The sequence below is a fragment of the Escherichia sp. E2562 genome (assembly GCF_005781075.1).
Taxonomy (GTDB): Bacteria; Pseudomonadota; Gammaproteobacteria; order Enterobacterales; family Enterobacteriaceae; genus Escherichia.
This window is the reverse complement of sequence record NZ_VATM01000019.1, coordinates 57672-115342: the sequence shown is the minus strand read 5'-3', so window position 1 is coordinate 115342 and position 57671 is coordinate 57672. Positions and strand designations below refer to the sequence as shown.

Annotated in this window: 55 protein-coding genes and 2 tRNA genes (1 of these 57 only partly in view); 23 read left to right on the top strand and 34 right to left on the bottom strand. The window is 51.9% G+C overall.

Features of this window, described 5'->3' with window-relative positions:
* The first annotated feature begins 132 nt into the window (after window positions 1-132).
* From FEK43_RS19965 to FEK43_RS19955, 3 genes are all read left to right on the top strand, one after another.
* Entirely contained in the window at window positions 133-1128 is a 996-nt protein-coding gene (locus FEK43_RS19965) for a peptidase U32 family protein (RefSeq protein ID WP_059270998.1), read from the top strand.
* A gap of 8 nt (window positions 1129-1136) precedes the next feature.
* Window positions 1137-2015 (top strand): U32 family peptidase, encoded by an 879-nt coding sequence (locus tag FEK43_RS19960; RefSeq protein WP_130204612.1) that lies wholly within the window; start codon window positions 1137-1139, stop codon window positions 2013-2015.
* Between the two features lie 80 nt (window positions 2016-2095).
* A complete protein-coding gene (locus FEK43_RS19955; protein WP_100007171.1) occupies window positions 2096-3103 on the top strand; it encodes a luciferase-like monooxygenase in 1008 nt (335 codons plus the stop codon).
* A gap of 117 nt (window positions 3104-3220) precedes the next feature.
* On the opposite strand, the gene mtr is transcribed toward FEK43_RS19955, so the two are convergent.
* The 12 genes from mtr to FEK43_RS19895 all read right to left on the bottom strand — a co-directional run bounded on the left by mtr (window position 3221) and on the right by FEK43_RS19895 (window position 16947).
* On the bottom strand, window positions 3221-4465 hold the full coding sequence (gene mtr, locus FEK43_RS19950) for a tryptophan permease (RefSeq protein WP_130204608.1): 1245 nt from the start codon (window positions 4463-4465) through the stop codon (window positions 3221-3223).
* A 153-nt stretch (window positions 4466-4618) separates the two neighbouring features.
* Window positions 4619-6520 carry an ATP-dependent RNA helicase DeaD gene (gene deaD / locus FEK43_RS19945; RefSeq protein WP_130204606.1) on the bottom strand — a complete coding sequence of 634 codons (1902 nt, stop codon included), beginning with the start codon at window positions 6518-6520 and terminating at the stop codon, window positions 4619-4621.
* A complete protein-coding gene (gene yrbN, locus FEK43_RS19940; protein WP_010723222.1) occupies window positions 6513-6593 on the bottom strand; it encodes a protein YrbN in 81 nt (26 codons plus the stop codon). The genes deaD and yrbN overlap by 8 nt, the downstream gene beginning before the upstream one ends.
* Before the next feature lie 106 nt (window positions 6594-6699).
* Window positions 6700-7584: a lipoprotein NlpI gene (nlpI, locus tag FEK43_RS19935; RefSeq protein ID WP_130204604.1), complete on the bottom strand. Its 885-nt coding sequence runs from the start codon at window positions 7582-7584 to the stop codon at window positions 6700-6702.
* A 108-nt stretch (window positions 7585-7692) separates the two neighbouring features.
* Entirely contained in the window at window positions 7693-9828 is a 2136-nt protein-coding gene (gene pnp / locus FEK43_RS19930) for a polyribonucleotide nucleotidyltransferase (protein ID WP_001298330.1), read from the bottom strand.
* Between the two features lie 244 nt (window positions 9829-10072).
* Window positions 10073-10342 (bottom strand): 30S ribosomal protein S15, encoded by a 270-nt coding sequence (gene rpsO / locus FEK43_RS19925; protein WP_000059470.1) that lies wholly within the window; start codon window positions 10340-10342, stop codon window positions 10073-10075.
* Between the two features lie 148 nt (window positions 10343-10490).
* Window positions 10491-11435: a tRNA pseudouridine(55) synthase TruB gene (gene truB / locus FEK43_RS19920; RefSeq protein ID WP_130204602.1), complete on the bottom strand. Its 945-nt coding sequence runs from the start codon at window positions 11433-11435 to the stop codon at window positions 10491-10493.
* A complete protein-coding gene (gene rbfA, locus FEK43_RS19915) occupies window positions 11435-11836 on the bottom strand; it encodes a 30S ribosome-binding factor RbfA (protein WP_001040205.1) in 402 nt (133 codons plus the stop codon). The genes truB and rbfA overlap by 1 nt, the downstream gene beginning before the upstream one ends.
* Before the next feature lie 163 nt (window positions 11837-11999).
* Window positions 12000-14672, bottom strand: a complete 2673-nt coding sequence (infB, locus tag FEK43_RS19910) for a translation initiation factor IF-2 (protein ID WP_130204600.1) — start codon at window positions 14670-14672, stop codon at window positions 12000-12002.
* A gap of 24 nt (window positions 14673-14696) precedes the next feature.
* Complete coding sequence (gene nusA / locus FEK43_RS19905) at window positions 14697-16184, bottom strand: transcription termination factor NusA (protein WP_130204598.1); 1488 nt, start codon at window positions 16182-16184, stop codon at window positions 14697-14699.
* Window positions 16185-16211: 27 nt separating this feature from the next.
* Window positions 16212-16664 carry a ribosome maturation factor RimP gene (gene rimP / locus FEK43_RS19900; RefSeq protein WP_001300397.1) on the bottom strand — a complete coding sequence of 151 codons (453 nt, stop codon included), beginning with the start codon at window positions 16662-16664 and terminating at the stop codon, window positions 16212-16214.
* 206 nt (window positions 16665-16870) lie between these two features.
* A tRNA-Met gene (locus tag FEK43_RS19895) sits at window positions 16871-16947 on the bottom strand.
* 347 nt (window positions 16948-17294) lie between these two features.
* Here FEK43_RS19895 and argG point away from each other — a divergent pair.
* Window positions 17295-18638, top strand: a complete 1344-nt coding sequence (gene argG, locus FEK43_RS19890) for an argininosuccinate synthase (protein ID WP_135407965.1) — start codon at window positions 17295-17297, stop codon at window positions 18636-18638.
* A 275-nt stretch (window positions 18639-18913) separates the two neighbouring features.
* On the opposite strand, the gene FEK43_RS19885 is transcribed toward argG, so the two are convergent.
* The 6 genes from FEK43_RS19885 to rlmE all read right to left on the bottom strand — a co-directional run bounded on the left by FEK43_RS19885 (window position 18914) and on the right by rlmE (window position 24506).
* Window positions 18914-19000: transfer RNA gene (locus FEK43_RS19885), tRNA-Leu, on the bottom strand.
* Window positions 19001-19014: 14 nt separating this feature from the next.
* Entirely contained in the window at window positions 19015-19347 is a 333-nt protein-coding gene (secG, locus tag FEK43_RS19880) for a preprotein translocase subunit SecG (protein WP_001295556.1), read from the bottom strand.
* Between the two features lie 227 nt (window positions 19348-19574).
* The gene (gene glmM, locus FEK43_RS19875) at window positions 19575-20912 is read right to left on the bottom strand and encodes a phosphoglucosamine mutase (protein WP_000071137.1); all 1338 of its coding nucleotides are present in this window, start codon (window positions 20910-20912) and stop codon (window positions 19575-19577) included.
* The gene (folP, locus tag FEK43_RS19870) at window positions 20905-21753 is read right to left on the bottom strand and encodes a dihydropteroate synthase (RefSeq protein ID WP_115204343.1); all 849 of its coding nucleotides are present in this window, start codon (window positions 21751-21753) and stop codon (window positions 20905-20907) included. The genes glmM and folP overlap by 8 nt, the downstream gene beginning before the upstream one ends.
* 89 nt (window positions 21754-21842) lie before the next feature.
* Entirely contained in the window at window positions 21843-23777 is a 1935-nt protein-coding gene (ftsH, locus tag FEK43_RS19865; RefSeq protein ID WP_064529531.1) for an ATP-dependent zinc metalloprotease FtsH, read from the bottom strand.
* A gap of 99 nt (window positions 23778-23876) precedes the next feature.
* Entirely contained in the window at window positions 23877-24506 is a 630-nt protein-coding gene (rlmE, locus tag FEK43_RS19860; RefSeq protein WP_000145975.1) for a 23S rRNA (uridine(2552)-2'-O)-methyltransferase RlmE, read from the bottom strand.
* Window positions 24507-24631: 125 nt separating this feature from the next.
* Here rlmE and yhbY point away from each other — a divergent pair, with 125 nt between their 5' ends.
* Window positions 24632-24925 (top strand): ribosome assembly RNA-binding protein YhbY, encoded by a 294-nt coding sequence (gene yhbY, locus FEK43_RS19855; protein ID WP_001054420.1) that lies wholly within the window; start codon window positions 24632-24634, stop codon window positions 24923-24925.
* 155 nt (window positions 24926-25080) lie between these two features.
* Here the strand turns inward: yhbY and greA are convergent, their stop codons facing one another.
* Window positions 25081-25557: a transcription elongation factor GreA gene (gene greA / locus FEK43_RS19850; protein ID WP_064529530.1), complete on the bottom strand. Its 477-nt coding sequence runs from the start codon at window positions 25555-25557 to the stop codon at window positions 25081-25083.
* A 247-nt stretch (window positions 25558-25804) separates the two neighbouring features.
* Here greA and dacB point away from each other — a divergent pair, with 247 nt between their 5' ends.
* Entirely contained in the window at window positions 25805-27238 is a 1434-nt protein-coding gene (dacB, locus tag FEK43_RS19845; protein WP_130204590.1) for a serine-type D-Ala-D-Ala carboxypeptidase, read from the top strand.
* A gap of 185 nt (window positions 27239-27423) precedes the next feature.
* On the opposite strand, the gene cgtA is transcribed toward dacB, so the two are convergent.
* The 4 genes from cgtA to rplU all read right to left on the bottom strand — a co-directional run bounded on the left by cgtA (window position 27424) and on the right by rplU (window position 30292).
* A complete protein-coding gene (gene cgtA, locus FEK43_RS19840; protein ID WP_000673561.1) occupies window positions 27424-28596 on the bottom strand; it encodes an Obg family GTPase CgtA in 1173 nt (390 codons plus the stop codon).
* 15 nt (window positions 28597-28611) lie between these two features.
* Complete coding sequence (locus FEK43_RS19835; RefSeq protein WP_000813037.1) at window positions 28612-29577, bottom strand: DMT family transporter; 966 nt, start codon at window positions 29575-29577, stop codon at window positions 28612-28614.
* A 125-nt stretch (window positions 29578-29702) separates the two neighbouring features.
* A complete protein-coding gene (gene rpmA / locus FEK43_RS19830; RefSeq protein ID WP_000940595.1) occupies window positions 29703-29960 on the bottom strand; it encodes a 50S ribosomal protein L27 in 258 nt (85 codons plus the stop codon).
* A gap of 20 nt (window positions 29961-29980) precedes the next feature.
* Window positions 29981-30292: a 50S ribosomal protein L21 gene (gene rplU / locus FEK43_RS19825; protein ID WP_000271401.1), complete on the bottom strand. Its 312-nt coding sequence runs from the start codon at window positions 30290-30292 to the stop codon at window positions 29981-29983.
* A 258-nt stretch (window positions 30293-30550) separates the two neighbouring features.
* Here rplU and ispB point away from each other — a divergent pair, with 258 nt between their 5' ends.
* Together ispB and sfsB are read left to right on the top strand one after the other, a co-directional pair.
* Window positions 30551-31522 (top strand): octaprenyl diphosphate synthase, encoded by a 972-nt coding sequence (gene ispB / locus FEK43_RS19820; protein ID WP_130204586.1) that lies wholly within the window; start codon window positions 30551-30553, stop codon window positions 31520-31522.
* A gap of 225 nt (window positions 31523-31747) precedes the next feature.
* Complete coding sequence (sfsB, locus tag FEK43_RS19815; protein ID WP_064529526.1) at window positions 31748-32026, top strand: DNA-binding transcriptional regulator SfsB; 279 nt, start codon at window positions 31748-31750, stop codon at window positions 32024-32026.
* 47 nt (window positions 32027-32073) lie between these two features.
* Here the strand turns inward: sfsB and murA are convergent, their stop codons facing one another.
* The 7 genes from murA to mlaF form a co-directional block, all read right to left on the bottom strand.
* Window positions 32074-33333, bottom strand: coding sequence for a UDP-N-acetylglucosamine 1-carboxyvinyltransferase (gene murA / locus FEK43_RS19810; RefSeq protein WP_130204584.1), 1260 nt, complete (start codon window positions 33331-33333; stop codon window positions 32074-32076).
* Between the two features lie 54 nt (window positions 33334-33387).
* Window positions 33388-33642, bottom strand: coding sequence for a BolA family iron metabolism protein IbaG (gene ibaG / locus FEK43_RS19805; protein WP_010379217.1), 255 nt, complete (start codon window positions 33640-33642; stop codon window positions 33388-33390).
* Window positions 33643-33801: 159 nt separating this feature from the next.
* Window positions 33802-34095 (bottom strand): lipid asymmetry maintenance protein MlaB, encoded by a 294-nt coding sequence (gene mlaB / locus FEK43_RS19800; RefSeq protein WP_130204582.1) that lies wholly within the window; start codon window positions 34093-34095, stop codon window positions 33802-33804.
* The gene (gene mlaC, locus FEK43_RS19795) at window positions 34095-34730 is read right to left on the bottom strand and encodes a phospholipid-binding protein MlaC (RefSeq protein ID WP_130204580.1); all 636 of its coding nucleotides are present in this window, start codon (window positions 34728-34730) and stop codon (window positions 34095-34097) included. Before mlaC ends, mlaB begins: the two co-directional genes overlap by 1 nt.
* 18 nt (window positions 34731-34748) lie before the next feature.
* Complete coding sequence (mlaD, locus tag FEK43_RS19790; RefSeq protein WP_130204578.1) at window positions 34749-35300, bottom strand: outer membrane lipid asymmetry maintenance protein MlaD; 552 nt, start codon at window positions 35298-35300, stop codon at window positions 34749-34751.
* A 4-nt stretch (window positions 35301-35304) separates the two neighbouring features.
* Window positions 35305-36087 carry a lipid asymmetry maintenance ABC transporter permease subunit MlaE gene (gene mlaE, locus FEK43_RS19785; protein WP_000925792.1) on the bottom strand — a complete coding sequence of 261 codons (783 nt, stop codon included), beginning with the start codon at window positions 36085-36087 and terminating at the stop codon, window positions 35305-35307.
* Window positions 36088-36094: 7 nt separating this feature from the next.
* Window positions 36095-36904 (bottom strand): phospholipid ABC transporter ATP-binding protein MlaF, encoded by an 810-nt coding sequence (gene mlaF / locus FEK43_RS19780; RefSeq protein WP_130204576.1) that lies wholly within the window; start codon window positions 36902-36904, stop codon window positions 36095-36097.
* A gap of 209 nt (window positions 36905-37113) precedes the next feature.
* Between mlaF and FEK43_RS19775 the strand changes: the two genes are divergently transcribed.
* From FEK43_RS19775 to yrbL, 12 genes are all read left to right on the top strand, one after another.
* On the top strand, window positions 37114-38091 hold the full coding sequence (locus FEK43_RS19775; RefSeq protein WP_130204574.1) for a calcium/sodium antiporter: 978 nt from the start codon (window positions 37114-37116) through the stop codon (window positions 38089-38091).
* Between the two features lie 13 nt (window positions 38092-38104).
* Complete coding sequence (kdsD, locus tag FEK43_RS19770; protein ID WP_130204572.1) at window positions 38105-39091, top strand: arabinose-5-phosphate isomerase KdsD; 987 nt, start codon at window positions 38105-38107, stop codon at window positions 39089-39091.
* A gap of 20 nt (window positions 39092-39111) precedes the next feature.
* The gene (gene kdsC, locus FEK43_RS19765) at window positions 39112-39678 is read left to right on the top strand and encodes a 3-deoxy-manno-octulosonate-8-phosphatase KdsC (protein ID WP_130204570.1); all 567 of its coding nucleotides are present in this window, start codon (window positions 39112-39114) and stop codon (window positions 39676-39678) included.
* Window positions 39675-40250, top strand: a complete 576-nt coding sequence (gene lptC / locus FEK43_RS19760) for an LPS export ABC transporter periplasmic protein LptC (protein ID WP_064529518.1) — start codon at window positions 39675-39677, stop codon at window positions 40248-40250. Before kdsC ends, lptC begins: the two co-directional genes overlap by 4 nt.
* Window positions 40219-40776: a lipopolysaccharide ABC transporter substrate-binding protein LptA gene (gene lptA / locus FEK43_RS19755; protein ID WP_064529517.1), complete on the top strand. Its 558-nt coding sequence runs from the start codon at window positions 40219-40221 to the stop codon at window positions 40774-40776. The genes lptC and lptA overlap by 32 nt, the downstream gene beginning before the upstream one ends.
* A gap of 6 nt (window positions 40777-40782) precedes the next feature.
* Window positions 40783-41508, top strand: a complete 726-nt coding sequence (lptB, locus tag FEK43_RS19750) for an LPS export ABC transporter ATP-binding protein (RefSeq protein WP_000224099.1) — start codon at window positions 40783-40785, stop codon at window positions 41506-41508.
* Window positions 41509-41555: 47 nt separating this feature from the next.
* Window positions 41556-42989, top strand: a complete 1434-nt coding sequence (gene rpoN, locus FEK43_RS19745) for an RNA polymerase factor sigma-54 (RefSeq protein WP_105281056.1) — start codon at window positions 41556-41558, stop codon at window positions 42987-42989.
* A gap of 22 nt (window positions 42990-43011) precedes the next feature.
* Window positions 43012-43299, top strand: a complete 288-nt coding sequence (hpf, locus tag FEK43_RS19740; protein WP_001176602.1) for a ribosome hibernation promoting factor — start codon at window positions 43012-43014, stop codon at window positions 43297-43299.
* A 117-nt stretch (window positions 43300-43416) separates the two neighbouring features.
* Window positions 43417-43908, top strand: a complete 492-nt coding sequence (gene ptsN / locus FEK43_RS19735; protein WP_000183677.1) for a PTS IIA-like nitrogen regulatory protein PtsN — start codon at window positions 43417-43419, stop codon at window positions 43906-43908.
* Between the two features lie 45 nt (window positions 43909-43953).
* Window positions 43954-44808 carry an RNase adapter RapZ gene (gene rapZ / locus FEK43_RS19730; RefSeq protein ID WP_000243741.1) on the top strand — a complete coding sequence of 285 codons (855 nt, stop codon included), beginning with the start codon at window positions 43954-43956 and terminating at the stop codon, window positions 44806-44808.
* The gene (gene npr / locus FEK43_RS19725; RefSeq protein ID WP_000216792.1) at window positions 44805-45077 is read left to right on the top strand and encodes a PTS phosphocarrier protein NPr; all 273 of its coding nucleotides are present in this window, start codon (window positions 44805-44807) and stop codon (window positions 45075-45077) included. Before rapZ ends, npr begins: the two co-directional genes overlap by 4 nt.
* Window positions 45078-45299: 222 nt before the next feature.
* Window positions 45300-45932 (top strand): PhoP regulatory network protein YrbL, encoded by a 633-nt coding sequence (gene yrbL, locus FEK43_RS19720; protein WP_135407967.1) that lies wholly within the window; start codon window positions 45300-45302, stop codon window positions 45930-45932.
* Here yrbL and mtgA read toward each other — a convergent pair.
* The 4 genes from mtgA to FEK43_RS19700 form a co-directional block, all read right to left on the bottom strand.
* Entirely contained in the window at window positions 45929-46657 is a 729-nt protein-coding gene (gene mtgA, locus FEK43_RS19715) for a monofunctional biosynthetic peptidoglycan transglycosylase (protein WP_131160906.1), read from the bottom strand. The two genes, yrbL and mtgA, sit on opposite strands and share 4 nt — an antisense overlap.
* Complete coding sequence (elbB, locus tag FEK43_RS19710; protein WP_130204562.1) at window positions 46654-47307, bottom strand: isoprenoid biosynthesis glyoxalase ElbB; 654 nt, start codon at window positions 47305-47307, stop codon at window positions 46654-46656. Before elbB ends, mtgA begins: the two co-directional genes overlap by 4 nt.
* A 229-nt stretch (window positions 47308-47536) precedes the next feature.
* Window positions 47537-49873, bottom strand: a complete 2337-nt coding sequence (gene arcB / locus FEK43_RS19705) for an aerobic respiration two-component sensor histidine kinase ArcB (RefSeq protein WP_130219189.1) — start codon at window positions 49871-49873, stop codon at window positions 47537-47539.
* Between the two features lie 95 nt (window positions 49874-49968).
* A complete protein-coding gene (locus FEK43_RS19700) occupies window positions 49969-50898 on the bottom strand; it encodes a TIGR01212 family radical SAM protein (RefSeq protein WP_135407969.1) in 930 nt (309 codons plus the stop codon).
* Window positions 50899-51572: 674 nt separating this feature from the next.
* Here FEK43_RS19700 and gltB point away from each other — a divergent pair.
* From gltB to FEK43_RS19685, 3 genes are all read left to right on the top strand, one after another.
* Window positions 51573-56033, top strand: a complete 4461-nt coding sequence (gene gltB / locus FEK43_RS19695) for a glutamate synthase large subunit (RefSeq protein WP_135407971.1) — start codon at window positions 51573-51575, stop codon at window positions 56031-56033.
* A 12-nt stretch (window positions 56034-56045) separates the two neighbouring features.
* Window positions 56046-57464: a glutamate synthase subunit GltD gene (gene gltD / locus FEK43_RS19690; protein WP_135407973.1), complete on the top strand. Its 1419-nt coding sequence runs from the start codon at window positions 56046-56048 to the stop codon at window positions 57462-57464.
* Between the two features lie 183 nt (window positions 57465-57647).
* On the top strand, window positions 57648-57671 hold the 5' end (the start) of the coding sequence (locus FEK43_RS19685) for a PDDEXK nuclease domain-containing protein (protein WP_135407976.1). Its footprint extends 1026 nt past the window's final position; 24 of the gene's 1050 nt are visible here — the first part of the coding sequence; its start codon is at window positions 57648-57650; its stop codon lies beyond the right edge, outside the window.

Genomic DNA, 57671 nt, shown 5'->3' with positions numbered 1-57671 from the left:
TCCATATGAAATTGCTGCTACCACCAATACAACTTTAACTGCCTTAAATCAAAAATTGTCGCAGCAGGGTTAACTAAAATCCCAGTTCGTTAACATTTTTGCGCTTTGACTGCGCAACCTTCAGGAAAAATTATGGAGCTGCTCTGCCCTGCCGGAAATCTCCCGGCGCTTAAGGCGGCCATCGAAAACGGCGCAGATGCTGTTTATATCGGGCTAAAAGATGATACTAATGCCCGTCACTTCGCCGGCCTTAACTTTACCGAGAAAAAATTGCAGGAAGCGGTGAGTTTTGTTCATCAACATCACCGCAAACTTCACATCGCAATTAACACTTTTGCGCATCCGGACGGTTACGCCCGTTGGCAGCGCGCCGTGGATATGGCGGCGCAGCTGGGTGCCGACGCGCTGATCCTCGCCGACCTCGCCATGCTGGAGTACGCCGCCGAGCGATACCCGCATATTGAGCGTCATGTGTCAGTGCAGGCTTCGGCAACCAATGAAGAGGCGATTAACTTCTATCATCGCCATTTTGACGTTGCCCGCGTGGTGCTACCGCGCGTGTTGTCGATTCATCAGGTGAAACAACTGGCGCGGGTTACCCCTGTACCGCTGGAAGTGTTCGCTTTCGGCAGCCTGTGCATTATGTCGGAAGGCCGTTGCTATCTGTCGTCGTATCTGACGGGGGAATCGCCCAACACCGTGGGCGCGTGTTCTCCGGCCCGCTTCGTGCGCTGGCAACAAACGCCGCAGGGGCTGGAATCCCGCCTGAACGAAGTGCTGATCGACCGTTATCAGGACGGCGAAAACGCAGGTTATCCGACGCTGTGTAAAGGGCGTTATCTGGTGGACGGCGAGCGTTATCACGCGCTTGAAGAACCAACCAGTCTCAATACCCTGGAACTGCTGCCGGAGTTAATGGCGGCAAATATTGCTTCGGTGAAAATTGAAGGCCGCCAGCGTAGCCCGGCGTATGTCAGCCAGGTGGCGAAAGTCTGGCGTCAGGCTATCGACCGTTGTAAGGCCGATCCGCAAAACTTCGTACCGCAAAGCGCGTGGATGGAGACGCTCGGGTCGATGTCCGAAGGCACGCAGACCACCCTTGGCGCGTATCACCGTAAATGGCAGTGAGAAAAGCAATGAAATATTCCTTAGGGCCGGTGCTGTGGTACTGGCCAAAAGAGACGCTGGAAGAATTTTATCAGCAGGCCGCAGCCAGCAGCGCCGACGTGATTTATCTTGGTGAAGCGGTATGCAGCAAGCGCCGGGCAACCAAAGTTGGCGACTGGCTGGAGATGGCAAAATCGCTCGCCGGAAGTGGCAAGCAGATTGTGCTCTCCACGCTGGCGCTTGTGCAGGCATCCTCCGAACTGGGCGAACTGAAACGCTATGTTGAGAACGGTGAGTTTCTGATTGAAGCCAGCGATCTCGGCGTGGTGAATATGTGCGCTGAGCGCAAACTGCCGTTCGTCGCCGGGCATGCACTGAACTGCTACAACGCGGTGACGCTGAACATATTGCTTAAACAGGGCATGATGCGCTGGTGTATGCCGGTGGAGCTTTCCCGCGACTGGCTAGTGAATCTGCTTAATCAGTGCGATGAACTGGGCATTCGCAACCAGTTTGAAGTGGAAGTCCTGAGCTACGGTCATCTGCCACTGGCCTACTCCGCCCGCTGCTTTACCGCGCGTTCGGAAGACCGCCCGAAAGATGAGTGTGAAACCTGCTGCATTAAGTATCCGAACGGGCGCAACGTGCTGTCGCAGGAAAACCAACAAGTGTTTGTACTCAACGGCATTCAGACCATGAGCGGCTACGTTTACAACCTCGGTAACGAGCTGGCATCCATGCAGGGATTGGTTGATGTGGTCCGCCTGTCACCGCAGGGTACTGACACTTTCGCGATGCTCGACGCCTTCCGCGCTAATGAAAATGGCGCTGCGCCACTACCGCTGACGGCAAACAGCGACTGTAACGGCTACTGGCGGCGGCTGGCCGGGCTGGAGCTGCAAGCGTAAGTATATAGCTCACTTTGTTAACAACTTTAACTACTCTTTAATGCAGTATTAAAGATTAATCGGTAACAAAGTGAGCTGTTATGACTGATAAAACCATTGCGTTTTCGCTACTCGATCTGGCCCCCATTCCCGAAGGTTCTTCAGCGCGAGAAGCGTTCTCCCACTCTCTCGACCTCGCTCGTCTGGCTGAAAAGCGCGGCTATCATCGCTACTGGCTGGCGGAACACCACAATATGACCGGCATTGCCAGTGCTGCAACGTCGGTATTGATTGGCTATCTGGCGGCGAATACCACCACGCTGCATCTGGGTTCCGGCGGCGTGATGTTGCCTAACCACTCACCGTTGGTCATTGCCGAACAGTTCGGCACGCTTAATACACTCTATCCGGGGCGAATCGATTTGGGGCTGGGTCGTGCACCGGGTAGCGATCAACGAACCATGATGGCGCTACGTCGTCATATGAGCGGCGATATTGATAATTTCCCCCGCGATGTCGCAGAACTGGTGGACTGGTTTGACGCCCGCGATCCCAATCCGCATGTGCGCCCAGTACCGGGCTATGGCGAGAAAATCCCCGTGTGGTTGCTAGGCTCCAGCCTTTACAGTGCGCAACTGGCAGCGCAGCTTGGTCTGCCGTTCGCGTTTGCCTCACACTTCGCGCCGGATATGCTGTTCCAGGCGCTGCATCTTTATCGCAGCAACTTCAAACCATCGGCACGGCTGGAAAAACCGTACGCGATGGTGTGCATCAATATTATCGCTGCCGACAGCAACCGCGATGCCGAATTCCTGTTTACCTCGATGCAGCAAGCCTTTGTGAAGCTGCGCCGCGGCGAAACCGGGCAACTGCCGCCACCGATTCAAAATATGGATCAGTTCTGGTCGCCATCCGAGCAGTATGGCGTGCAGCAGGCGCTGAGTATGTCGCTGGTGGGCGATAAAACGAAAGTGCGTCATGGCTTGCAGTCGATCCTGCGCGAAACCGACGCTGATGAGATTATGGTTAACGGGCAGATTTTCGACCACCAGGCGCGGCTGCATTCGTTTGAGCTGGCGATGGATGTGAAGGAAGAGTTGTTGGGATAGTGTGTTTTAACGCGGGAAGCCTTATCCGAGCTGGCAACGCAGTCCTACGTAGGCCTGATAAGCGAAGCACATCAGGCATTGTGTAGGCAGCAGACATGTCGGATAAGGCACCGCTGATTACTGATACACCGGCAGCAAATTAAAGCTCGATAAAATATGGATCAATGCGTTACCAACGCCAAACACCAGAATCAGCACAATCATCGGTTTGCCGCCCCAGACGCGGAATTTCGGGCTACCAAAGCGTTTACGTGATGCGCGGGCCAGCAACGCCGGAACTATTGCCGCCCAGATGGTCGCCGCTAAACCGGCATAACCAATGGCGTACAGGAATCCGTTCGGGAACAGCAGACCACCCACGACAGGCGGGGCAAAGGTCAGCAATGCTGTTTTCAAACGGCCCATAGCCGAGTCGTCGAAACCAAACAGATCTGCCAGATAGTCAAACAAACCCAGCGTTACGCCAAGGAACGAACTCGCTACCGCAAAGTTTGAGAACACGACCAGCAGAAGGTCCAGGCTACGGCTGTTCAGCACGCCGCTTAATGCCTGTACCAGCACATCAATATTACCGCCCTTCTCGGCGATGCCGATAAACTCCGGACGAGGGATGTTACCCATCGTCGCCAGCAACCAGATGGTATACAGCGCCAGCGCCATCAGCGTACCGTACACCAGGCATTTCACGATGGTTTTCGGATCTTTGCCGTAATACTTCATCAGGCTTGGCACGTTACCGTGATAACCAAACGACGCCAGGCAGAACGGCAGGGTCATCAGCAAATACGGCGCATAAGATGCATTGCTTTCGGCGACGTTGAACAATGTCGCAGGCTGTACATGCCCCAGCAGACTGCCGAAGGTGAGGAAGAAGGTAATGACTTTCGCCCCCAGCACAATCGCCGTCATCCGGCTGACCGCTTTGGTGCTCAACCACACCACAAACGCCACCAACAGTGCAAAACCAAAACCCGCCGCGCGTGCCGGGACGTTCAGCGACATCTCCGCGAAGGTGTGATGCAGAATCGAACCACTGGCAGAAATATAGGCATAGGTCAGGATATAGAGCACAAAGGCAATGGAAATGCCGTTGACCACGTTCCAGCCTTTGCCCAGCAAATCTTTGGTGATGGTGTCAAAACTCGAACCGATCCGGTAATTCAGGTTAGCTTCCAGAATCATCAATCCGGAATGCAGCATGCAGAACCAAGTGAAGATCAGCGCCGCCATTGACCAGAAGAACCACGCACCGGACATGACCACTGGCAGAGAAAACATCCCTGCGCCAATAATGGTGCCGCCGATAATCACCACGCCGCCAAGCAGCGACGGTGACGTTTGGGTGGTGGTTAGTGTTGCCATGTGGGCTTCTCTCCAGTGAAAAATAGTGCGACTGCGTTGTTATGCATCGCACTGTACCAGTACACGAGTACAAAAGACAGAAAAAAAGCCCCGATTGTTAAAATCGGGGCTGTATATATTATTTTACAGATTGTGTTCGCTGTTCAGCGATGATTACGCATCACCACCGAAACGACGGCGACCGGTAGAGTCATCACGACGCGGTGCGCGGCCTTCACGACGTTCGCCGCTAAAACGACGACCATCACCACGACCACCTTCACGACGTTCACCGCTGAAGTTACGACCGCCTTCACGACCACCTTCACGACGCTCGCCACTGAAACCACGACCACCGCCACGACGCTCACCGCCAGTATGCGGCTGTGCATCGCCCAGTAACTGCATGTTCATCGGCTTGTTGAGAATGCGAGTGCGCGTAAAGTGTTGCAGCACTTCACCCGGCATACCTTTCGGCAGTTCGATGGTGGAGTGAGAAGCAAACAGCTTGATGTTACCGATGTAACGGCTGCTGATGTCGCCTTCGTTAGCAATCGCGCCAACGATATGACGAACTTCAACACCATCATCACGGCCCACTTCAATGCGGTACAGCTGCATATCGCCAACGTCACGACGTTCACGACGCGGACGATCTTCACGGTCGCCACGCGGGCCACGGTCGTTACGATCGCGCGGACCACGATCATCACGGTCACGGAATTCACGTTTCGGACGCATCGGCGCATCTGGCGGAACAATCAGAGTACGTTCACCCTGTGCCATTTTCAGCAGTGCGGCTGCCAGAGTTTCGAGATCCAGCTCTTCACCTTCTGCAGTCGGCTGAATTTTGCTCAGCAGTGCGCGGTATTGATCCAGATCGCTGCTTTCCAGCTGCTGCTGTACTTTAGCGGCGAATTTTTCCAGACGGCGTTTGCCCAGCAGTTCTGCGTTCGGCAGTTCTACTTCCGGAATAGTCAGCTTCATAGTACGTTCAATGTTGCGCAGCAGACGACGCTCACGGTTCTCAACGAACAGCAGCGCGCGGCCAGCACGACCCGCACGACCGGTACGACCGATACGGTGAACGTAAGACTCAGAATCCATCGGGATATCGTAGTTAACCACCAGGCTGATACGTTCAACGTCCAGGCCACGGGCCGCAACGTCGGTCGCAATCAGGATGTCCAGACGACCATCTTTCAGGCGTTCCAGTGTCTGCTCACGCAGCGCCTGGTTCATGTCACCGTTCAGCGCGGCGCTGTTGTAGCCGTTACGCTCAAGAGCTTCAGCCACTTCCAGAGTCGCGTTTTTGGTACGAACGAAGATAATCGCCGCATCAAAATCTTCCGCTTCCAGGAAACGTACCAGTGCTTCGTTTTTACGCATGCCCCAGACAGTCCAGTAGCTCTGGCTGATGTCAGGACGGGTCGTTACGCTGGACTGAATGCGCACTTCCTGCGGCTCTTTCATAAAGCGGCGGGTAATGCGACGAATCGCTTCCGGCATGGTTGCAGAGAACAGAGCGGTCTGATGACCTTCCGGGATCTGCGCCATAATGGTTTCAACGTCTTCGATGAAGCCCATGCGCAGCATTTCGTCAGCTTCATCCAGAACCAGACCGCTCAGTTTAGAGAGGTCCAGAGTGCCACGTTTCAGGTGGTCCAGCAGACGGCCCGGAGTACCGACAACGATCTGCGGCCCCTGACGCAGGGCGCGTAATTGCACGTCATAACGCTGGCCGCCGTACAGGGCAACCACGTTTACGCCGCGCATGTGTTTAGAGAAATCCGTCATTGCTTCAGCAACCTGTACCGCCAGTTCGCGGGTCGGTGCCAGCACCAGAATCTGTGGTGCTTTCAGCTCAGGATCAAGATTCTGCAGCAGAGGTAAAGAGAATGCTGCAGTTTTTCCGCTCCCCGTCTGGGCCATACCCAGAACGTCGCGGCCATTCAGCAGATGTGGAATACACTCTGCCTGAATTGGAGATGGTTTTTCGTAACCCAGATCGTTAAGGGCTTCAAGGATAGGAGCCTTCAGGCCCAGATCTGCAAAAGTGGTTTCGAATTCAGCCATGTAGTACGTGTGCCTCAAAATTAATGGCGGCCAGTCTACATAACTCATCATGAAATTGATCAGCAATTTTCATTGAAAAGTGTGAACCGGCTCAAAGTAGGTGTATTAACGAACAACAACGCCCTCACCCGTTAAGGTGATGGCAATCAAAAAAGATTACGGGCTGATGTGTACGTCAGCTATTGCTGGTCCGATTCTGCCAGGTCATCTTGGTCCTGGCCCAGGAGCGATAATTCCAACAATGCGTATCGGTGCTCAACAAAGTTATGAACGTTGTTGGCAACCGCCAGTTTGAACAGTGCCGTGGCGCTGTCCAAATCCCCCAGACTTAGGTAGTACTTACCTAAATAGAAGTTGGTTTCACTGAGATGCTCAGCGAGCGAGGTGTTATCCGTTGCGTCCGCCTTGAGCCTATCCATTAACGTTTGTTCGCTAATGTTGCCCAGGTAGAACTCGACAATGTTCCATCCCCACTGTTCCTTGTCCGATTTTTCGAAGTGCTGTTTCAACACTTCTTTAGCCTGCTTCTCATCGAGCTTCTGCTCGGCGAGATAAAGCCACAGACTACGGAAAGGATCATTGGGATCGTCTTGATAAAACGCCAGCAGATCATCTTGCGCTAACTTGTCACGACCGCCGTAATATAATGCGATCCCGCGATTCAAGTGCGCGTAGTTGTAAGTTGGATCAAGCTCAAGTACAGAATCAAACGCTTCATAGGCAGCATCAAAATTGCCTGCCTGCGTTAAATATATGCCTAAGTAATTGAATACTTCAGGCATATCCGGTCGGATTGCCAGCGCTTGCGAAAAATCGTTACGCGCTAATGCCCTCAGACCGAGACTATCATACAACACTCCGCGCTCATATAAAAGCTGTGCGCGTTCGTCATCGGTTAAAGCCCGACTGGCAAGGATTTGTTCCATACGTGCCAGAATCACTTCCTGCTGTAAAGTCGGTTGCAATGGTACCGCGAGGACTTCACTTTTACGCCAGGAAGTATTACTGCATCCTGCAAGCGTAAGTGCTGTCGCAACGAAACACCAGCGCAAAAAAGGCTTCATTTCCCACTCCCGAAGACCACGGTTGAATGAACGTCCTGTTCCCGGTTGCTAACAAGGCGTCCTGCCCGGTTAAAAGCCCCCCGCCGCAGCGGAGGGCAAATGGCAACCTTACTCGCCCTGTTCAGCAGCCGGAGCTTCCGGTGCTGCAGCAGGTTGAGACTGCTCAGTCGCTTCTTTAATGCTCAGACGGATACGGCCCTGGCGATCAACTTCCAGAACTTTCACCGGTACTTCCTGACCCATCTGCAGGTAATCGGTCACTTTCTCAACGCGTTTGTCAGCGATTTGAGAGATGTGGACCAGACCTTCTTTACCGCCACCAATGGCAACAAATGCGCCAAAGTCAACGATACGGGTCACTTTACCATTGTAGACGCGGCCCACTTCGATTTCTGCAGTGATCTCTTCGATACGACGAATTGCGTGTTTCGCTTTCTCGCCATCGGTCGCTGCGATCTTCACAGTACCGTCATCTTCGATTTCGATGGTGGTGCCTGTTTCTTCGGTCAGAGCACGGATTACAGAACCGCCTTTACCGATAACATCTTTGATCTTGTCCGGGTTGATCTTGATGGTATGGATACGCGGTGCGAACTCAGAGATATCGCCACGCGGCGCGTTGATCGCCTGTTCCATTACACCCAGGATGTGCAGACGCGCACCTTTAGCCTGGTTCAGCGCAACCTGCATGATCTCTTTGGTGATACCTTCAATTTTGATATCCATCTGCAGTGCAGAGATACCGTCGCGGGAACCCGCAACTTTGAAGTCCATATCGCCCAGGTGATCTTCGTCACCCAAAATGTCAGACAGTACAACGTAGTTGTCGCCTTCTTTCACCAGCCCCATTGCGATACCCGCAACAGCGGCTTTGATCGGCACACCTGCGTCCATCAGCGCCAGAGACGCGCCGCACACGGAAGCCATAGAAGAGGAACCGTTGGATTCGGTGATTTCAGACACAACACGTACGGTGTACGGGAATTTGTCCATATCCGGCATTACTGCCAGCACGCCGCGCTTCGCCAGACGACCGTGGCCAATTTCACGACGCTTCGGAGAACCGACCATGCCGGTTTCACCTACGGAGTACGGAGGGAAGTTGTAGTGGAACAGGAAGGTGTCAGTACGTTCGCCCATCAGTTCATCAAGAACTTGCGCGTCACGTGCAGTACCCAGCGTTGCGGTAACCAGCGCCTGCGTTTCACCACGGGTGAACAGCGCAGAACCGTGAGTACGCGGCAGCACGCCAGTACGCACATCCAGACCACGGATCATATCTTTTTCACGACCGTCGATACGCGGTTCGCCTGCCAGTACACGGCTACGAACAACATTTTTCTCGATAGCGTGCAGAATTTCACCCAGTTCGTTTTCGTCCAGGGTTTCATCTTCAGCAAGCAGCGTAGCGATGGTTTCAGATTTGATGACATCAACCTGCGCATAACGCTCTTGTTTGTCGGTGATGCGGTAAGCATCGCTCAGACGAGCTTCAGCCAGTGCAGCAACGCGCGCGTTCAGCGCTTCGTTTACCGGCTCCGGCTGCCAGTCCCAACGCGGTTTACCGGCTTCTTTCACCAGTTCATTGATGTTCTGAATAACAACCTGCTGTTGTTCATGACCGAACACTACTGCGCCCAGCATCTGGTCTTCGCTCAGCAGTTCAGCTTCAGATTCAACCATCAGCACAGCAGCTTCCGTACCGGCAACAACCAGGTCCAGTTTGCTCTCTTTCAGCTCGTCCTGAGTCGGGTTCAGTACGTACTGGTCATTGATGTAACCTACGCGGGCAGCACCAATCGGACCATTGAACGGAATACCAGACAGAGACAGTGCTGCGGAAGCACCAATCATCGCGACGATATCCGGGTTAACCTGCGGGTTAACAGAAACCACGGTGGCGATAACCTGAACTTCGTTGACGAAGCCTTCCGGGAACAGCGGGCGAATCGGGCGGTCAATCAGACGCGCGATCAGGGTTTCGCCTTCGCTTGGGCGGCCTTCACGACGGAAGAAGCTACCCGGGATACGACCAGCAGCGTAGGTACGCTCCTGATAGTTAACGGTCAGTGGGAAGAAGTCCTGACCTGGTTTGGCTTTTTTCTGGCCGACAACGGTAACAAATACCGCGGTGTCATCCATGCTAACCATAACAGCGGCAGTGGCTTGACGCGCCATCATGCCGGTTTCCAAAGTCACGGTGTGTTGGCCGTACTGGAATTTACGAACGATCGGATTAAGCAATGTAATACCCTTTTCTTTCTTAGACAGTACCTTACGGTACTGGTGTTAATACCCGATCTTCTGCGCATCCTCGCGACTAATGACAACCCTAACCCAGCCAAATGTGGGTAAAGCCTCTCATTAGCCGCGCGAACCTCTGCAACGGAAGATCATTCATAGCAACAATACATTAGTTTCCAGTGAATTGCTGCCGTCAGTTTGAAAAAAGGGGCCACTCAGGCCCCTTTTCTGAAACTCGCAAGAATTAGCGACGCAGACCCAGGCGCTCGATGAGCTGGGTGTAACGTGCTACGTCTTTACGTTTCAGGTAGTCGAGCAGTTTACGACGCTGAGAAACCATGCGCAGCAGACCACGACGGCTGTGGTGATCTTTTTTGTGCTCTGCAAAGTGGCCCTGCAGGTGGTTGATCTGTGCAGTCAGCAGTGCTACCTGAACTTCAGTAGAACCGGTGTCGTTTTCACCACGACCAAACTCAGAAACGATTTTAGCTGTTGCTTCAGTACTTAGAGACATTTTAAAACTCCAAAGTATATAGAATGAAAGGACGCCGATCTCTAATTCAGCGATCCCAGTGTACGTTACGCAAAGTGTTAAACATTTTACGCGACGTTAAGCGGCAGTATTCTACTCGTAGCGACCTGTTATCGCAAGACGGTTAACATTACGCCGGATATTCAACCACCAGGCGACGAGGCGCTACGCGGCCTTCATCGTCAATTTCACCCATACCGATAAACTTGCCATTCTCACCTTCTGTAACACGAACCAGTCCTTCCAGCGGCGCACCAGATGTACGAACTGGGTTACCATTTTTGAAGTAAACAGAAGACGTTAACGGAAGATTCACCACCGGATAGTCCGAAGCTGGACTGTCCATTGGCATCAGTAATGGATCAAGTAACTCCGCAGCCGGAATATCCTGCTGTTCAGCTTGCTCAACAAGTTCACGCAGGTGCTCCAGGGTCACCATCCGTTCAACCGGATATTTACTTACCGCCAGACGGCGCAGGTAAATAACATGCGCGCCACAGCCGAGTTTTTCCCCCAGGTCGTCAACGATAGTGCGGATATAAGTGCCTTTTGAGCAGTGAATTTCCAGCTCCAGCTCATTGCCTTCATGGCGAATAAACAGCAATTCATAAACGGTAATCGGGCGCGCTTCACGCGGAACTTCAATGCCCTGACGCGCGTATTCGTACAGTTTTTTGCCCTGATATTTCAGTGCTGAATACATCGAAGGGATCTGTTCGATATCGCCGCGGAAAGTATCCAGCGCCGCCGCCAGTTGCTCTGCACTAAAGGTTACCGGACGTTCTTCAACGATTTGTCCATCGGCGTCGGAAGTATCGGTACGCTGTCCAAGACGCGCAATCACCCGATAGCGTTTGTCGGAGTCCAGCAGATACTGGGAAAACTTCGTCGCTTCCCCGAGGCAAATCGGCAACATGCCAGTTGCCAGCGGGTCCAGCGCGCCGGTGTGTCCGGCACGGTTGGCGTTATATATACGTTTCACTTTTTGCAGCGCATCGTTGCTGGACATACCCTGCGGTTTATCCAGCAACAAAACGCCGTTAATGTCGCGACCGCGACGACGAGGACGACTCATTAGTCCTCCTTGCTGTCGTCCGGGTTAACACGACGCTCTTCGTCATGTTTGACCACGCTGGTCACCAGGTTTGACATACGCATCCCTTCAACCAGTGAGTTGTCGTAGAAGAAGGTCAGTTCCGGCACGATACGCAGACGCATCGCTTTACCCAGCAGACTGCGGATGAAACCAGAAGCTTCCTGCAACGCTTTGATGCCCGCTTTAACCGCGTCTTCATCTTTGTCGTTGAGGAACGTCACATATACTTTGGCATACGCCAGGTCACGAGACATTTCGACACCGGAAACGGTGGTCATCATGCCCAGACGAGGATCTTTAATTTCACGCTGCAGGATGAGAGCGATCTCTTTTTGCATTTCCTGCGCTACGCGCTGCGGGCGACCAAATTCTTTCGCCATAATAAATTCTCCTGACAAAAAAGGGGCTGTTAGCCCCTTTTTAAAATTAATTTCAGGTGGAAGGGCTGTTCACGTAGGCCTGGTAAGACGCGCCAGCGTCGCATCAGGCAATCCATGCCGGATGCGGCGTAAACGCCTTACCCCGCATGGAACCCTAAAAACCTTAAGCGATGGTACGTTGGATCTCGATGATTTCGAATACTTCGATCACATCGCCAGTGCGGACGTCGTTGTAGTTCTTAACGCCGATACCACATTCCATACCGTTACGGACTTCGTTAACATCATCTTTGAAGCGGCGCAGGGACTCCAGCTCGCCTTCGTAGATAACCACGTTGTCGCGCAGGACGCGGATCGGGTTGTGACGTTTAACCACACCTTCGGTAACCATACAGCCTGCAATGGCACCAAATTTCGGCGATTTGAACACGTCACGAACTTCCGCCAGACCGATAATCTGCTGTTTCAGTTCAGGAGACAGCATACCGCTCATCGCCGCTTTCACTTCGTCGATCAGGTTATAAATGACGGAGTAGTAACGCAGATCCAGGCTTTCCGCTTCAATCACTTTACGTGCAGAGGCATCAGCACGAACGTTAAAGCCAACCAGGATGGCGTTGGACGCCGCAGCCAGGGTGGCGTCGGTTTCGGTGATACCACCTACACCAGAACCGATGATCTTCACTTTAACTTCGTCAGTAGACAGTTTCAGCAAGGAGTCGGAGATCGCTTCCACAGAACCCTGTACGTCTGCCTTCAGGACGATATTCACTTCGTGAACTTCGCCTTCGGTCATGTTGGCGAACATGTTCTCGAGTTTAGATTTCTGCTGACGAGCCAGTTTAACTTCGCGGAATTTGCCCTGACGGTACAGTGCAACTTCACGTGCTTTCTTCTCGTCACGTACAACGGTAACTTCATCACCCGCAGCCGGAACACCGGACAAGCCGAGGATTTCCACCGGGATAGACGGACCCGCTTCCAGCACTTCCTGACCCAGTTCGTTACGCATCGCACGAACACGACCGTATTCGAAGCCACACAGAACGATATCGCCCTTATGCAGAGTACCTTCGCGTACCAGTACAGTAGCAACCGGACCACGACCTTTATCGAGGAAGGATTCGATAACCGCACCGCTCGCCATCCCGTTACGTACGGCTTTCAGTTCCAGGACTTCAGCCTGCAGCAGGATAGCATCCAGCAGTTCATCAATACCGGTACCCGCTTTTGCAGATACGTGTACGAACTGGCTTTCGCCGCCCCACTCTTCTGGCAGGATGCCGTACTGAGAGAGTTCGTTCTTAACGCGATCCGGATCGGCTTCTGGTTTATCGATTTTGTTCACAGCAACCACTACCGGAACACCCGCCGCTTTCGCGTGCTGGATAGCTTCGATGGTCTGCGGCATTACGCCGTCGTCTGCAGCAACAACCAGGACTACGATGTCCGTTGCCTGCGCACCACGTGCACGCATTGAAGTAAACGCGGCGTGCCCCGGGGTGTCCAGGAAGGTGATCATGCCGTTTTCAGTTTCAACGTGGTATGCACCAATGTGCTGGGTAATGCCGCCCGCTTCGCCAGAGGCCACTTTCGTTGAACGAATGTAGTCCAGCAGAGAGGTTTTACCGTGGTCAACGTGACCCATGATGGTCACAACCGGCGCGCGCGGTTCAGCCGCAGCACCCGTGTCACGGTCGCTCATTACCGCCTCTTCCAGCTCGTTTTCACGACGCAGGATAACTTTGTGGCCCATCTCTTCAGCAACCAGCTGTGCGGTTTCCTGATCGATAACCTGGTTAATGGTTGCCATTGCGCCCAGTTTCATCATCGCTTTGATGACCTGAGAGCCTTTAACCGCCATCTTGTTAGCCAGTTCGCCAACGGTGATGGTTTCGCCAATCACTACATCACGGTTAACGGCCTGAGCAGGCTTCTGGAAGCCCTGCTGCAGCGAAGAACCTTTACGTTTTCCGCCTTTACCGCCACGTACCGCTGCACGCGCTTCTTCGCGATCAGCTTTTGATTCAGCGTGTTTGTTGCCTTTCTTCGGACGCGCTGCTTTCGCGTTACGACCACGGCCACGGCCGCCTTCGACTTCACGATCGCTTTCGTCTTCTGCCTGACGGGCATGTTGAGAGGTAGTAACGTGATAATCGCTGGAATCTTCAGTTGGTTCCGCGTTATCAGTCCATTTATTTTCTTCCGCCATACGACGTGCTTCTTCAGCAACGCGACGTGCTTCTTCTTCGAGTTTACGACGCGCTTCTTCTTCAGCTTTACGCTTGAGCTCTGCAGCTTCCTGCTCACGGCGGGCTTTTTCAGCCTGGGCGGTTTTAGTCATATCGTCTTGTTGATTGCTCACTTTGTCTTTTTCCGCAGCTTCACGTTTCGCTTGTTCAGCGGCTTCACGTTTAGCTTGTTCTGCGGCCTCACGTTCAGCTTTTTGTTGCGCCTCGCGTTTGGCCGATTCTTCTGCCTCACGACGGGCTTGCTCTTCCGCTTCACGCTGCGCTTGCTCTTCCGCCGCAAGGCGCTCGGCCTCTTGCGGGTCACGTTTCACAAAGGTGCGTTTCTTGCGGACTTCGATTTGTACCGATTTGCTTTTTCCACCGGTACCAGGAATGTTAAGGGTGCTGCGTGTTTTACGCTGCAGCGTTAATTTGTCCGGCCCTGAATTTTTCTGGTTCAGGTGGTCAATTAAAGCCTGTTTCTCTTGTGCGGACACAGAGTCGTCAGCAGACTTCCGGATACCTGCATCAGCAAATTGCTGTACCAGGCGTTCCACGGAGGTCTGTCGCTCTGCGGCCAGCGTTTTAATCGTTACATCTGTCATGCTGTTCCTTCCTGCTACAGTTTATTACGCTTCGTCACCGAACCAGCAAATATTACGGGCAGCCATAATCAGTGCTCCGGCTTTTTCGTCGGTCAACCCTTCGATATCAGCCAGATCATCAATGCCCTGTTCGGCGAGATCTTCCAGCGTACAAACGCCACGGGCGGCCAGTTTGAATGCCAAATCACGATCTATCCCTTCAAGGTTCAGCAGATCGTCAGCCGGTTTGTTATCACCGAGGCTTTCTTCCTGGGCCTGTGCAATGGTGGCCAGTGCATTTTTAGCACGCTCACGCAGTGCTTCAACGGTCGGCTCATCAAGGCCTTCGATTTCCAACAGCTCTTTCATCGGCACATAGGCCAGTTCTTCCAGCGTTGAGAAACCTTCTTCTACCAAGACAGTCGCGAAGTCTTCGTCAATGTCGAGATAACGGGTGAAGGTGTCAATCGCTGCATGCGCTTCCGCCTGATGCTTAGCCTGCAGGTCGTCAACGGTCATCACGTTGAGTTCCCAACCGCTCAGCTGCGAAGCCAGACGCACGTTCTGACCGTTACGGCCAATCGCCTGCGCCAGGTTACCGGCTTCAACGGCGATATCCATGGTGTGTTTATCTTCATCCACCACGATAGAAGCAACGTCTGCCGGTGCCATCGCATTAATCACGAACTGCGCCGGATTATCATCCCACAGAACGATATCGATACGCTCGCCGCCCAGTTCAGTAGAAACCGCCTGAACACGCGCGCCACGCATACCTACGCAAGCACCTACCGGATCGATACGTTTATCGTTGGTTTTCACCGCGATTTTCGCACGAGAACCCGGGTCGCGAGCCGCTGCTTTAATTTCAATCACTTCTTCGCCGATTTCTGGCACTTCAATGCGGAACAGTTCGATCAGCATTTCCGGCTTGGAACGGGTAACGAACAGTTGCGCGCCACGCGCTTCCGGGCGAACGGAATAAAGCACGCCACGAACGCGGTCGCCAGGGCGGAAGTTTTCACGCGGCAGCATATCTTCGCGCAGGATCACGGCTTCAGCGTTGTTGCCCAGATCCAGAGAGATGTTGTCGCGGTTTACTTTTTTCACCACGCCGGTGATGATTTCACCTTCGTGTTCACGGAACTGATCAACCACCATCGCACGTTCGGCTTCACGCACTTTCTGCACGATAACCTGTTTTGCCGTCTGGGTGGTGATACGGTCAAAGGTAACAGACTCAATCTGATCTTCAACGTAATCGCCCAGGTTCAGGCTTTCATCTTCATAACGTGCGGCTTCAAGAGTGATTTCCTTGGTCGGCTGGGTGACTTCATCAACAACTAACCAGCGACGGAAGGTGTCAAAATCACCGCTTTTGCGATCGATCTGCACGCGGACGTCGATCTCTTGTTCATATTTTTTCTTTGTTGCTGTCGCCAGCGCGCTTTCCAATGCTTCGAAAATCTTCTCGCGAGGTAGCGCCTTTTCATTGGATACGGCTTCAACTACAGCCAAAATTTCTTTGTTCATCGCGGGCTTTTCACCTCATCCAGACTATTAAAAGTGGGGAACCAGGTTCGCCTTCTGGATATTACTCAGCGCGAACACTTCATCTTTACCTTCGACGGTAACTGTGATCATTTCACCGTCTACCGCTTTGATAACGCCCTGCCATTTACGACGGTTTTGTACCGCCATACGGAGAACCAGAGTCACCTCTTCTCCGACAAAACGGGCGTAGTGTTCAGCCGTGAACAGTGGGCGATCGAGACCCGGTGAGGAGACTTCCAGGTTATAAGCAACGGTGATGGGATCTTCAACATCCAGCACAGCACTTACCTGGTGGCTCACATCAGCACAATCATCAACATTGATGCCATCTTCACTATCAATATAGATGCGCAGTGTGGATGTGCGACCGCGAATAAACTCGATGCCAACCAGCTCAAAACCCAGGGCCTCAACTGGCGCAGTAATCATCTCTGTTAATTTTTGCTCTAATGTGGACAAGCCCACCCCCAAGACATAAAAAAAGGGCCTAAAGCCCAGTTATTCTGTAGTCAGATAACAAAAAACCCCGATAAATCGGGGCTTTATATAACTGAACCCTATAACCGCAACTGCGGTCTGGAGCACTTTCCAGAAGGATTTTTTCAAATCCCACTACGAAGGCCAAAGTCTTCACAGTATATTTGAAAAAGAACTCTAAGGGAAAGTGGTTGCGGGGGCCGGATTTGAACCGACGACCTTCGGGTTATGAGCCCGACGAGCTACCAAGCTGCTCCACCCCGCGCCTGAAACGTGGCAAATTCTACTCGTTTTGGGTAAAAAATGCAAATACTGCTGGGATTTGGTGTACCGAGACGGGACGTAAAATCTGCGGGCATTATAGTGATCCGCGCCACATTTTGTCAACATTTATTGCTATTCACGTGAATGGATATCCAGTTCACTTTCATTTGTTGAATACTTTTGTCTTCTCCTGCTCTCCCTTAAGCGCATTATTTTACAAAAAACACACTAAACTCTTCCTGTCTCCGATAAAAGATGATTAAATGAAAACTCATTTATTTTGCATAAAAATTCAGTTAGAGCGGAAATACAGGCTCATCATCAGTTAATTAAGCAGGGTGTTATTTTATGACGACGATTCTCAAGCATCTCCCGGTAGGTCAACGTATTGGTATCGCTTTTTCTGGCGGTCTGGACACCAGTGCCGCACTGCTGTGGATGCGAAAAAAGGGAGCGGTTCCTTATGCATATACTGCAAACCTGGGCCAGCCAGACGAAGAGGATTATGATGCGATCCCTCGTCGTGCCATGGAATACGGCGCGGAGAACGCTCGTCTGATCGACTGCCGCAAGCAGTTGGTCGCCGAAGGTATTGCCGCTATTCAGTGTGGCGCTTTCCATAACACTACTGGCGGCCTGACCTATTTCAACACGACGCCGCTGGGCCGCGCCGTGACCGGCACCATGCTGGTTGCTGCCATGAAAGAAGATGGCGTGAATATCTGGGGTGACGGCAGCACCTATAAAGGAAACGATATCGAACGTTTCTATCGTTACGGTCTGCTGACCAATGCTGAACTGCAGATTTACAAACCGTGGCTTGATACTGACTTTATTGATGAACTGGGCGGCCGTCATGAAATGTCTGAATTTATGATTGCCTGCGGTTTCGACTACAAAATGTCTGTCGAAAAAGCCTACTCCACGGACTCCAACATGCTTGGTGCAACGCATGAAGCGAAGGATCTGGAATACCTCAACTCCAGCGTCAAAATCGTCAACCCGATTATGGGCGTGAAGTTCTGGGATGAGAGCGTGAAGATCCCGGCAGAAGAAGTCACAGTACGCTTTGAGCAAGGTCATCCAGTGGCGCTGAACGGTAAAACCTTTAGCGACGACGTAGAAATGATGCTGGAAGCTAACCGTATCGGCGGTCGTCACGGCCTGGGCATGAGCGACCAGATTGAAAACCGTATCATCGAAGCGAAAAGCCGTGGTATTTACGAGGCTCCGGGGATGGCACTGCTACATATCGCTTATGAACGTCTGTTGACCGGTATTCACAACGAAGACACCATTGAGCAGTATCATGCACATGGTCGTCAATTGGGCCGTCTGCTGTACCAGGGGCGTTGGTTTGATTCCCAGGCGCTGATGCTGCGTGACTCTCTGCAACGCTGGGTTGCCAGCCAGATAACAGGTGAAGTGACGCTGGAACTTCGCCGCGGGAACGACTACTCGATCCTTAATACCGTCTCTGACAACCTGACCTATAAAGCAGAGCGTTTGACCATGGAGAAAGGCGACTCTATGTTTACGGCTGAAGATCGTATTGGTCAACTGACCATGCGTAACCTGGATATTACCGATACCCGCGAGAAGCTGTTCGGTTATGCCAAAACTGGACTGCTCTCCTCCTCCGCCTCTTCGGGCGTGCCGCAGGTGGAGAATCAGGAAAATAAAGTTAAGTAATCTCAGAGCTTTCATGCTAAAGGCCGCCGATGCGGCCTTTTTTACGACCAATATAATGTGATCGCGCATAACGATTTAGATGTCTGTTCCAGCAAAGCTGGCCAATGTCATGAGTTGATTAATATCGCTTGTCGCATGCAAAACTGAAGCTGAACGAACTATTGCGCCGATTTGTTTGACGTTCGAAAGACTACGGAAATTGGTCAAGTTGATGACATTCAGGACGGGTCATTAAAACGAAAAAAGACGCTTTTCAGCGTCTCTTTTCTGGAATTTGGTACCGAGGACGGGACTTGAACCCGTAAGCCCTATTGGGCACTACCACCTCAAGGTAGCGTGTCTACCAATTCCACCACCTCGGCACGGATACTACTTTTTAGTTCGGGATATCGCTGGTCGGCTTAGCCGGAGCAGCTGGCTGAGTTTGTTCGGTTTTCGCCGGCGCACTCAGGTTTTCCCATTCGCTACCTTTATTGGTTTTGTTGCTGTTGATGTTACCCAGCACCAGACTGATGATGAAGAATAACGTTGCCAGCAGCGCCGTCATGCGGGTCATGAAGTTACCAGAACCACTTGAACCAAACAGCGTAGCGGAAGCGCCTGCTCCGAAGGAGGCTCCCATATCAGCGCCTTTACCTTGCTGCAGCATGATCAGACCTACAAGGCCAATTGCTACAATAAGGAAAACTACTAAAAGAGCTTCGTACATAATCAACCTGTTCCTTGCGGAGTTGCCGCGTACCAATGCTTCAACCAATAAAGCGGGAGTTTTTAATCTTTCCCACTGAAGCGGGTGTGAATACTAACCAAAGCGAATGACCTTCGCAAGGGCAATTTTATTGCATTGTATCAACTGCGGAAAAAAACAGCAAAACCGATGTACTAAAGAAGAACAAAGGCGACAATCGTCGCCTTTTTAGCCAGTTAGCTATCGAATCAAACCGCTTTTACCGCGTCAGCGATGCGATGCGCAAATTCGGTTACCTGCGCTTCGTCTTCACCTTCTACCATCACGCGAATTAACGGTTCGGTGCCGGATTTACGCAACAGCACACGTCCACGGCTACCCAGCGCTGCTTCAACTTCTGCGGTCACAGCTTTGACTGATTCATGCTCAAGCGGATCGCCGCTACCTGCGGTGTAACGCACGTTAACCAGAATCTGCGGGAACATTTTCATGCCGCTGCAAAGGTCGTGCAGGCTCATATGGTTACGCGCCATCGCCGCCAGGACCTGCAAACCTGCAACAATGCCATCACCGGTGGTGGTTTTATCCAGCAGGATCACATGACCGGAGTTCTCGGCACCGATGCGCCAGCCTTTCTCCTGCATTTTTTCCAGTACGTAGCGATCGCCCACTTTCGCACGAGCAAATGGAATACCTAACTGTTTCAGCGCCAGTTCCAGCCCCATGTTGCTCATCAATGTACCCACCGCGCCACCACGCAGCTGGCCCTGACGAAGACCTTCACGCGCGATGATATACATGATCTGATCGCCATCGACTTTATTACCTTCATGGTCAACCATAATCACGCGGTCGCCGTCACCGTCAAAGGCGATACCGAGATCTGCTTTTTCAGCCAGTACGCGCGCCTGTAACGCACGAACATCAGTTGCGCCCACTTCGGCATTGATGTTTACGCCGTTCGGCTCACAACCGATAGCGATAACATTCGCTCCCAGCTCGCGCAGCACGTTCGGCGCAATGTGATAAGTCGCGCCGTTGGCGCAATCCACCACAATTTTCAGTTCGCTCAAACTAAGTTCATTCGGGAACGTGGCTTTACAAAATTCGATATAGCGCCCCGCTGCGTCAACGATACGGCTGGCTTTACCCAGTTCTGCCGAATCAACGCAGCTAATCTCTTTTTCCATTTCAGCTTCAATGGCTTCTTCAACTGCATCCGGCAGCTTGGTGCCGTCAATAGAAAAGAATTTGATCCCGTTATCATAGAATGGGTTATGTGATGCAGAAATTACAATCCCAGCTTCGGCGCGGAAGGTACGCGTCAGATAAGCCACGGCCGGTGTTGGCATCGGGCCAGTGAAGAGTGCGGAAAGACCGGCAGCCGCCAGACCCGCCTCCAGCGCCGACTCCAGCATATAGCCAGAAATACGGGTGTCTTTACCGATAATAATCTTGCGGGAACCATGACGTGCCAGCACTTTACCCGCAGCCCACCCCAGCTTAAGCACAAAATCAGGCGTGATCGGCGCATCCCCAACACGACCACGAATCCCATCGGTACCGAAATATTTACGATTACTCATAGCGTTTGTTTTCCTTTGCAGACAGAGTGGCTTCCACCACTCGCATCGCTTCTACGGTTTCTTTGACGTCATGAACACGAATAATGTGCGCGCCTTGCATTGCGGCAATGACCGCACAGGCCAGACTACCGCTCAGGCGCTCGGACGGCCCCACGTTCAACAGCTGTCCAATCATCGATTTTCGTGACATACCCACCAACAGCGGCAGGTTGAAATGATGAAATTCAGCCAGACGCGCCAGTAATGCATAGTTGTGATGGAGATTTTTACCGAAACCGAATCCGGGGTCGAGCAACAATTTCTCTTTTGCGATACCAGCCTGTTCGCAGCGTGCTATTTGCTCAACAAAGTAGCGATTTACCTCGGCAAAGACATCGTCATACTTTGGTGCTTCCTGCATGGTCTTTGGGTTTCCCTGCATATGCATCAGGCAAACTGGCAAACCAGTTTCAGCAGCAGCTTCCAGGGCGCCGGGTTCGGAAAGGGAGCGGATATCATTAATGATGTGAGCGCCTGCTTTCGCTGACTCACGGATCACTTCCGGTTTGGATGTATCTACCGAGATCCAAACTTCAAATCGTTGCGCAATTGCCTCAACGACTGGAATAACACGCTGCAACTCTTCTTCAACGCTCACTTCCGCAGCCCCTGGACGTGTGGACTCGCCGCCAACGTCAATGATCGTTGCGCCAGCATTGATCATCAGATTCGCATGTTTCACCGCATCAATCAGCGAATTATGCGTGCCGCCATCGGAGAAAGAATCAGGCGTGACGTTGAGGATCCCCATTACGTGAGGATGGCTAAGGTCCAGTGAAGTGCCCTGGGCAAAGAGTTTCATGGTGTTATCCCTGGTATGAATTGATAAGAAAAAACCCCGGAGCACGCCCCGGGGTTTTCGGTACAAATACAGTCATCTGATGCGGGAACTTACTTGTCGCCTAACTGCTCTGACATGGTGTTACCCGGGTTCGGCGTACGCGGTTCATCAACCGGACGAGGAGCCTTTGGACTACCATTGTCGCCAGAATTGTTAGAAGCGCCTGGTTCTTCCCAGCCCGCTGGCGGGCGTACATCGCGACGTGCCATCAGGTCGTCAATCTGCGGTGCATCGATGGTTTCATATTTCATGAGCGCATCTTTCATTGCATGCAGAATATCCAGGTTGTCGTTCAACAACTGACGCGCACGATTGTAGTTACGCTCAATCAGTAACTTCACTTCCTGGTCGATGATACGCGCAGTTTCATCGGACATATGTTTCGCTTTCGCCACGCTACGACCGAGGAACACTTCACCCTCTTCTTCCGCGTACAGCAGCGGACCAAGTTTTTCGGAGAAGCCCCACTGAGTCACCATGTTACGTGCCAGGTTGGTCGCAACTTTAATATCGTTGGACGCACCGGTAGAAACATGTTCCGGCCCGTAGATGATCTCTTCTGCCAGACGACCACCGTAAAGCGTAGAAATCTGGCTTTCCAATTTCTGACGGCTGGCGCTGATTGCGTCGCCCTCAGGCAAGAAGAAAGTCACACCCAACGCACGTCCGCGCGGGATAATCGTCACTTTGTGCACCGGATCGTGTTCCGGCACCAGGCGACCGATAATCGCATGGCCTGCTTCGTGGTATGCAGTCGATTCTTTCTGCGCTTCCGTCATCACCATGGAGCGACGTTCCGCACCCATCATGATTTTGTCTTTCGCTTTTTCGAACTCAACCATCGACACAACGCGTTTGTTGCCACGAGCAGCGAACAGTGCCGCTTCGTTCACCAGGTTCGCCAGGTCAGCACCGGAGAAACCAGGAGTACCACGGGCAATGATTGCCGCGTCAATATCTGGTGCCAATGGTACGCGACGCATGTGAACTTTCAGGATCTGCTCACGACCGCGAACATCTGGCAAGCCAACCACAACCTGACGGTCGAAACGGCCAGGACGCAGCAGCGCCGGGTCCAGAACGTCCGGACGGTTAGTCGCGGCGATAACGATGATACCTTCGTTACCTTCGAAGCCATCCATCTCAACCAGCATCTGGTTCAGAGTCTGTTCACGTTCATCGTGACCACCGCCCAGACCTGCGCCACGTTGGCGGCCGACGGCGTCGATTTCATCGATAAAGATGATACACGGTGCCGCTTTCTTCGCCTGTTCGAACATGTCACGAACACGGGATGCACCCACACCGACGAACATTTCTACGAAGTCAGAACCGGAGATAGTAAAGAACGGAACTTTCGCTTCGCCTGCAATCGCTTTCGCCAGCAGCGTTTTACCGGTACCCGGAGGACCGACCATCAGGACGCCTTTCGGGATCTTACCGCCGAGTTTCTGGAAGCGGCTTGGCTCGCGCAGATACTCAACCAGTTCAGCAACTTCTTCTTTTGCTTCGTCGCAGCCCGCAACGTCAGCAAAGGTCGTTTTGATCTGATCTTCCGTCAGCATGCGCGCTTTGCTCTTACCGAACGACATGGCACCTTTACCACCGCCGCCCTGCATTTGACGCATGAAGAAGATCCAGACACCAATCAGCAACAGCATCGGGAACCAGGAGATGAAGATAGAAGCCAGCAGGCTTGGCTCTTCAGGCGGTTCACCGACAACCTTGACGTTCTTGGTCAGCAGGTTATCCAGTAACTTCGGATCCTGAACCGGAATGTAAGTGGTATAACGGTTACTATCTTTCTTGGTAACGTTGATTTCACGTCCGTTGATACGCGCTTCACGAACCTGGTCGTTATTGACCTCTTGTAGGAAGGTAGAGTAATCCACCTTACGTCCATTAGACTCGCTGGGCCCAAAGCTCTGGAATACTGACATCAGCACAACGGCAATGACCAGCCAGAGTATTAGGTTTTTCGCCATGTCACTCAAGGGATTAACCTCTTATTACAACTGTGTTAAAAACAGCGTCAGGATACTCTATATCCAGCAGCTTTCAAACTTTCGTCTGAAATCTCCCGGTTAGGGTTTACGCCCGGTCGCTACAATATACACTTCCCGCGAACGTGCACGAGAAGAGTCCGGCTTACGAACTTTGACCTTCGTAAACAGGGAGCGAATTTCCCTTAGATACTCATCGAAACCTTCGCCCTGGAACACCTTCACTACAAAACTGCCACCTGGCGCTAATACATCACGACACATTTCTAGCGCCAGTTCCACCAGATACATGGCACGGGGGATATCCACCGCCGGTGTTCCGCTCATGTTTGGTGCCATATCGGACATGACAACCTGGACTTTGCTGTCGCCTACGCGCTCCAGCAGTGCTTTCATCACCAGTTCATCACGAAAATCGCCCTGAAGAAAGTCCACACCAACGATAGGATCCATAGGTAAAAGATCACAAGCGATGATACGGCCTTTGCCGCCAATTTGGGTGACCACATATTGTGACCAACCACCTGGCGCAGCACCAAGGTCGACAACCGTCATTCCCGGTTTAAAGAGTTTGTCACTTTGCTGTATTTCATCAAGTTTAAACCAGGCACGGGAACGTAACCCCTTTTTCTGTGCCTGTTGAACATATTTATCGCTAAAGTGTTCCTGAAGCCAGCGACTGGAGCTGGCAGAACGCTTCTTACCTGTCATTTAACTTTCCCATTGGGATACTCATCGTAACCAATTGCGTAAATTTTTACGCGCCTATTTGGCGATATATGGGAGATGGCGGTAGAATGACCCGTTTTCAATCCCAACGTAAGCAAAAAAATACGATGAATCTGAGTACTAAACAAAAACAGCACCTGAAAGGTCTGGCACATCCGCTCAAGCCAGTTGTTCTGCTTGGCAGTAATGGTTTGACCGAAGGGGTGCTGGCCGAGATTGAACAAGCGTTAGAGCACCATGAACTCATCAAGGTGAAAATCGCCACTGAAGATCGCGAAACTAAAACCTTGATCGTGGAAGCTATCGTGCGCGAAACCGGCGCCTGTAATGTACAGGTCATCGGTAAAACGCTGGTGCTTTATCGTCCAACTAAAGAACGTAAAATCTCGCTGCCACGCTAAGATTATCCTAAAGTTACACACATTTGCTGTGTAAAACGAGGGATTTTCCGCAAACAGGAGAGCAAAATGCCACGCTCTGTTCGTTGATAAAAGGCCGCATAGCGGCCTTTTTCCTTTCTTTACAATACATCAACATTTTGAGTATTGGGTAATTCTTACAGGTATTCCACCTTAATTACTTCAAATTCTACATCGCCGCCCGGCGTTTTGATGACCACTACATCATCTTCTTCTTTGCCAATCAGTCCACGAGCGATAGGCGAGTTTACAGAAATCAGGTTCTGTTTAAAGTCAGCTTCGTCATCGCCTACGATGCGATAGGTCTGTTCTTCATCAGAATCCAGATTCAAAACCGTCACGGTAGCGCCAAAAATCACGCGACCATTGTTTGGCATTTTGGTGACATCAATTACCTGCGCGTTCGACAGCTTGGCTTCGATATCTTTGATACGGCCTTCGCAAAAACCCTGCTGCTCACGCGCAGCGTGGTATTCGGCGTTCTCTTTCAGGTCGCCATGCTCACGCGCTTCCGCGATAGCAGCAATGATTTCAGGACGACGCACAGATTTCAGAAAATCCAGCTCTTCGCGTAATTTTTCAGCGCCGCGTAAGGTCATCGGAATAGCTTGCATTTGTTATACCTCTTGAATATTCCTGATGGGGAGAGTCTCCACTCGCCCCGGCTGTTCGGCATGCCCGGCACAACTCCTCGTCGGGGCCAGAAGCAAAAAAATACCGACCCGGGAACAGGTCCCAGGCCAGCAATAATTCACATTTTGATAGTCATTTTACCCTGAAGTTCCCGAAGGGTCATCGTTTACTTTATAGGGCGTTGCGCCGTAGTATGACGGCTCGATTCCAGGTTGTTAGCGCGAGATTATGCGATTTTCCAGATTTATCATCGGATTGACCAGCTGTATAGCGTTCAGTGTTCAGGCCGCGAATGTTGATGAGTACATTACTCAACTCCCCGCTGGCGCCAACCTTGCCCTGATGGTGCAAAAAGTCGGCGCGTCTGCCCCCGCTATTGATTACCATAGTCAGCAAATGGCGCTGCCCGCCAGTACGCAGAAGGTGATCACTGCGCTGGCGGCGTTGATTCAACTTGGCCCCGATTTTCGTTTCACCACTACACTTGAAACCAAAGGCAATGTGGAGAACGGCGTACTCAAGGGTGACTTAGTGGCGCGATTTGGTGCCGATCCGACGCTAAAACGTCAGGATATTCGTAATATGGTGGCGACCCTGAAAAAATCAGGCGTCTCCCAAATCGATGGCAATGTGTTCATAGACACGTCCATTTTTGCCAGTCACGATAAAGCCCCCGGCTGGCCCTGGAACGATATGACACAATGCTTTAGCGCACCGCCTGCCGCCGCCATTGTTGACCGCAATTGCTTTTCCGTCTCGCTCTACAGTGCCCAAAAACCCGGTGATATGGCCTTTGTTCGCGTGGCCTCTTATTACCCTGTGACTATGTTCAGCCAGGTACGCACTCTCCCCCGAGGTTCAGCCGAAGCGCAATATTGCGAGCTGGATGTAGTGCCAGGCGACCTTAACCGCTTTACGTTAACCGGATGCCTACCACAACGTTCAGAGCCGCTACCGTTGGCTTTTGCCGTACAGGATGGCGCCAGCTACGCCGGAGCGATTCTAAAAGATGAGTTAAAACAGGCAGGCATTACCTATTCCGGCACGCTACTGCGACAAACGCAGGTTAACGACCCAGGAACGGTGGTTGCCAGTAAACAGTCGGCCCCTTTGCACGATCTGCTTAAGATTATGCTGAAAAAGTCCGACAACATGATCGCCGATACCGTCTTTCGCATGATTGGTCATGCGCGCTTTAATGTCCCGGGGACATGGCGTGCCGGGTCGGACGCCGTGCGTCAGATCCTGCGTAAGCAGGCGGGTGTGGATATTGGCAACACGATTATTGCAGATGGTTCGGGGCTTTCACGGCATAACCTGATTGCACCAGCCACCATGATGCAGGTGCTGCAATACATTGCCCAACACGACAATGAGCTTAACTTTATCTCAATGCTACCTTTAGCAGGCTACGATGGTTCGTTGCAGTACCGTGCAGGTCTGCATCAAGCGGGCGTAGATGGTAAAGTTTCAGCGAAAACAGGTTCGTTGCAGGGCGTGTATAACCTGGCAGGATTCATCACCACAGCAAGTGGGCAACGAATGGCGTTCGTACAATATCTTTCTGGTTATGCAGTAGAACCCGCGGATCAGCGTAATCGCCGTATTCCGTTGGTACGTTTTGAAAGCCGCTTGTATAAAGATATTTACCAGAACAATTAGTCAAAAAGAAACCCCGGCACATGGCCGGGGTTTCAGATTATTGACAAAGTGCGCTTTGTTTATGCCGGATGCGCCGTGAACGCCTTGCTCGCCCTACAAAATCGTGCAAATTCAATATATTGCAATCATCTTGTAGGCCTGATAAGTGTAGCGCATCAGGCTTATTTGGCATTGGTCATCAGTGATTAACGCTTGTAAATGAACTCAACGCCTTCTTCGTCGTCTTCGTCCCAGTCGTCATCCCAGTCTTCATCATCCTCTTCAGCAATCTCTTCAAGCTGCTGACGGTGATAATCATCCCACATGAATTCGACTTTCTCAGGCTGTTTTGCTTCTTCTGCCTGCACGACCGGGTTTTCAATGATAAAGGTCATCACATCCCAGCAGAGATCTTTCACGCCCAGTCCGCTCGCCGCAGAGATCAGATAATATTTATCTTCCCAGCCCAGCGCCTCAGCGATCGCTTTCGCTTTCTCTTCAGCTTCTGCTTTATCCAGCAGGTCGATCTTGTTGAAGACTAACCAGCGTGGTTTCGCCGCCAGATCCTGGCTGTATTTTTCCAGCTCGCTGATAATAATACGCGCGTTTTCAACTGGATCGGTGCCGTCAATCGGATCGATATCGATGAGGTGCAACAGGACGCGGCAACGTTCCAGGTGCTTCAGGAAGCGAATGCCCAGACCTGCGCCTTCCGCAGCGCCTTCAATCAACCCCGGGATATCAGCAACAACGAAGCTCTTCTCGTTGTCCATACGTACCACGCCCAGGCTTGGTACCAGAGTGGTAAACGGATAGTCCGCTACTTTCGGTTTAGCCGCCGAGACAGCGCGGATAAATGTCGATTTACCGGCATTTGGCATCCCCAGCATACCGACATCAGCCAGCAGCATCAGCTCCAGCAGCAGCTCGCGCTTATCGCCCGGCGTACCGTTGGTTTTCTGCCGTGGTGTACGGTTAACGGACGATTTGAAACGGGTATTGCCCAGACCGTGCCAGCCGCCCTTGGCAACCAGCAGACGCTGACCGTGTTTGGTCATATCGCCCATGGTTTCACCGGTACCCTGGTCGATTACACGCGTACCTACCGGCACTTTAATCGTCACGTCTTTACCGCGCTTACCGGTACAATCGCGGCTTGCGCCGTTCTGACCGCGCTCTGCACGGAAAGATTTTTCAAAACGATAATCGATAAGCGTGTTCAGGTTCTCGTCGGCTTCCATCCATACGTCACCACCGTCACCGCCGTCGCCGCCATCCGGGCCGCCTTTCGGAATATATTTTTCGCGGCGGAAGCTCACGCAACCATTACCGCCATCACCTGCAACGACCAGAATCGATGCTTCATCAACAAACTTCATTTTATTCTCCGTAAATCATTCGCCTGCGCGGGGTTGCGATACCACCGTTGTATGCTTACGTAATCCGCCCCAAATACGATGACCAATGGCGGAATACATCGCGCCCGCAACCACGACAAACGCACCGAGATAACCTAAAAGGTTTAACATCGGTCTGGCGAAGAAATCGGGCCAGGCCAGTGATAAAAGATCTGAAAAAAACAGCGTAAACAGTGGGGTGAGCGTGATGATCGCGCTCACCTGCGCTGCCTGCCAGCGAGCCATCGCTTCCGCCAGGGCGCCATATCCTACCAAGGTATTCAGTCCGCAAAAAATTAAACATGCGAGCTGCCAGTGGCTAAGCTGCGCTATCACCCCTGGCTTTGCCAGAGGGAAGAGCGCAATTGTACATAAAGTGTACAGTAAAAACAGGATCTGCGGTGAGGCCAGCCGACGCAATAAAACCTTTTGCGCCACGCCATAACTCACCCAAACCGTCGCCGCACCGACCCCAAAGATAACTCCCCAGGTATAATCGGTGAGCTTTGTAAATATCTCGACCAGACTGGTATTAAAAAACATCACCAAGCCGCTCAGGAGCATCAATGCCCCTACAACCTGAGTGCTGCGCATTTTCTCTTTCAGGATAAATACGCTGGCAACCATCATGCCAACTGGCGAGAGTTGCCCAATCACCTGCGAAGCGGTCGGACTCAGGTATTGCAAAGATGAGCTGAACAGGATGAAGTTCCCAAACAGCCCAGCGGTCGCCACTGCCAACAAAATCAACCAGCGTGGCTTACGAAACACGCGTAATGGCGGCAACCTCTTCTTCACAGCAAGAATGGCACCAAGGCCAATACTCGCCATCAAGAAACGGTAAAACACGATTGTCGGAGGTTCCATCACCTCCAGCACCTGCTTCATTGCGATTGGCAACGCACCCCAGCAAATTGCGGTAGTGAGCGCCAAAAGAATACCAATGCCTGCCTGCTGCTTCATACCGTATTCCCTGCAAAGCGCATTTGCGGATTAACGCCGCACCATGCGCATTTTACCGGTTATCGAATGTAAAAAGCCCCGCAACGTGTTGCGGGGCTTTCATCCGTTACCGGGACGCGAAAAACTTATTCAGCTTCGATGCTGATAAATTTACGGTTTTTCGGGCCTTTAACTTCGAATTTCACTTTACCGTCTGCTTTAGCAAACAGAGTGTGGTCACGACCGCAACCTACGTTAGCGCCAGCGTGGAATTTGGTACCACGTTGACGAACGATGATGCTACCCGCCAGAACGGATTCGCCACCGAAACGCTTAACGCCCAGGCGTTTAGCTTCTGAATCGCGACCGTTACGTGTGGAGCCGCCAGCCTTTTTATGTGCCATTTGAAATCTCTCCTCAGGTCTTAGGCGCTGATGCCAGTAATTTTCACATCAGTGAACCACTGACGATGGCCCTGCTGCTTACGATAGTGTTTACGACGGCGAAACTTAACGATTTTAACTTTCTCGCCACGACCGTGAGCAACAACTTCAGCTTTGATTACGCCGCCATCAACGAAAGGAACGCCGATTTTGACTTCTTCACCGTTTGCGATCATCAGCACTTCAGCGAACTCAACAGTTTCGCCAGTTGCGATGTCCAGCTTTTCCAGGCGAACGGTCTGACCTTCGCTTACTCGGTGTTGTTTACCACCACTTTGGAAAACCGCGTACATATAAAACTCCGCTTCCGCGCACACCTTTTCAATGATTCAGAGTGCGCTATAAATATTCACAATAGGGCGCGAATATTACGCAAAACGCACGCCTTTGACAAGTGCTACAGTCAATACACGAAGAAAAAAAACACAACTTGTACGGTAACGTTTATCTGTGCCATTTTTTCAGTACAATCACTCTATATTCCTAACCATAAACCCTAAGTTGCCTCTGTTCACAGTAAGGTAATCGGGGCGAAAAGCCCGGCTTTTGCGATGAATTTAGAAAAAATCAATGAGTTAACCGCGCAAGATATGGCGGGTGTTAATGCAGCAATTCTCGAGCAGCTTAATTCCGACGTCCAACTGATCAATCAGTTAGGCTATTACATCGTCAGCGGCGGCGGTAAACGTATTCGTCCGATGATTGCTGTACTGGCTGCACGAGCTGTTGGCTATGAGGGGAATGCACATGTCACCATTGCTGCCCTAATTGAGTTTATCCACACGGCGACCCTGCTACACGACGACGTTGTGGATGAATCAGATATGCGCCGAGGTAAAGCTACCGCCAACGCCGCTTTTGGTAACGCTGCCAGCGTGCTGGTAGGCGATTTTATTTATACCCGTGCGTTCCAGATGATGACCAGCCTCGGCTCGCTCAAAGTGCTGGAAGTGATGTCAGAGGCTGTAAACGTCATCGCGGAAGGTGAAGTTTTGCAACTGATGAACGTTAATGATCCGGACATCACCGAAGAGAACTACATGCGCGTTATTTACAGCAAAACCGCACGTCTGTTCGAGGCTGCGGCTCAGTGTTCCGGTATTCTGGCAGGCTGTACGCCGGAAGAGGAAAAAGGCCTGCAAGATTATGGTCGTTACCTCGGCACGGCTTTCCAGCTGATCGACGATTTGCTCGATTACAATGCCGATGGCGAACAGTTGGGCAAAAATGTCGGTGATGATCTGAACGAAGGTAAACCGACGCTGCCGCTGCTGCATGCGATGCATCATGGCACACCAGAACAGGCACAGATGATCCGTTCCGCCATCGAACAAGGGAACGGTCGACATCTTCTGGAACCGGTTCTGGAAGCAATGAACGCTTGCGGCTCTCTGGAATGGACACGTCAGCGTGCGGAAGAAGAAGCAGACAAAGCCATTGCTGCATTGCAAGTGTTGCCGGATACCCCATGGCGAGAGGCGTTAATCGGCCTCGCACACATCGCTGTTCAACGCGATCGTTAATCCCTTCCTGTTATCCCGCGTACTGCGCGGGATAGTTCTAATAAACTCCAAAAACCCTCAATCAATCGCAAAATTATCTGAAATACAGATAACTTATCTTAATATATTCTGAATATTCACACTCCTTACAGGAACTTTTTAGAACAATACGCCATCAGGAGTATAGTGGCGTTACCCGGAGTGCATGTTCTGAAAGTAAGCGACTAACTTAAGGAGTGAGGAAAGATGGAAAATAATTTTATTGACTGGCATCCCGCCGATATCATTGCGGGTTTGCGGAAAAGAGGAACGTCAATGGCGGCGGAATCTCGCAGAAATGGTTTGAGTTCCTCGACACTGGCGAATGCATTATCGCGTCCCTGGCCGAAAGGAGAGATGATTATTGCAAAAGCATTAGGAACTGATCCCTGGGTTATCTGGCCATCACGCTATCATGACCCGCTGACCCATGAGTTTATCGACAGATCGCAGTTGATGCGCAGCTACACCAAACCGCAAAAATGAGTAGCCTGGCGGTAGCCCCGCGAACGGGGCTGCCAGCTATCGGACGATTACTCGCCTTTCACACGCTCAATGTTAGCACCAAGCGCGCGAAGTTTGTCTTCAATGCGTTCGTAGCCACGATCGATGTGATAAATACGATCAACAACCGTAGTACCTTCTGCAATGCAGCCAGCCAGCACCAGACTTGCTGAAGCACGCAGATCGGTTGCCATTACCTGTGCGCCGGAAAGTTTTTCAACACCGTGACAAATAACGGTATTGCTTTCAATTTCGGCATGCGCGCCCATACGGCTCAGCTCAGGTACGTGCATAAAGCGGTTTTCAAAGACCGTTTCGGTGATGAATCCCGTTCCTTCTGCCACCAGGTTCAGCAGCGTGAACTGGGCCTGCATATCGGTCGGGAACGCCGGATGCGGCGCAGTACGTACGTTAACGGCCTTCGGACGTTTGCCGTGCATATCCAGGCTAATCCAGTCTTCGCCTACTTCGATGTCCGCCCCAGCGTCACGCAGTTTCGCCAGCACAGCGTCAAGGGTATCTGGCTGGGCGTTACGGCAGATGATTTTGCCGCGAGAGATCGCCGCCGCCACCAGGAAGGTGCCGGTTTCGATGCGGTCAGGAAGCACACGATAGACACCGCCCCCCAAGCGCTCCACACCTTCGATGACAATACGATCGGTACCCTGGCCGCTAATTTTCGCGCCCAGCGTAACCAGGAAGTTCGCGGTATCGACGATTTCCGGTTCACGTGCCGCGTTTTCAATAATCGTGGTGCCTTCCGCCAAGGTTGCAGCACACATAATGGTCACGGTTGCACCAACACTGACTTTATCCATCACGATGTGCGCGCCTTTCAGACGGCCATCGACGGAAGCTTTAACGTAACCTTCTTCCAGTTTGATGGTCGCGCCTAATTGCTCAAGGCCGGAAATATGTAAATCAACCGGACGAGCGCCAATCGTACAACCACCAGGCAAAGAAACCTGCCCCTGACCAAAACGAGCCACCAGCGGCCCAAGCGCCCAGATAGAGGCACGCATGGTTTTAACCAGATCGTAAGGCGCGCAGAAGACATTAACGTCACGGGCATCGATACGCACAGAACCATTACGTTCTACTTTGGCGCCAAGCTGGCTAAGCAGCTTCATTGATGTATCGACGTCTTTCAGTTTCGGGACGTTCTGGATCTCCACCGGTTCTTCCGCCAGCAGTGCAGCGAAAAGGATAGGCAGAGCAGCATTTTTAGCGCCGGAAATTGTGACTTCGCCCTGGAGCTTCGTTGGCCCCTGAACACGAAATTTATCCATTTAGTATGTTCTCAGTTAACAATTCATATCCGCTACCGGCGTATCGCCCATAGCTCAAAAGCCGTTCAGTTTGCGATCACGCGCCCACTCCGCAGGGGTATACGCTTTGATCGACACAGCATGAATGCGGTTATCCGCAATATATTCCATCAGCGGACCGTAAACCGTCTGCTGTTTTTTAACCCGGCTCATGCCATCAAACATCTCACCCACGGCAATAACCTGAAAGTGGCTGCCATCGCCGGAAACGTGGACTTCCTGGAGGGAAAGAGCGTTCATCAGCACGCTCTGAATTTCATTATTTTCCATGGGATCTTCATTCATCAGTTAATAAACCAGCGAAACATCTTAGAGCAAAGTTGCGCTGTCATAAATAAGCAAAAAGCCTTGCTGATTAATCAGACAAGGCTCGACTTACTGGTAGGTTTGCCGGACTGGCTGGTAACGCCTTATCCAGCCTGAAAAAAATTAACGAGGCAGAACATCAGACGGCAAATTATACAATTTTGCCAGGGTATACACCTTGTCGTTTACCCCCTGAAGCGTCACGCTGTTGCCTTGCTTTTTCGCCAGATCGATCAGATGGAGCAGCAACGCCAGTCCACCCGTATCAACGCGGGACACTCGACTAAGATCGATGCGGGTAATCCCCCTCACCGCTTCGTCACGCATTTCCCACAGCGGCAGCAGAACGTCCTGATCCAGCTCTCCGGTCAATACCAGGGTGTCACCCGTCTGCATCCAGCTCAGTGACTCGCTCATTATTTTTTCTCTTCCAGGGTGATTTTCTGTTGAGAAATAGACTTCAGTTGTGCGGTCAGACCATCGATGCCTTTCGTGCGCAGTAAAGTCCCCCACTCATTTTGTTTCGTGGTGATCATGCTGACGCCTTCGGCAATCATGTCATAAGCCTGCCACTTGCCAGTCTGAGAGTTTTTACGCCACTGGAAATCGAGACGTACCGGTGGACGGCCATTCGGGTCAATAATGGTGACTCGGATAGGCACAATGGTTTTATCACCCAACGGCTGTTCTGGCGCAATCTGATAGGTCTGACCGTGATACATCGCCAGCGCCTGACCGTAAGCCTGCTTCAGATACTCATGGAAAGCGGCAAAGTAGGCTTCACGCTGGGCTGGGGTCGCGCTTTTGTAGTACTGACCCAGTACCAGCGCACCGGCGTATTTTATCTGTACGTACGGTAGCAGTTCCTGATCGACGATGGTACGCAGGTAATCAGGATTAGCCCGAATTTGCGATTGTTCATTCTTCAGGCGATCGAACGTTTTCTGTGCCGCCTCGTCCATCAGCTTATACGGATTGGTCTGATCTGCCGCGGTTGCCGCACTCAGCGGTGCAATCATTAGCAAAGCGACCATCATTAAACGTTTAAACATGCGTCGGTTCTCCTGAAATTATTTCGTTGTACCCACAGGTTCAGTGGTTTCATTATTACCTGGCACAGCGGCTGGCGCATCGCCACTATTCTTATTGTCATCACCTTTACTGCCGTAAAGGAACTGACCAATGAGATCTTCCAGAACCATCGCAGATTTGGTGTCCTGAATCGTATCCCCCTCTTTCAGAATAGCAGTCCCCAGTTCCGGGTCTTCAAAACCGACGTTTAATGCCAGATATTGTTCCCCAAGCAAACCGGAAGTACGAATGCTCAACGAACTGGTATCAGGAATGTGGTTATAACGTTGTTCAATTTCCAGCGTCACGCGCGGTAGATAGGTTTTCGGGTCCAGCGTAATATCTGCAACCCGGCCGACGACAACACCACCAATACTGACCGGAGAGCGCGCTTTCAGCCCGCCGATATTATCGAACGTCGCATAAAGCGTGTAGGTCGGTTCAGTTCGCATTGACGTCACGTTTGCCGCTTTCAGGCAAACAAACAGCGCCGCCAGCAGTGCTGCTAATAAAAAGATACCCACCCAAATTTCATTTTTTTTCGTTTGCATGAACTCAATTCCCAAACATCAATGCGGTCAGCACAAAATCCAGCCCCAGTACGGCCAGAGACGAGTGGACAACGGTACGAGTGGTTGCCCGGCTAATCCCGGCAGAGGTCGGGATGGCGTCATAACCGTTAAACAGCGAAATCCACGTCACCGTAATAGCGAACACCACGCTCTTAATCAGACAGTTGACCAGATCCATACGCCAGTCGACGGCGTTTTGCATTGCCGACCAGAAGAACCCACTATCAATGCCTTTCCAACTGACGCCAACCAGCGATCCGCCCCAGATCCCCACGGCGACGAAAATTATCGTCAGCAGCGGTAGTGAAATTACCCCAGCCCAGAAACGTGGGGAAATGACGCGGCGCAGTGGATCCACGGCCATCATCTCCATGCTGGAGAGCTGCTCTGTGGCGCGCATCAAACCGATTTCCGCAGTTAACGCCGAACCGGCACGTCCGGCAAACAGCAGTGCTGCGACCACCGGCCCCAGTTCGCGCAGCAGCGACAAGGCCACCAGCATCCCCAGACTGGTTTCCGCACTATAAGTGGTCAGCACCAGATAACCTTGCAGACCCAGCACCATTCCGATGAACACGCCAGAAACCACAATAATCAGCATCGACAGGACGCCGACATTATAGAGCTGACGCACCAACAGCGGCGCATGTTTGCGAAATTCCGGTTTGCCGACCAGCGCATTGAATAACATTAACCCGGCCCGCCCGAACGTTCTCAGGGTTTTAATCCCTTTATGTCCGAGCGACGCCAGCGCATTTAACAGCATGAGTGGCTTAACTCCCTGGTAAAAGATCAGCGTGATAATCGCCGGCAGGATAGCGGAACGGAACTGGTCCGTCAGCAATCCCGTCCAGAAACTGACGTACGCGAGGATCAGGATTCGCCTGCAACGCCTGGGCGCTACCGTGAGCGACAATCTTTTTGTCTGCCAGGATCCAGGCGTGATCAGCGATACTTAAAACTTCCGGCACATCGTGAGAAACCACCACACAGGTTACGCCCAGCGCGCTGTTCAGCTCGGAAATCAGCTTCACCAGGACGCCCATAGTGATGGGATCTTGCCCAACAAACGGCTCATCAAACATGATGAGATCCGGCTCCAGCGCAATTGCACGCGCCAGCGCCGCACGACGCGCCATCCCGCCTGAAAGCTCCGATGGCATAAGTTTGGCCGCTCCGCGCAGCCCCACGGCTTCCAGCTTCATCATCACCGTGCTATGCAGCAACGGTACGGGAAGGTGGGTATGCTCGCGCAGTGGATAGGCGACGTTGTCAAAAACGTTCATATCGGTGAACAGCGCTCCAGACTGAAACAACATGCTCATCCGTTTACGCACGGTATACAGGCGCGAACGAGACATCGCCGGAATATTCTCACCATCAAAAAGGATCTCACCGTGATCTGGCGCGATTTGCCCACCAATCAGACGGAGTAGCGTCGTTTTACCGATGCCTGATGGCCCCATAATCGCCGTGATCTTCCCTCGCGGCACGGTCAGGGAAATATTATCGAAGATGCAGCGATTGCCACGCGTAAAACTGACATCGCGCATATCGACTAAATTCGCCACAGACTGCTCCATAATTCACCCTTTGTCTTGCGTTGATTTTCTAAGCATGGCGCTCAATTTAACCTTGAACCCAACATATTTACAGAATATTACCCGCCGCGGTTAGCGAAAGCTGGCATTTGTTTTACTTTTTAGCCGCATAAAGTCAAAATTAAGAATTCATTACGGCTTTCTGAAAATCTTCAGCGGACCGGCGAGTATACCTGAAGAAAGGACGTTAGATGCTTTTAGCTACGGCACTGTTAATTGTTGGTTTACTTTTGGTCGTTTACAGTGCCGACCGTCTGGTATTTGCCGCCTCTATTCTTTGCCGCACTTTTGGCATCCCGCCGCTGATCATCGGCATGACGGTGGTCAGTATTGGTACGTCACTTCCAGAAATAATCGTTTCGCTTGCCGCGTCGCTGCATGAACAACGAGATTTAGCCGTCGGCACAGCACTCGGCTCAAACATAATCAATATTTTACTGATCCTCGGTCTGGCTGCGCTGGTGCGCCCTTTTACCGTACATTCCGATGTTCTGCGCCGTGAATTACCATTAATGTTATTAGTCAGTGTGGTGGCCGGTTCCGTACTCTATGACGGACAACTTGGTCGCAGCGATGGTATCTTTCTCCTCTTTCTGGCTGTGCTATGGCTGCTGTTCATTGTTAAACTTGCACGTCAGGCAGAACGTCAGGGGACTGACAGCCTGACCAGAGAACAGCTTGCAGAGCTACCGCGCGAAGGCGGTTTACCTGTCGCGTTTTTATGGCTCGGCATTGCATTGATTATCATGCCGGTAGCAACGCGGATGGTGATTGACAACGCCACCGTACTGGCGAATTACTTTGCCATCAGCGAGTTGACTATTGGCCTGACGGCAATCGCTATCGGCACTAGTCTGCCGGAACTGGCAACCGCGATAGCAGGTTTTCGCAAAGGTGAAAACGACATTGCTGTCGGTAATATCATTGGCGCAAACATTTTTAATATTGTCATCGTGCTGGGTTTACCCGCGCTGATAACGCCCGGGGAGGTTAACCCACTGGCGTACAGCCGTGACTGCAGCGTGATGCTGTTGGTCAGTATTATTTTTGCGTTGCTATGTTGGCGACGCTCCCGGCAATCTGGCCGTGGTGTTGGGGTATTATTAACAGGCGGATTTGTCGTATGGCTGGCGATGTTGTACTGGTTATCGCCAATACTCGTTGAATAACTGGAAACGCATTATGTCGCACGTAGAGTTGCAACCGGGTTTTGACTTTCAGCAAGCAGGTAAAGAAGTCCTGGCGATTGAACGTGAATGCCTGGCAGAGCTTGATCAATACATCAATCAGAATTTCACGCTCGCCTGTGAAAAGATGTTCTGGTGTAAAGGTAAAGTCGTGGTCATGGGAATGGGTAAATCGGGACACATTGGGCGCAAAATGGCAGCAACCTTTGCAAGCACCGGTACTCCGTCATTTTTCGTCCATCCCGGTGAGGCCGCACATGGCGATTTAGGCATGGTCACCCCGCAGGACGTGGTCATTGCGATTTCTAACTCAGGTGAATCCAGCGAAATCACGGCCTTAATCCCGGTACTCAAACGCCTGCATGTACCGTTAATTTGCATCACCGGTCGTCCGGAGAGCAGCATGGCACGCGCAGCAGACGTGCATCTGTGTGTTAAAGTAGCAAAAGAAGCTTGTCCGTTAGGGCTGGCACCAACCAGCAGTACTACCGCGACGCTGGTCATGGGAGATGCGCTCGCCGTCGCCTTGTTGAAAGCGCGCGGCTTTACCGCCGAAGATTTTGCACTTTCGCATCCAGGCGGCGCACTTGGTCGTAAACTTCTGCTTCGCGTCAGCGATATTATGCATACGGGCGACGAGATCCCGCATGTCAAGAAAACGGCCAGCCTGCGCGATGCGCTGCTGGAAGTCACCCGCAAAAATCTTGGTATGACCGTCATTTGCGATGACAATATGATGATTGAAGGCATCTTTACCGACGGTGATTTACGCCGTGTCTTCGATATGGGCGTGGATGTCCGTCAGTTAGGTATTGCCGATGTGATGACGCCAGGGGGAATTCGTGTACGTCCTGGCATTCTGGCCGTTGAGGCGCTGAACTTAATGCAGTCCCGCCATATCACTTCCGTAATGGTTGCCGATGGCGACCACTTACTCGGTGTGTTACATATGCACGATTTATTGCGTGCTGGCGTAGTGTAAAGATTCAAGGATAAACAACAATGAGTAAAGCAGGTGCGTCGCTTGCGACCTGTTACGGCCCTGTTAGCGCCAATGTGATGGCAAAAGCAGAGAACATTCGTCTGCTGATCCTCGACGTTGATGGCGTATTGTCAGATGGTCTGATTTATATGGGTAACAATGGCGAAGAGCTGAAAGCGTTCAATGTTCGTGACGGTTACGGTATCCGCTGTGCGCTCACCTCTGATATTGAAGTCGCCATCATTACTGGACGAAAGGCTAAACTGGTAGAAGATCGGTGTGCAACGTTAGGGATCACCCATCTGTATCAGGGGCAATCAAACAAGCTTATCGCCTTTGGCGATCTGCTGGAAAAACTGGCGATTGCGCCAGAAAACGTGGCTTACGTTGGTGATGATCTTATCGACTGGCCAGTGATGGAAAAAGTGGGCTTAAGCGTGGCCGTAGCCGATGCGCATCCGCTATTGATTCCGCGCGCTGATTACGTGACGCGCATTGCTGGCGGTCGTGGCGCGGTTCGTGAAGTTTGCGACTTATTACTTCTGGCGCAGGGCAAACTGGATGAAGCCAAAGGGCAATCGATATGAGTAAAGCCAGACGTTGGGTTATCATTGTGCTATCACTGGCGGTACTGGTGATGATCGGCGTTAACATGACCGAGAAAGACGATACCGCCCAGGTGGTCGTCAACAACAATGATCCCACCTATAAAAGCGAGCATACGGACACGCTCGTCTATAACCCAGAAGGAGCCCTAAGCTATCGATTGATTGCTCAACACGTTGAATATTATTCCGATCAGGCCGTTTCGTGGTTTACGCAACCCGTACTTACCACGTTTGATAAGGATAAAATCCCGACATGGTCGGTTAAAGCAGATAAAGCCAAGCTAACCAATGACCGGATGCTCTATTTATATGGACACGTTGAAGTCAACGCACTCGTGCCGGACTCTCAACTTCGCAGAATCACGACGGATAACGCGCAGATCAATCTGGTGACGCAGGATGTTACCTCTGAAGACCTCGTCACGTTATACGGAACAACATTTAACTCCAGCGGTCTGAAAATGCGCGGCAACTTACGCAGCAAGAATGCCGAGCTGATTGAAAAGGTTAGAACATCCTATGAAATTCAAAACAAACAAACTCAGCCTTAATCTTGTGCTTGCCAGCTCACTTCTGGCCGCCAGCATTCCGGCATTTGCCGTTACCGGAGATACTGACCAACCGATCCACATTGAGTCGGACCAGCAATCTCTTGATATGCAAGGCAACGTGGTTACCTTTACCGGTAATGTCGTTGTGACTCAAGGCACCATTAAAATTAATGCCGATAAAGTGGTCGTCACCCGTCCGGGTGGTGAACAAGGCAAGGAAGTGATCGACGGTTACGGTAACCCGGCCACCTTCTATCAAATGCAGGATAACGGTAAGCCAGTCGAAGGCCATGCTTCCCAGATGCATTACGAACTGGCAAAAGATTTTGTCGTTCTGACGGGTAATGCTTATCTGCAGCAGGTCGATAGCAATATTAAGGGCGATAAAATCACTTACCTGGTGAAAGAGCAGAAAATGCAGGCTTTCAGTGACAAAGGTAAGCGTGTGACCACCGTTCTGGTGCCGTCACAGTTGCAGGACAAAAACAACAAAGGCCAGACCCCGGCGCAGAAGAAGGGTAATTAATTCGTTATGGCAACTTTAACTGCAAAGAACCTTGCAAAAGCCTATAAAGGCCGCCGCGTGGTGGAAGACGTCAGCCTGACCGTCAACTCCGGGGAGATTGTCGGTCTGCTGGGGCCTAACGGTGCCGGTAAGACGACCACTTTCTACATGGTCGTTGGCATTGTGCCGCGCGATGCGGGCAACATTATTATTGATGACGACGATATCAGCCTTCTGCCGCTGCATGCGCGTGCGCGTCGCGGTATCGGCTATTTGCCGCAGGAAGCCTCTATTTTCCGTCGCCTCAGCGTTTACGATAACCTGATGGCGGTACTGCAAATTCGTGACGACTTATCCGCTGAACAGCGTGAAGATCGCGCGAACGAGCTGATGGAAGAGTTCCACATTGAGCATTTACGCGACAGCATGGGGCAATCGCTCTCCGGTGGTGAACGCCGTCGTGTAGAAATTGCGCGCGCACTGGCTGCGAATCCGAAATTTATCCTCCTCGATGAACCATTTGCCGGGGTTGACCCGATCTCGGTTATCGACATCAAACGTATCATTGAACACCTGCGCGACAGCGGCCTGGGCGTGCTTATCACCGACCATAACGTGCGTGAAACGCTGGCTGTTTGTGAACGCGCTTATATCGTCAGCCAGGGGCATTTAATCGCTCATGGCACGCCGACAGAAATCTTACAAGATGAACATGTTAAGCGTGTATACCTTGGGGAAGACTTCAGACTCTGATAGGGTAGAAGTTTGCGACGTTTTAGCAGGAGAGTACGATTCTGAACATGAAGCAAGGTTTGCAACTCAGGCTTAGCCAACAACTGGCGATGACGCCTCAGCTACAACAGGCGATTCGTCTGTTGCAGTTGTCCACGCTGGAGCTTCAGCAGGAGCTACAGCAGGCGCTGGAAAGTAATCCATTGCTTGAGCAAATCGACACTCATGATGAAATCGACACTCACGAAACGCCAGACAGCGAAACGCTGGATACCGCTGACGCACTCGAACAAAAAGAGATGCCGGAAGAGCTGCCGCTCGATGCCAGTTGGGATACCATCTACACCGCCGGTACGCCATCAGGCACCAGCGGTGACTACATCGACGATGAGCTGCCGGTCTATCAGGGCGAAACGACGCAGACCTTGCAGGATTATCTGATGTGGCAGGTCGAGCTGACACCGTTTTCCGACACTGACCGCGCTATCGCCACCTCCATAGTCGATGCCGTTGATGACACCGGTTATCTGACCGTCCCGCTGGAAGATATTCTCGAAAGTATGGGCGATGAAGAGATCGACATCGATGAAGTTGAAGCAGTCCTGAAACGCATCCAGCGTTTTGATCCGGTCGGTGTGGCGGCGAAAGATCTGCGTGACTGTCTGCTGATCCAACTTTCCCAATTCGATAAAACCACGCCGTGGCTGGAAGAAGCTCGACTGATCATTAGCGATCATCTCGATCTGCTGGCCAATCACGACTTTCGCTCATTAATGCGCGTCACGCGTCTGAAAGAAGATGTGCTGAAAGAAGCCGTCAATCTGATCCAGTCACTCGATCCACGCCCCGGCCAGTCGATCCAGACCGGTGAACCGGAATATGTCATCCCTGATGTGCTGGTGCGTAAGCATAACGGCCAGTGGACGGTTGAACTGAACAGCGACAGTATTCCACGTCTGCAAATCAACCAGCATTACGCCTCAATGTGCAATAACGCACGTAACGATGGCGACAGTCAGTTTATCCGCAGTAATCTGCAGGATGCTAAATGGTTGATTAAGAGTCTGGAAAGCCGTAACGATACGCTGCTGCGCGTCAGTCGCTGTATTGTTGAACAACAGCAAGCCTTCTTTGAGCAAGGCGAAGAATATATGAAACCGATGGTGCTGGCTGATATCGCCCAGGCCGTCGAGATGCATGAATCGACGATATCTCGCGTGACCACGCAAAAGTACCTGCATAGTCCACGAGGCATTTTTGAACTGAAGTATTTCTTTTCCAGTCACGTCAATACCGAAGGGGGTGGCGAAGCCTCTTCCACGGCGATTCGTGCACTGGTGAAGAAATTAATCGCGGCGGAAAACCCAGCGAAACCGTTGAGCGACAGCAAGTTAACCTCTTTGTTGTCAGAACAAGGTATCATGGTGGCACGCCGTACTGTTGCGAAGTACCGAGAGTCTTTATCCATTCCGCCGTCAAACCAGCGTAAACAGCTCGTTTGACCCAACCGATAAGGAAGACACTATGCAGCTCAACATTACCGGAAATAACGTCGAGATCACCGAGGCCCTGCGCGAATTTGTCACCTCAAAGTTTGCCAAACTTGAGCAATATTTTGACCGAATCAACCAGGTTTATGTTGTTCTGAAAGTGGAGAAAGTCACCCACACCTCAGATGCAACACTGCATGTTAACGGTGGCGAAATTCATGCCAGCGCGGAAGGTCAGGACATGTACGCCGCCATTGATGGCTTAATTGATAAGTTGGCACGTCAGCTAACCAAGCATAAAGATAAATTGAAACAACACTAATTGTCCGGGCAATTAGCAAGTGCATGGCGGCCTGTTGTATGGCACAACAGGCCATTTGTACGGTTAATGCTCCGAATCTGCCCCACTGTTTGAGTGGGCAGATTCTTAGGTGAAATTATGACAAATAATGATACAACTCTACAGCTTAGCAGTGTTCTTAACAGGGAATGTACGCGAAGCCGCGTCCACTGTCAGAGCAAAAAACGCGCCCTGGAAATCATCAGCGAACTGGCGGCAAAACAACTTAGCCTGCCACCGCAGGTGGTTTTTGAAGCTATTCTGACGCGGGAAAAAATGGGCAGTACCGGTATTGGTAATGGCATTGCCATTCCGCACGGCAAACTGGAAGAAGATACCCTACGCGCGGTTGGCGTTTTCGTTCAGCTAGAAACACCCATTGCTTTTGATGCCATCGATAACCAGCCGGTAGACTTACTTTTTGCCCTGTTGGTACCCGCAGACCAAACCAAAACGCACCTGCACACTCTTTCGCTGGTCGCGAAACGTCTGGCGGACAAAACTATCTGCCGCCGTTTACGTGCAGCCCAGAGCGATGAAGAGCTGTATCAAATCATTACGGATACCGAAGGTACTCCGGATGAAACGTAGTTATTCTGTAATGTCTCTTTTAGACGTTGTGAGGAGAAACAGTACATGGTACTGATGATCGTCAGCGGACGTTCAGGGTCAGGCAAATCTGTCGCCCTGCGGGCGCTGGAAGATATGGGTTTTTACTGCGTGGATAACCTTCCCGTAGTGCTGTTACCCGATCTGGCTCGGACTCTGGCCGATCGCGAGATTTCTGCCGCCGTCAGCATTGATGTCCGCAATATGCCAGAGTCGCCAGAAATATTCGAACAGGCGATGAGCAATCTGCCTGATGCTTTCTCACCGCAACTCCTGTTTCTCGATGCCGATCGTAACACGCTGATTCGTCGTTACAGCGATACGCGCCGCCTGCATCCGCTTTCCAGCAAAAACCTGTCGCTGGAAAGTGCTATCGACAAAGAAAGCGATCTGCTGGAACCGCTGCGTTCACGGGCGGATCTGATTGTCGATACGTCTGAAATGTCCGTTCATGAACTGGCAGAAATGCTGCGTACCCGCCTGCTGGGTAAACGCGAGCGTGAACTGACAATGGTCTTTGAATCTTTCGGCTTCAAACACGGTATTCCTATCGACGCGGATTACGTCTTTGACGTACGTTTCCTGCCGAACCCACACTGGGATCCGAAACTGCGTCCGATGACGGGCCTTGATAAACCTGTCGCCGCATTCCTCGATAGGCACACAGAAGTACACAATTTTATCTACCAGACGCGTAGCTATCTTGAGCTATGGTTACCTATGCTGGAAACCAACAACCGTAGCTACCTGACGGTCGCCATTGGTTGTACTGGCGGGAAACACCGTTCGGTGTATATTGCAGAACAGTTGGCTGACTACTTCCGCTCACGCGGTAAAAACGTCCAGTCACGCCATCGCACGCTGGAAAAACGTAAACCATGACCGTCAAACAAACTGTCGAAATCACTAACAAGCTGGGCATGCATGCCCGGCCTGCTATGAAACTGTTTGAATTAATGCAGGGTTTTGACGCCGAAGTGCTTTTACGTAATGACGAAGGCACCGAGGCTGAAGCCAACAGCGTTATTGCGCTGTTGATGCTGGATTCTGCCAAAGGACGACAGATTGAAGTCGAAGCGACCGGTCCGCAGGAAGTTGAGGCGCTGGCCGCCGTCATCGCCCTCTTTAACTCAGGTTTTGACGAAGATTAATCTTCGTCATTCCGACACTTAATTCCCCCAGACACGCCCCTTCCGCCCTAACGTACGAAAAAAGTACAACCCCCAAATATCCCAATTTCTCGCAAATTGTACATTTCGTGCGCTTTTCTGTAAGTATAAAACCTTAAGAAAACCTTAAAAAAGCTTGTTTAGGTTTTGTTTAAGTTAAGCCCTCATACTGGAGACGGTCAGAAAATACCTCCAGGAGATGGCATGATTCGCTTATCTGAACAAAGTCCCCTGGGCACCGGAAGACATCGAAAATGTTATGCGCATCCGGAAGATGCCCAACGCTGTATTAAAATTGTCTACCACCGTGGCGACGGTGGTGATAAAGAGATCCGCCGTGAGTTAAAGTACTATGCACATCTTGGTCGTCGTTTGAAAGACTGGAGCGGTATTCCGCGCTATCACGGTACGGTTGAGACTGATTGCGGAACCGGTTATGTCTACGATGTGATTGCCGATTTTGATGGCAAACCGTCTATTACACTGAGCGAATTTGCTAAACAATGCCATTACGAAGAAGATATCGCGCAACTGCGTCAGTTATTGAAACAGTTAAAGCGTTATTTGCAGAATAACCACATCGTGACGATGTCACTGAAGCCGCAGAATGTCCTCTGCCACCGCATCAGTGAGTCAGAAATTATCCCTGTCGTCTGTGACAACATTGGTGAAAGCACGTTGATTCCATTGGCGACCTGGTCGAAGTGGTGTTGTCTGCGTAAGCAAGAGCGGTTGTGGCGACGTTTTATCACTCAACCAGCGTTAGCTGTTGCTCTGCAAAAAGAGGCGCAACCGAGTGAAAGCAAAAAGCTCTCCCTCACCTCGCGCGAAGCCTAATACAGCTGGTGTTGTTGCAAAAACGACTCACCGCCTAACTGATGCATTTGCTGCAAAATCCACGCCTGACGGCTACGCACGTAGCCCGAAGGTGCAGTAACTTTGAAACGAAGTGGATTGGGTAATACAGCCGCCAGTAACGCTGCTTCCGAACGGGTAAGTTTGCTGGCGGATTTATGGAAATAACGCTGTGCCGCAGCCTCGACGCCAAACACACCGTCGCCAAATTCGGCGACATTCAGGTAAACCGCCAGGATGCGCTTTTTGCTCCAGACCGTTTCTATCCCCAGTGTTAATCCGGCTTCCAGCCCTTTTCTTACCCAGCTTCGCCCATCCCACAAAAAGAGATTTTTAGCTGTCTGCTGCGAAATTGTTGATGCGCCGCGAATGCGGTTTTCATTGCGCTCGTTGTGCGCCAGGGCTTTCTCAATGGAAGCGACATCAAAACCCCAGTGCTCGGGAAATTTCTGATCTTCTGCGGCAATCACCGCCAGCCCCATCCACGGCGAGATTTGATCCATACTGACCCAGTCAGAATGCGCCACGTAACGAAAGTTACCGTGCAGCCAGGCACTTAGCTGACGCTCGGCCATCACCGCAGAGAACGGGACTGGCGCTATACTAAACAGCGCTATACCCCCGCCCCAGAGCACAAAGAGGACAATCGATAACCGCAGAATGAAACGGCGAACGAAACCGAACGCCGTTACGCGGCGTTTGCTCATTCCGCCAGAACCAGTACGCGGGAAACCAGCTTATCAATACCACTTGCTGCTTCCGCAATGTTCTGTGCCAACATATACGCAGGTGTGGTAACAATCTTATTGTCTTCATCAACGACAATATCATCTACCGGACATGGCACATGCTCCGCGCCCATATCTTCCAGCACTTCTGCGGTATCGATATCAGTACCGATAGTCAAACGCAGCGGGAAATTGAAGATTTTCGGCAACATTGCCGGGGCAATGCACATAAAGCCAAGCGGTTTTCCGGCCTGATGCATTGCCAGCGCCAGCGCCTTTAACTCACGGTCCACGCTGCATTCACTGCCAAGACTGGCAAAATCACTCAAATTCTTTGCCGCGCCAAATCCACCCGGCACAATTAACGCATCCAGTTCGGCGGCATCAGCCTGTGCCAGAGGGCGGATCTCACCACGCGTAATACGCGCCGCTTCAATCAACACATTGCGCGTTTCCGCCATTGCTTCACCGGTTAAATGGTTAATGACATCAACCTGCTGCTTATCTGGAGCAAAACAAACTGCCTGCGCGCCGCTGCGAGATATCGCTAATAACGTCAATACCGCTTCATGAATTTCAGAACCGTCATAGACGCCGCATCCGCTCAGAACTACGCCAATTTTCTTCATTGTGATCATCCTTTCCCAATTGACTGAAACACATTAATTTTTTTAATAAAAACGCTACGCATCACACATTTAACTGATTCATGTAACAAATCATTTAAGATTTGCTATCTTAACTGCATGCGGCCTGAAAAACAGTGCTGTGCCTTTGTTACTTATCATAAAAAATTACGGCGCAGCCAAGATTTCCCTGGTGTTGGCGCAGTATTCGCGCACCCCGGTTTAGCCGGGGTCATTTTTTAGCGGCTTTTGCCACCCACGCTTTCAGCACTTCTACGTCGTGACGCCACTCTTCTTTCATCTCTTCAATCCATTCACCAACATTATCTTCCCATGCAGGAAGATCGGGAGACTGAATTTGCTGACCCAGCTGTTGTAAATGGCGTAACCCCACAGAACCCGCTGCGCCTTTAATTTTATGTCCTTCCTCAACGATGCCTTTTTTGTCCTGTGCCGTCAGGTTCGACTCCAGTACGCTGACATAGCCCGGCATCATCTTCTCAAACACGGCCAACCCGTCGGTAATCAACTTCGGTCCTACAAGTTCGAGATACTGTTCCAGCATGGGAATATCGAGCAATGCTTCTGATTTACCACTCTCTTCTGTCGTCACCGTGCTCTCCTCATCATCCTGGGTATCCCAGAATTTCTTGATCATCGCGGTTAGTGCCGGAACAGAAAGCGGCTTACTCAGCACATCATCCATTCCAGCATTGAGGTACTCTTGTTTATCTTTCAGCACGTTGGCGGTTAAGGCCACCAGCGGTGGTAAATCTTCACGCGGATAACGCTTCGTCAGTTCTCGTGATATATCCAGCCCGGTCATATCTGGTAACTGAATATCCAGCAATACAAGGTCGTATTCGCCCGGCTTAAACATCTCCAGTGCTGCCTTACCAGACATCGCCACATCAACGCTGTTGCCCAGTTTTTCCAGCACCGAACGGGCAACGATGACGTTCAGCTCAATGTCCTCTACCAACAGCACATTCAGCGCCGGTAAAGGCATATCATCTTCGTCAAACGCATCATCCACTTCTTCCGCCACCGACGGCGCGTGGATCGTCAGGGTAAAGGTAGAGCCTTTACCTTGTTCGCTGGTGACAGTGATATCACCGCCCATATTTTTCGCCAGTCGACGAGAAACCGCCAGGCCAATACCCGTACCGGTTGCAGGTTTGCCACCGTGGCTGTCTTTCACCTGATAATACATGGCGAAAATTTTATCCAGTTCATTCTGTGGAATACCGATGCCGGAGTCTTCCACTTCAAAATGCAGCATGTCGCCTTCGTCATAACGTACGCGAACAGTCACCTGGCCCTTCTGGGTAAATTTCACAGCGTTACTGATTAAGTTCCACAGGATCTGGCGTAAGCGAGTCCCGTCGGTAATCACCTGATGCGGCAGCGGCAGTGTTGGTTCAAGAACAAAGCGCAAGCCTTTTTGTTGCGCCTGCAGTGCGGAGAGGTTTTCCAGATCGGCCAGGAAGCTGGTGAAATCAACCGGCTGGTTATCGAGCTGAACTTTACGTCGCTCCATCTTATCCATATCAATAATATCGTTGAAGATATTCCCCAAAGTGATGGCGGAAACATGGATAGTTTTGAGATATTTTTCCTGCTCGGCGGTGAGCTCTGTATCCAGCAGAATTCGGCTTAAGCCGACGATACCGTTCAGCGGCGTACGCAACTCATGACTGATGGTGGAGATAAAGGTTGTTTTGTCGCGGCTGGCGCGTTCTAGCGCATCCTGATAACGCTTACGCTCGGTAATGTCGCGGCCGAACCCCATCAAGCCGTGGCGTTTACCCACGCGGTCGTAGTACGGCACTTTACGGATTTCAAAGCAGGCTTTGCGTCCATCCGGATAATCCAGCCACTGTTCATAGGTCAGTGACACATTATGACGGAACACCTTCTCGTCGGTTTCAATGACTTTCGCTGCGGCTTCCGGCGAGTAAACGTCCGCAGGTTTCAAATGCACCAACTGTTTTTCGCTTTTCCCGGTCAGCAGTTCCATCGCACGGTTACAGCCGGAAAACTCTTTATCTTCGTTACGGTAAAAAACCAGATCGGGTGAAGCATCAAGGAAGGAACGTAAGAACGAAGATTGTTGTTCGAGTTGAATTTGCGTCTCTTCGCGCTCTTTGATTTCAATTTTCAGCTGACCGAAGGTTTCCTGCAGTTCTGCTTCTGCTTTTTCACGAACGGCGATTTCCTGATTTAGCTGGGCAATATTATCTTTTAACTGAACGTTGAGGCTTAGATCGCGCTCGCGCATCTCCTCCAGCTTTTGTACCAGACGTGACAGGCGTTGCCGTGACTCCTCGAGTTGCTCAACGACTACCGAAAGAAAGTAGACCGCCCATGGCGTAATCAACAAACCAAAGAAAATAGAGCGGATAACATCAATGCTTTCGACCTGACCATGCAGCACCATGGTTACCGCCATTTGTACCACAATGGCAAGAACGACGAGGGCCAGCGCCAGCAACATTGAGAAGCGCACCAGACCTAACTTCATCATCAGGTCAACATAGTACTGCGCCAGCAGACGAATTTGCTTCATTAGGGGATTCCTTCACGACAACCTGCCCCAATAATACCCAATTCTGACAGTTACGTTATAAATTGTGTGAGAAATGCGGAATTCCCCTCAATGGCCTACGCCGTTGGAGGTAGCCACGGACGTCCCAGCGCCGATCCCTGTACGCCATGTTCAGTAAGATAGCGACCCAACTCAACCATACCCGTCCAGCGATTTTCACACCATAGCGGTGCAAGTAGCGTCGGGCGACGGGCGCTGGCGGAAATGCGGTGGTAGATCACTTCCGGCGGCGTATGGCGAATCATTTCTCCGGCAGTGAGCGTGTAATCTTCCAGTTCGATACCGTTCAAACGCCCCGCTTCCCAGGCTTTCGCCATAATGCTGCCTTTTACAATATGCAGCGGATGCAGCTTTATACCGTCCACGCCGGTTTCAACCACTCGCTCCAGCGTTTGCAAACATTCAGCCTGCCCTTCGCCAGGCAGTCCGACAATTAAGTGAGAACACACCTTCAGACCGCGCTGACGTGCCTGCTGGGTTGTACGCTGATAACAGGCAAAATCATGGCCGCGATTGATGCGATGCAGCGTTTTGTCGTGTGCGGTTTGCAGCCCCAGTTCCAGCCACACTTCATAGCCCTGGTCTTTATATTCACAAAGCAGATCAAGCACCGCATCTGGCACGCAGTCCGGGCGCGTACCAACACACAAACCAACGATATTGGCCTGGCTTACCGCCTGTTGATACATAGAACGCAGCACCTGAACTTCCGCAAAGGTGCTGGTATACGCCTGAAAGTAAGCCAGATAGCGTTTCGCGCGGTTAACTAAATTCGCCTGGTGCGCCAGTTGCTCGGCAATGGAACGATGTTGCTGCGCTTCATCGGCAAACGAGGCAACATTACAGAATGTGCAGCCGCCACGCCCGATGGTACCGTCACGGTTAGGGCAGCTAAAACCGCCGTGCAGCGTCAGCTTATGCACCTTTTGCCCATAGCGACGGGTGAGATCACCACCAAACATATTGACTAATTTCTGTAACTGCATAATCTGATAGACCGCGCCTTGAAAAGAGGCCAAAGCCTGCCATTTTTAGCTCAATTCGGCGATGACCTGGATCAATCGCCCCGGCTTGCTTTTATCAACTGCATAATCAATCAAAATTACCGAAATTTCATGCATAATCACATAAATCACTTTTGCTTATCTTGTGTCAGATTTTTTTATCTCCTTATGGATTTTAGGCAAAAACAGTAGCATGAAACGTCATTACCAATTAAGGCAGTATAAAATGCTAGTTTTCTCGTCAGTTCAAGACAGGATAAGGGTTAACACGCCTTAATGACAGTCAGGAATTGGCTGTTTCTCTAACGACGTCCTCTTTAGCCTTAAATAGAAAATCTATTTTAATTTCAGCTAATTAATAAAGAGTTTTGCGCTAAGGCACATTTTTGTACCAATAAGCTTGCCATTTGACCTGTATCAGCTTTCCCGATAAGTTGGAAATCCGCTGGAAGCTTTCTGGATGAGCAGCCTGCTCATCATATTTATGCAGTAATTGAGATCCCCTCTTCACCGTATTAACCGATGCGAAAAGGACAACAAGGGGGCGAATGCGAGGCGCGCGTATGACACGCAAACCCCGTCGCCACGCTCTTTCTGTGCCCGTGCGTAGCGGTTCGGAAGTGGGGTTCCCGCAGAGCCTGGGGAGGTTCACTGATATGTTGTACGATAAATCCCTTGAGAAGGATAACTGTGGTTTCGGCCTGATCGCCCACATAGAAGGCGAACCTAGCCACAAGGTAGTGCGTACTGCAATACACGCACTGGCCCGAATGCAGCACCGTGGTGCGATTCTCGCCGATGGTAAAACCGGTGACGGTTGCGGCCTGCTATTACAAAAACCGGATCGCTTTTTTCGCATCGTTGCGCAGGAGCGCGGCTGGCGTTTAGCAAAAAACTACGCCGTCGGGATGCTCTTCCTGAATAAAGATCCTGAACTCGCCGCTGCCGCACGCCGCATCGTTGAAGAAGAGCTGCAACGCGAAACCTTGTCGATTGTGGGCTGGCGTGATGTCCTCACTAACGAAGGCGTGCTGGGTGAAATCGCCCTCTCTTCTCTGCCGCGCATTGAGCAAATTTTCGTTAACGCTCCGGCTGGCTGGCGTCCGCGTGATATGGAGCGCCGTCTGTTTATCGCCCGCCGCCGCATTGAAAAGCGTCTCGAAGCCGACAAAGACTTCTACGTCTGTAGCCTGTCGAATCTGGTGAACATCTATAAAGGTCTGTGTATGCCGGCAGATCTGCCGCGCTTTTATCTGGATCTTGCGGACCTGCGTCTGGAATCTGCCATTTGCCTGTTCCACCAGCGCTTCTCCACTAACACCGTACCGCGCTGGCCGCTGGCGCAGCCGTTCCGCTATCTGGCGCATAACGGCGAGATCAACACCATTACCGGTAACCGCCAATGGGCGCGCGCCCGTACCTATAAATTCCAGACGCCACTGATCCCTGACCTGCACGACGCCGCGCCGTTCGTCAACGAAACCGGTTCCGACTCCAGCTCAATGGATAACATGCTGGAACTGTTGCTGGCTGGCGGGATGGATATCATCCGCGCTATGCGTCTGTTAGTACCACCCGCCTGGCAGAACAACCCGGATATGGACCCGGAACTGCGTGCCTTCTTTGACTTTAACTCCATGCATATGGAGCCGTGGGATGGCCCGGCGGGCATCGTGATGTCTGACGGTCGTTTTGCCGCCTGTAACCTTGACCGTAACGGTCTGCGTCCGGCGCGCTATGTCATCACCAAAGATAAGCTCATCACCTGCGCCTCTGAAGTCGGTATCTGGGATTATCAGCCTGACGAAGTGGTCGAAAAAGGCCGCGTCGGGCCAGGCGAACTGATGGTAATCGACACTCGCAGTGGGCGCATTCTGCACTCGGCAGAAACCGATGACGATCTGAAAAGCCGCCATCCATATAAAGAGTGGATGGAGAAAAACGTCCGCCGTCTGGTACCGTTTGAAGATCTGCCCGATGAAGAAGTGGGTAGCCGCGAACTGGACGACGACACGCTTGCCAGCTACCAGAAACAGTTTAACTACAGCGCGGAAGAGCTGGACTCTGTAATCCGTGTGCTGGGCGAAAACGGCCAGGAGGCGGTCGGTTCGATGGGCGACGACACTCCATTCGCCGTGCTCTCCAGTCAACCGCGCATTATTTACGACTATTTCCGTCAGCAGTTTGCGCAGGTAACCAACCCGCCAATCGACCCGCTGCGTGAAGCGCATGTTATGTCGCTCGCCACCAGCATCGGTCGTGAAATGAACGTCTTCTGCGAAGCAGAAGGCCAGGCGCACCGTTTAAGCTTTAAATCGCCGATTCTGCTCTACTCCGATTTCAAACAGCTCACGACGATGAAAGAGGAGCACTACCGCGCAGATACGCTGGATATCACCTTTGACGTTACTAAAACCACGCTCGAAGCGACGGTCAAAGAGCTGTGCGACAAAGCCGAAAAAATGGTACGTAGCGGCACCGTATTGCTGGTGCTTTCCGACCGGAATATCGGCAAAGATCGCCTGCCAGTTCCGGCCCCGATGGCGGTTGGCGCAATCCAGACCCGTCTGGTCGATCAAAGTCTGCGTTGCGATGCCAACATCATTGTCGAAACCGCCAGCGCCCGCGATCCGCACCATTTCGCCGTGTTGCTGGGCTTCGGCGCGACGGCTATATATCCGTACCTTGCCTATGAAACGCTGGGCCGCCTGGTAGACACTCAGGCGATTGCCAAAAATTATCGTACCGTGATGCTGAACTACCGTAACGGCATCAACAAAGGCTTGTACAAAATCATGTCCAAAATGGGCATCTCCACCATCGCCTCTTACCGCTGCTCGAAACTGTTTGAAGCGGTCGGTCTGCACGATGATGTAGTGGGCCTGTGCTTCCAGGGCGCGGTTAGCCGCATTGGCGGGGCGAGCTTTGAAGACTTCCAGCAGGATCTGCTGAATCTGTCGAAACGAGCCTGGCTGGCGCGCAAGCCCATCAGCCAGGGCGGCCTGCTGAAATATGTGCACGGCGGCGAATACCACGCCTACAACCCGGACGTGGTGCGCACGCTGCAACAGGCGGTCCAGAGTGGCGAGTACAGCGACTATCAGGAATACGCGAAGCTGGTTAATGAGCGTCCGGCAACAACGCTGCGCGATCTGCTGGCAATTACGCCGGGTGATGAAGCGATCAACATTGCTGATGTTGAACCGGCAAGCGAACTGTTTAAACGCTTCGATACCGCTGCAATGTCTATTGGCGCATTAAGCCCGGAAGCCCACGAAGCGCTGGCAGAAGCGATGAACAGCATCGGCGGTAACTCGAACTCCGGTGAAGGTGGTGAAGACCCTGCCCGCTATGGCACCAACAAAGTGTCGCGCATCAAGCAGGTGGCTTCCGGTCGATTCGGTGTTACTCCGGCGTACCTGGTCAATGCCGACGTCATTCAGATTAAAGTCGCCCAGGGCGCGAAGCCGGGTGAAGGCGGTCAGTTGCCGGGCGATAAAGTCACGCCTTACATCGCCAAACTGCGCTATTCGGTGCCGGGCGTGACACTGATCTCCCCGCCGCCGCACCACGATATCTACTCTATCGAGGACCTGGCGCAGCTGATTTTCGACCTCAAGCAGGTCAACCCGAAAGCGATGATCTCCGTAAAACTGGTGTCCGAACCGGGCGTCGGTACCATCGCGACTGGCGTGGCGAAAGCTTATGCCGATTTAATCACCATCGCAGGCTATGACGGCGGTACGGGGGCAAGCCCGCTGTCGTCGGTGAAATATGCAGGCTGCCCGTGGGAACTCGGTCTGGTGGAAACCCAGCAGGCGCTGGTTGCTAACGGTCTACGTCATAAAATTCGGTTGCAGGTTGATGGCGGCCTGAAAACGGGCGTTGATATCATCAAAGCGGCGATTCTCGGCGCAGAAAGCTTTGGCTTCGGCACTGGTCCGATGGTGGCGCTCGGCTGTAAATATCTGCGAATCTGCCACCTGAACAACTGCGCAACGGGTGTGGCAACTCAGGACGACAAACTGCGTAAGAATCACTATCACGGCCTGCCGTTCAAGGTGACGAATTACTTTGAGTTTATCGCCCGTGAAACCCGCGAGCTGATGGCACAGTTGGGCGTAACGCGTCTGGTGGATCTGATTGGTCGCACCGACCTGCTGAAAGAGCTGGACGGTTTCACCGCCAAACAGCAGAAACTGGCGCTGTCGAAGCTGCTGGAGACTGCCGAGCCTAAGGCTGGTAAGGCGCTCTACTGCACCGAAAACAACCCGCCGTTTGATAACGGCCTGCTGAATGCGCAGTTGCTGCAACAGGCGAAACCGTTTGTGGATGAACGCCAGAGCAAAACCTTCTGGTTCGATATTCGCAACACCGACCGTTCTGTCGGCGCGTCGCTTTCAGGCTATATCGCCCAGACGCACGGCGATCAGGGGCTGGCAGCCGATCCTATCAAAGCGTACTTCAACGGCACCGCAGGCCAGAGCTTCGGCGTGTGGAATGCGGGCGGCGTAGAGCTGTATCTGACGGGCGATGCCAACGACTATGTTGGTAAAGGCATGGCGGGCGGCTTAATCGCCATTCGTCCTCCGGTTGGCTCAGCCTTCCGCAGCCATGAAGCAAGCATTATCGGCAACACCTGCCTGTACGGCGCCACTGGTGGTCGTCTGTATGCCGCAGGCCGCGCGGGTGAACGTTTCGGTGTGCGTAACTCGGGTGCGATTACCGTGGTTGAAGGCATTGGCGACAACGGCTGTGAATATATGACGGGTGGTATTGTCTGTATTCTGGGTAAAACCGGCGTTAACTTCGGCGCAGGCATGACCGGCGGCTTCGCTTACGTTCTCGATGAAAGCGGCGATTTCCGCAAACGCGTTAACCCGGAACTGGTCGAGGTCTTAAGCGTTGACGATCTGGCGATCCATGAAGAGCATCTGCGTGGTCTTATCACCGAGCATGTGCAGCATACCGGTTCCCAGCGTGGTGAAGAGATTCTGGCGAACTGGTCAACCTTCGCCACTAAATTTGCACTGGTTAAACCGAAGTCCAGTGATGTAAAAGCACTGCTGGGTCACCGTAGTCGTAGCGCAGCAGAGTTGCGCGTGCAGGCGCAGTAAGGGGTAGCAACAATGAGTCAGAATGTTTATCAATTTATCGACCTGCAGCGCGTTGATCCGCCAAAGAAACCGCTAAAGATCCGCAAAATTGAGTTTGTTGAAATTTACGAGCCGTTTTCCGAAGGCCAGGCCAAAGCGCAGGCTGATCGCTGCCTGTCGTGCGGCAACCCATACTGCGAGTGGAAATGCCCGGTACACAACTACATCCCGAACTGGCTGAAGCTCGCCAACGAGGGGCGTATTTTTGAAGCGGCGGAACTGTCGCATCAGACCAACACGCTGCCGGAAGTATGCGGACGTGTCTGCCCGCAAGACCGTCTGTGCGAAGGTTCCTGCACCCTGAACGATGAGTTTGGCGCGGTGACCATCGGCAACATTGAGCGTTATATCAATGATAAAGCGTTCGAAATGGGCTGGCGCCCGGATCTGACAGGCGTGAAACAGACCGGTAAAAAAGTGGCGATTATCGGCGCAGGCCCGGCGGGTCTGGCGTGTGCGGATGTCCTGACGCGCAACGGCGTAAAAGCGGTCGTCTTCGACCGTCACCCGGAAATCGGCGGCCTGCTGACCTTCGGTATTCCGGCCTTCAAGCTGGAAAAAGAGGTAATGACGCGCCGCCGTGAAATCTTCACTGGCATGGGCATTGAGTTCAAACTCAATACCGAAGTGGGTCGTGACGTACAGCTGGACGATCTACTGAACGATTACGATGCTGTATTCCTTGGCGTCGGGACTTATCAGTCAATGCGCGGCGGGCTGGAAAACGAAGACGCCGATGGCGTGTACGCAGCGCTGCCGTTCCTCATCGCCAACACCAAACAGTTAATGGGCTTTGGTGAAACCAACGACGAACCGTTTGTCAGCATGGAAGGTAAACGCGTGGTGGTACTTGGCGGTGGCGACACTGCGATGGACTGCGTGCGCACGTCTGTACGCCAGGGGGCAAAGCACGTTACCTGTGCCTATCGTCGTGATGAAGAGAACATGCCAGGTTCCCGCCGCGAAGTGAAAAACGCGCGGGAAGAAGGTGTTGAGTTCAAATTCAACGTCCAGCCACTGGGGATTGAAGTGAACGGCAACGGTAAAGTCAGTGGCGTGAAAATGGTGCGTACCGAAATGGGCGAACCCGATGCCAAAGGCCGTCGCCGCGCGGAGATCGTGGCAGGGTCAGAACATATCGTTCCGGCAGATGCGGTGATCATGGCGTTTGGTTTCCGCCCACACAGCATGGAATGGCTGGCGAAACACAGCGTCGAGCTGGATTCGCAAGGCCGCATTATCGCCCCGGAAGGTAACGAAAACGCCTTCCAGACCAGTAACCCGAAAATCTTTGCTGGTGGCGATATCGTCCGTGGTTCCGACCTGGTGGTAACCGCCATTGCCGAAGGCCGTAAAGCGGCTGACGGCATTATGAACTGGCTGGAAGTTTAAACTCTGTCCCAGCGCCGCCTCCTCAGAAAAGAGTCGGCGCTGAAATTCTCCTTTCGTTCTGGAAAGCGCCTCGCATAATCTGAAGAAAACCAATGTAATACGCACACCTGGATTGTTACCGGCAGATGCCCGGCGTATAGCTGATTCCATTATTCAACACAGCTCCATATAAAGGGAAAGATAATGGAATCGCTCTCATTTCAAACC

What these genes read in the sequence shown, in the direction of transcription:
- secG (WP_001295556.1), bottom strand. Translation starts at nt 19,347, where the DNA reads ATGTACGAAGCTCTTTTAGTAGTTTTCCTTATTGTAGCAATTGGCCTT.
- rplU (WP_000271401.1), bottom strand. Translation starts at nt 30,292, where the DNA reads ATGTACGCGGTTTTCCAAAGTGGTGGTAAACAACACCGAGTAAGCGAA.
- lptC (WP_064529518.1), top strand. Translation starts at nt 39,675, where the DNA reads ATGAGTAAAGCCAGACGTTGGGTTATCATTGTGCTATCACTGGCGGTA.
- elbB (WP_130204562.1), bottom strand. Translation starts at nt 47,307, where the DNA reads ATGAAGAAAATTGGCGTAGTTCTGAGCGGATGCGGCGTCTATGACGGT.
- mlaD (WP_130204578.1), bottom strand. Translation starts at nt 35,300, where the DNA reads ATGCAAACGAAAAAAAATGAAATTTGGGTGGGTATCTTTTTATTAGCA.
- mlaF (WP_130204576.1), bottom strand. Translation starts at nt 36,904, where the DNA reads ATGGAGCAGTCTGTGGCGAATTTAGTCGATATGCGCGATGTCAGTTTT.
- cgtA (WP_000673561.1), bottom strand. Translation starts at nt 28,596, where the DNA reads ATGAAGTTTGTTGATGAAGCATCGATTCTGGTCGTTGCAGGTGATGGC.
- kdsC (WP_130204570.1), top strand. Translation starts at nt 39,112, where the DNA reads ATGAGTAAAGCAGGTGCGTCGCTTGCGACCTGTTACGGCCCTGTTAGC.
- lptA (WP_064529517.1), top strand. Translation starts at nt 40,219, where the DNA reads ATGAAATTCAAAACAAACAAACTCAGCCTTAATCTTGTGCTTGCCAGC.
- rpoN (WP_105281056.1), top strand. Translation starts at nt 41,556, where the DNA reads ATGAAGCAAGGTTTGCAACTCAGGCTTAGCCAACAACTGGCGATGACG.
- mtr (WP_130204608.1), bottom strand. Translation starts at nt 4,465, where the DNA reads ATGGCAACACTAACCACCACCCAAACGTCACCGTCGCTGCTTGGCGGC.
- nusA (WP_130204598.1), bottom strand. Translation starts at nt 16,184, where the DNA reads ATGAACAAAGAAATTTTGGCTGTAGTTGAAGCCGTATCCAATGAAAAG.
- greA (WP_064529530.1), bottom strand. Translation starts at nt 25,557, where the DNA reads ATGCAAGCTATTCCGATGACCTTACGCGGCGCTGAAAAATTACGCGAA.
- kdsD (WP_130204572.1), top strand. Translation starts at nt 38,105, where the DNA reads ATGTCGCACGTAGAGTTGCAACCGGGTTTTGACTTTCAGCAAGCAGGT.
- yhbY (WP_001054420.1), top strand. Translation starts at nt 24,632, where the DNA reads ATGAATCTGAGTACTAAACAAAAACAGCACCTGAAAGGTCTGGCACAT.
- infB (WP_130204600.1), bottom strand. Translation starts at nt 14,672, where the DNA reads ATGACAGATGTAACGATTAAAACGCTGGCCGCAGAGCGACAGACCTCC.
- glmM (WP_000071137.1), bottom strand. Translation starts at nt 20,912, where the DNA reads ATGAGTAATCGTAAATATTTCGGTACCGATGGGATTCGTGGTCGTGTT.
- FEK43_RS19835 (WP_000813037.1), bottom strand. Translation starts at nt 29,577, where the DNA reads ATGAAGCAGCAGGCAGGCATTGGTATTCTTTTGGCGCTCACTACCGCA.
- ftsH (WP_064529531.1), bottom strand. Translation starts at nt 23,777, where the DNA reads ATGGCGAAAAACCTAATACTCTGGCTGGTCATTGCCGTTGTGCTGATG.
- folP (WP_115204343.1), bottom strand. Translation starts at nt 21,753, where the DNA reads ATGAAACTCTTTGCCCAGGGCACTTCACTGGACCTTAGCCATCCTCAC.
- hpf (WP_001176602.1), top strand. Translation starts at nt 43,012, where the DNA reads ATGCAGCTCAACATTACCGGAAATAACGTCGAGATCACCGAGGCCCTG.
- mtgA (WP_131160906.1), bottom strand. Translation starts at nt 46,657, where the DNA reads ATGAGCAAACGCCGCGTAACGGCGTTCGGTTTCGTTCGCCGTTTCATT.
- FEK43_RS19775 (WP_130204574.1), top strand. Translation starts at nt 37,114, where the DNA reads ATGCTTTTAGCTACGGCACTGTTAATTGTTGGTTTACTTTTGGTCGTT.
- rapZ (WP_000243741.1), top strand. Translation starts at nt 43,954, where the DNA reads ATGGTACTGATGATCGTCAGCGGACGTTCAGGGTCAGGCAAATCTGTC.
- yrbL (WP_135407967.1), top strand. Translation starts at nt 45,300, where the DNA reads ATGATTCGCTTATCTGAACAAAGTCCCCTGGGCACCGGAAGACATCGA.
- ibaG (WP_010379217.1), bottom strand. Translation starts at nt 33,642, where the DNA reads ATGGAAAATAATGAAATTCAGAGCGTGCTGATGAACGCTCTTTCCCTC.
- gltD (WP_135407973.1), top strand. Translation starts at nt 56,046, where the DNA reads ATGAGTCAGAATGTTTATCAATTTATCGACCTGCAGCGCGTTGATCCG.
- rlmE (WP_000145975.1), bottom strand. Translation starts at nt 24,506, where the DNA reads ATGACAGGTAAGAAGCGTTCTGCCAGCTCCAGTCGCTGGCTTCAGGAA.
- nlpI (WP_130204604.1), bottom strand. Translation starts at nt 7,584, where the DNA reads ATGAAGCCTTTTTTGCGCTGGTGTTTCGTTGCGACAGCACTTACGCTT.
- murA (WP_130204584.1), bottom strand. Translation starts at nt 33,333, where the DNA reads ATGGATAAATTTCGTGTTCAGGGGCCAACGAAGCTCCAGGGCGAAGTC.
- mlaC (WP_130204580.1), bottom strand. Translation starts at nt 34,730, where the DNA reads ATGTTTAAACGTTTAATGATGGTCGCTTTGCTAATGATTGCACCGCTG.
- yrbN (WP_010723222.1), bottom strand. Translation starts at nt 6,593, where the DNA reads ATGAAAATTGCTGATCAATTTCATGATGAGTTATGTAGACTGGCCGCC.
- ispB (WP_130204586.1), top strand. Translation starts at nt 30,551, where the DNA reads ATGAATTTAGAAAAAATCAATGAGTTAACCGCGCAAGATATGGCGGGT.
- argG (WP_135407965.1), top strand. Translation starts at nt 17,295, where the DNA reads ATGACGACGATTCTCAAGCATCTCCCGGTAGGTCAACGTATTGGTATC.
- arcB (WP_130219189.1), bottom strand. Translation starts at nt 49,873, where the DNA reads ATGAAGCAAATTCGTCTGCTGGCGCAGTACTATGTTGACCTGATGATG.
- rpsO (WP_000059470.1), bottom strand. Translation starts at nt 10,342, where the DNA reads ATGTCTCTAAGTACTGAAGCAACAGCTAAAATCGTTTCTGAGTTTGGT.
- mlaB (WP_130204582.1), bottom strand. Translation starts at nt 34,095, where the DNA reads ATGAGCGAGTCACTGAGCTGGATGCAGACGGGTGACACCCTGGTATTG.
- FEK43_RS19965 (WP_059270998.1), top strand. Translation starts at nt 133, where the DNA reads ATGGAGCTGCTCTGCCCTGCCGGAAATCTCCCGGCGCTTAAGGCGGCC.
- sfsB (WP_064529526.1), top strand. Translation starts at nt 31,748, where the DNA reads ATGGAAAATAATTTTATTGACTGGCATCCCGCCGATATCATTGCGGGT.
- lptB (WP_000224099.1), top strand. Translation starts at nt 40,783, where the DNA reads ATGGCAACTTTAACTGCAAAGAACCTTGCAAAAGCCTATAAAGGCCGC.
- ptsN (WP_000183677.1), top strand. Translation starts at nt 43,417, where the DNA reads ATGACAAATAATGATACAACTCTACAGCTTAGCAGTGTTCTTAACAGG.
- truB (WP_130204602.1), bottom strand. Translation starts at nt 11,435, where the DNA reads ATGAGTCGTCCTCGTCGTCGCGGTCGCGACATTAACGGCGTTTTGTTG.
- gltB (WP_135407971.1), top strand. Translation starts at nt 51,573, where the DNA reads ATGTTGTACGATAAATCCCTTGAGAAGGATAACTGTGGTTTCGGCCTG.
- rbfA (WP_001040205.1), bottom strand. Translation starts at nt 11,836, where the DNA reads ATGGCGAAAGAATTTGGTCGCCCGCAGCGCGTAGCGCAGGAAATGCAA.
- npr (WP_000216792.1), top strand. Translation starts at nt 44,805, where the DNA reads ATGACCGTCAAACAAACTGTCGAAATCACTAACAAGCTGGGCATGCAT.
- dacB (WP_130204590.1), top strand. Translation starts at nt 25,805, where the DNA reads ATGCGATTTTCCAGATTTATCATCGGATTGACCAGCTGTATAGCGTTC.
- mlaE (WP_000925792.1), bottom strand. Translation starts at nt 36,087, where the DNA reads ATGCTGTTAAATGCGCTGGCGTCGCTCGGACATAAAGGGATTAAAACC.
- FEK43_RS19955 (WP_100007171.1), top strand. Translation starts at nt 2,096, where the DNA reads ATGACTGATAAAACCATTGCGTTTTCGCTACTCGATCTGGCCCCCATT.
- FEK43_RS19700 (WP_135407969.1), bottom strand. Translation starts at nt 50,898, where the DNA reads ATGCAGTTACAGAAATTAGTCAATATGTTTGGTGGTGATCTCACCCGT.
- FEK43_RS19960 (WP_130204612.1), top strand. Translation starts at nt 1,137, where the DNA reads ATGAAATATTCCTTAGGGCCGGTGCTGTGGTACTGGCCAAAAGAGACG.
- deaD (WP_130204606.1), bottom strand. Translation starts at nt 6,520, where the DNA reads ATGGCTGAATTCGAAACCACTTTTGCAGATCTGGGCCTGAAGGCTCCT.
- rpmA (WP_000940595.1), bottom strand. Translation starts at nt 29,960, where the DNA reads ATGGCACATAAAAAGGCTGGCGGCTCCACACGTAACGGTCGCGATTCA.